Genomic DNA, 52,002 nt, shown 5'->3' with positions numbered 1-52,002 from the left:
AGGCAATGTTGTTGTGGGATAGAGCGATGCTGTCGAGACGTTTCATCATAGAAACCATCAACGACCAGTTAAAAAATATCTCTCAAATAGAACACTCTAGACACCGCAGCGTGCATGGTTTTATGCTAAATATGATTGCCGGACTCATCGCCTATCAATTGAAAGACAATAAGCCACAACTGAACCTCACTAACGCAGAGTTTAATGCTATTACAGTTATGGCTTGTTAAACCGATCTCAGGTTAACTTAGGTAAATTAGTGGGACAGTTTAGGATTTAATTACATCAATCTAAATAAAAAAACGGGAGACTTAAGGTCTCCCGTTTTATTTGGCTTATTTATCTTTTTGAAGAGCACTTAATTCATTTACTTTAGTCAATCCAGCCTAGTCAGTTCATTCTAATCAATTTTCTCGGCAACCCGCTCAACCCTTACCGAGCAGACCTTATATTCTGGGATAAAAGCGACAGGATCGAGCGCATTGATGGTAAGTTTATTCGCCGCAGCTTCCACAAAGTGGAAGGGCAGGAATAGCACGCCAGCTTGGGCTCTTTTCGTCACAAAAGCGTCGATTTCAATTTCACCACGACGGGTAGTAAGTTTTATTTTATCGCCATTGCCTATGCCGAGTTGCTCGGCGTCATAGACTGAAATCATTACCTTAGGCGAGCCGAGTAAGTCGAGTCCAGCCGTTTTACGGGTTAGGGTGCCAGTGTGGAACTGTTCCAGTAAACGTCCGGTCGAGAGGGTGAGCGGGTACTCACTGCAGGGCATTTCTGCGGGTAAGCGATAACTCACTGGCGTGAACTTACCTAAGCCGCGGGTGAATTGGCCTTGGTGCATAATGGGAGTACCTGGATGAGCTTCATCTGGGCAAGGCCATTGAATGCCTTGGGAAATTTTACCGTCAACTCCAATGCTTAATCGTTGCCAAGTAATGCCGCGATATTGTGGTGTCAGCTCATTGATTTCCTGCCAAATCGCTTCTTCATTAGGGTAATCCCAAGCGGCGCCCATCGCATTGGCAATGGCTTGGACAATTTGCCAATCTGGCAGGGCTTCACCTGGCGGTTGCAGGGCTTGTTCGAGTCGCTGCACTCGTCGTTCAGTATTAGTGAAATGACCGCGTTTTTCGACAAAGGCTGCGGCGGGCAGAACCACGTCGGCAAGCTCGGCGGTTTCGGTGAGAAAGATATCCTGCACCACTAAAAAGTCGATTGCATTAAGCGCCCTAAGCACATGGGCTTGATCTGGGTCGCTTAATACGGGGTTTTCGCCCATTACATATAAAGCCTTGATTTTCCCTTTGGAAATATCATGCATCATATGGGTTGCGGTCACGCCAATTTCTCCCGATAACGGCGTTTGCCAATGTGCCTCGAAACGCATTCTGGCATGAATGTCGGTGACTTTTTGGTAACCACTGAAGAAGTTAGGCAGTGCGCCCATGTCACAGGCACCTTGCACATTACTTTGTCCCCGCAGTGGATTAATCCCCGCTCCTTCAACTCCAATATTGCCGCATAGAAGTTGTAGATTAGATATGGCGGTGACATTGTCGTGTCCCGTCGTGTGCTGGGTAATGCCCATGGCATAGTAGACTGCGGTTTTGTCGGCCGTTCCTATGGTTTGGGCGATGCGGGCGATATCTTCGGCTTTAACGCCTGTTATCAAGGCTGCATTTTCTAGGCTGTAATCTACTTTTTTGAGTTCAGCATAGAGAGCATCCACGCCTTCGGTGCGTGCGGCAATGTAGCTTTTATCCTGCCAGTCATTACGGATGATTTCCGCCATAATCGCATTGAGTAGCATGACGTCTGTGCCGGGTCTGTGGGCGACATAAAGCTGTGCACTGTCGGCAATGGCGACACGTTTAGGGTCGGCCACCATTAGTCTCGCGCCATGTAAAGCCACGGCTTGCTTAATTTTCGAGGCGATGATCGGGTGAGCACTGCTGGTGTCTGAGCCTATGATAAAAATCACATCCGATGCTTGAATGCTCGGAATGTCATTGGTCATGGCACCACTGCCGATACTTTGCTGTAGCCCTGTGACTGTGGATGAATGGCACAGACGGGCGCAATGGTCGATGTTATTGGTGCCGAGTATGCTTCTGACAAATTTTTGCAGCAGGAAGTTTTCTTCATTGGTGGCTTTTGCCGAGGCCAAGCTTGCCAGTGCATTGCTGCCATGTTGCTGTTTTATTTGCTGTAAATGTTCGGCCACATAGGCGATGGCTTCAGGCCAACTACTTGGCGTGAGCTGGCCATTTTTACGAATGAGTGGCGTGGTGAGGCGTTTTTCACTGTGAATAAAATCGAAACCAAACCGGCCTTTCACACACAACATGCCTTGGTTTACCACAGACTCTTCATTGCCCTCGATATGACGGATCTGATTCGTGCTGGTATCGATTTTAAGGTCAAGCCGACAGCCTACGCCGCAATAGGTACAAATCGTTGATGTGGTTTTGAGTGGCGTTTCATCGCCTTGGCGTTTATCCCGCGCATCGACGAGTGCACCCGTTGGGCAAACCTGCACACAGTTGCCGCATTGCACACATTTGCTGTCGGCCATGCTAGCGCTAAAGCCGACTCTCGGTGCGCGGCGCGTGGCGGTTTCACTTATATCTTGCGGCAGCGCTTGATAGGAATCATGGGCAAATTGAATCGCACAATGGCCACTCTGCAACTGGCACACATCAACGCACTTACCGCAGCTAATACAACGATTTGCATCAAATTGAATGAACGGACTCGATTTATCGACCGAAAACTTACGCACGCTTTGAGTGCTGAGTGACTTAGGTTCGACATGGTAGTCGGTCGCATAGTCCCTTAATTTACAATCCGTATTGGCTTGGCAGGCGCATTCGAGGCAGCGAGCAGCTTCTTGCATGGCGGCATCGGGAGCAAAGCCTAGCTCGACTTCGCCGTAATTGAGTAAACGTTGCACCGCGTTCAATTCGGGCATGGTTAAACGGGCTTTACGTGCGACAGAGGGGTAGAGTTCGGTAGTTGGCAAGCCTTGTTTTATTGTGTTACCGACTGCTTTTGATGAATTAAATTCAGTGGCATGCAGCTCGCAACTTAGGCCTTGTTTGAGCAATTTATCTATGGCAATTGCGGCTTTATTGCCGTCGCCTATCGCGGCGACTGCGGTAGCAGGGCCTCGGCGTGCATCCCCCACCACAAAGAGTTTTTCAACCCCGGACGACATAGTGTGCTCGCAGCCAATAAAGGTATTCCAGCGGCTGAGAGCGAGTTCACCATTGCTTAAGTGGCTCGCGGGATCTTGCATAAAACTCATATCGGGAGTTTGTGATACTGCGGCTATCACAGTGTCGAAATCTTGAGTAAAGGTTTCACCAGTATCAACGGGAGCGCGTCTGCCAGAGGCATCGGCTTCGCCGAGTGCCATCTTAGCGAAGGTGACTGCATGGACTCTACCTTGCACATCGCTATGGTTTTCAAGCGGATTGGTTAAAAAATGAAACTTCACCCCTTCGACTTCGGCCTCATGTACCTCGTAAGCTTCGGCGGGCATTTCGGCGCGGGTGCGACGGTAAATTAGGGTGACATCGCAACCTTCACGCACCGCTGTGCGGGCGCAATCAATAGCGGTATTGCCACCACCAATGACCGCGACTTTCTTACCTAAAACAAGTGTCTTTTCGAGACAATGATCTTTTAAGTAATCGACACCTAAGTAGCAACCCGCGAGTGTGCTGCCGGGATAATCCATAGGCACAGCTTTTTGGGCGCCAATGGCGAGACAGACGGCATCAAAATCTTCAACTAATTGATTTAAATGTATCTCGTGACCGAGACGTGTTTCTGTGTGTATGGTTACCCCGTTATGGCACAAGAGTTCGATTTCTTTATCGAGTATCGCCTTAGGTAAACGATACTCAGGAATACCATAACGTAGCCAACCACCCGCCTGTGGCATAGATTCGAATACCTCTACGCTATGGCCTTGGTTTGATAAGTAATATCCGGCACTTAACCCAGCTGGACCCGCACCGATAATGGCAACTTTTTTGCCCGTGTCGGTTTGGCGTGGCGGCACATAACTCGTGCCGCCCTTTTCGCCATCGGCGAGATCGAGATCAGCGGCGTGGCGTTTTAATTGACGAATAGCGATGGGCTCATCGACTAGCCCACGGCGACATTGTGCCTCACAAAAAGCGGGGCAAACTCGGCCAATAGATAGCGGCAGTGGCAAGGTTTGTTTAATGACTTTAACGGCTTCAGTATGGTTGCCTTGGGCTATGTGATACAGGTAACTCTGCACATCGACGCCCGCGGGGCATGCTTGTTGGCAGGGGGCTTCGCAATCAGCAAAATGATCGCTCAAGATCTCAGTCAGCGCTTGTTTGCGTTTTTGACTTAAGAATTCAGACTGAGTTATGACTCGCATGCCGACTGTGGCGGACGTTTCACAGGCGCGTACGCAGCGCAAACTGGCGTCGGAATTCTCAATCTGGACGACACACAAATTGCAGGCTTGCTTGTCTGCATATTCGTGAATGCCTAATTGCTGCGAGGCTGCGCTGGGATCACATAAGCTGGGTATTGCTATGCCAGCAGCATGCGCCACTTGCAGTAGGTTATCGGTCGGATTAACCGACAACACTTGGTCATCAATTCGAAGTTCTATCATCCCATGGCCTTTTTATATGTAGGGTGCTTAGCTGCTATAGCGCGGGGCTGCAGGCTTAGGTTGTTTCGAGTATACCTAGACAGCTTTAGAAGACGCTTATGGGCGAGTGAAGTTTGCTGCAAAATTGCAGCTTGAATCACAAACACGCCCAGACTGTGCGCTGGTGAATGTTTGTTCTAATTTAGTCGTGATGGGGTTGGTGTTATCAGGCCTTTTTAGTTGTGTTTCCTTTGATATTATGGGGATTTTTTAGGCAGGAGAGCGCTTGTGTGTCAGCCATTGGCCTCGCGCATAGCATCATCTTGGCTAAATTCTTGGCTAAATTCTTGGCTAAATTTAAGTAAGATCACAGTCTTAACTCATTGCTTTTTGTTAGTCTCGGCTTTAGTGCTGTGGTCTTTTAGCTTGGAAAATAATCCTTGTTATCCCATTTAATGAACAGTGCACCCCTAGGTTTACCAGTCTGGTTAGGTTAAAATGCGCGGTTGCAAATACTGTTAATCATCGCCCCTTTTAGTGGAAGATCAATTAAAGCGGCCAAATAAAGAAAGTTGAAAACTCATGTTTGAAGTTAATCCAGTAAAATTCAAAATTAAGGAGCTTGCCGAGCGCACGGAGCTTCTTAGGGGGTATCTTTGACTACGATGCCAAAAATGAGCGTCTAGAAGAAGTTACCCGTGAGCTTGAAAGTTCAGAAGTGTGGAACGACCCAGAGCGCGCCCAAGCCTTAGGCAAAGAGCGCGCCAGCCTAGAAGCTGTGGTCAAAACCATAGACGATATGGACTCAGGTCTTGAAGATGTTGAAGGCTTACTCGAGCTGGCTATTGAAGAGGAAGACGAAGATACCTTCAATGAAACCAGTAAAGAGCTGGATTATCTCGAAAGCCGCCTTGCCGATCTTGAATTCCGTCGTATGTTCTCCGGCCCGCAAGATGCGTCAAACTGTTATTTAGACATTCAGTCTGGTAGTGGTGGTACCGAAGCCCAAGATTGGGCCAACATGGTGCTGCGTATGTACCTACGTTGGGGCGAAGCCCATGGCTTTAGCCCTGAGTTGATGGAAGTGACCGATGGTGACGTGGCCGGTATTAAAGGTGCGACCATTAAGTTTACTGGCGAATATGCGTTCGGTTGGTTACGCACTGAGACTGGCGTGCACCGTTTAGTTCGTAAGTCGCCATTCGATTCATCGGGTCGTCGTCATACGTCATTCTGCTCTGTGTTCGTTTATCCAGAAATCGATGACGATATCACGATTGATATCAACCCATCGGATCTACGTATTGACACTTATCGCGCATCGGGCGCGGGTGGTCAGCACGTTAACAAAACGGAATCGGCGATTCGTATTACCCACTTACCGACGAATACCGTTGTGCAGTGCCAGAACGACCGTTCACAGCATAAAAATAAAGATGCTGCGATGAAGCAGCTGAAAGCAAAACTGTTTGAGTTAGAAATGCTCAAGCAAAATGCCGACAAGCAGGCCGCAGAAGACGCTAAGTCTGATATCGGCTGGGGCAGTCAAATTCGCTCTTATGTATTAGACGATGCCCGCATTAAAGACTTACGCACAGGCGTTGAAACCCGCAATACTCAAGCGGTACTCGATGGCGATCTGGATAAGTTTATCGAAGCCAGTTTGAAATCTGGGCTGTAATTAATTCAAGGTATAGACGAGAAATAAGATGACTGAACAAGTAATTGATGAGAACAAACTGATCGCCGAGCGCCGTGCCAAGCTAGAAAGCATCCGCCCAAACTGTAGTGCTAATGCCCATCCAAATACCTTCCGTCGCACCCATAAAGCGGCTGAACTGCAAGCACAGTATGGTCAAAGCACTAAAGAAGAACTCGAAGCCTTAGGTTTTAAGACCAGCATTGCTGGCCGCATCATGGCAAAACGTGGTCCTTTCTTAGTGATCCAAGACGTGTCTGGCCGTATTCAAGCTTACGCTGAAAAAAGCGTACAAGCTGATTTGAAAGAGCGTTTTCAAGGTCTGGATATCGGTGACATCATAGGCGTAACCGGCCAACTGCATTTGTCTGGCAAAGGCGACTTATACGTCAACATGGAACAGTACGAGCTACTGACCAAGGCACTGCGTCCATTGCCTGCGGATTATTATGGTCTAGCCGATCAAGAAATGCGTTACCGTCAACGTTACGTGGATCTCATCGTTAACGAAGATTCGCGCAATGCCTTCATCATGCGTTCTAAAGTGGTTTCTGCAATTCGTAACTTCATGATCAAAAAAGAGTTCATGGAAGTTGAAACCCCTATGATGCACGTGATCCCTGGTGGTGCTTCGGCGCGTCCTTTTATCACCCATCACAACGCCTTAGACATGCCAATGTATCTGCGTATCGCGCCAGAATTATATCTGAAGCGTTTAGTGGTCGGTGGTTTTGAGCGTGTGTTCGAAATCAACCGTAACTTCCGTAACGAAGGTCTGTCGCCACGTCATAACCCAGAATTCACTATGATGGAATTCTATATGGCTTATGCTGACTACAAAGATCTGATGGACCTTACCGAAGAAATGCTCAGCTCGATTGCTATCGAACTGCTTGGCAGTGCGCAAATGCCCTACGGTGAGCACACAGTTGATTTCGGCGGCCCATACGCACGTTTAAGCATGTTAGAAGCGATTCAGAAGTACAATCCTGATAACGCGACTATCCAAGCTATGACCTATGAGCAAGTGAAAGATGTTGAATTCATGCGCGATTTGGCGAAAAGCTTAGGCATGAAGATTGAGAAGTTCTGGACTTGTGGTCAGCTGCTTGAAGAAATCTTCGGTGAAACTGCTGAATGGCAATTGATGCAACCGACGTTCATCACTGGCTACCCAGCGGATATTTCACCATTGGCACGTCGTAATGATGACAACCATTTCATCACTGACCGTTTCGAATTCTTCATCGGTGGCCGCGAAGTGGCTAACGGCTTTAGCGAGCTGAACGATGCTGAAGATCAAGACAACCGCTTTAAAGCACAGGTTGATGCGAAAGATGCAGGTGACGATGAAGCTATGTTCTACGATGCAGACTATATCACTGCACTGGAACACGGTTTGCCACCCACGGCAGGTCAAGGTATTGGTATCGACCGTTTAGTGATGTTGTTCACTAACACTCATACTATCCGTGACGTGATCCTGTTCCCTGCAATGCGCCCACAGGCGTAATGCAGTCGAACAAGGTATTTCGTTGGTACATTTCGTTGGTACATTTTGTTGTATTAGTTTAGCCACTCGACTTTTTGTAAGTCGCAATAGGTTAAGTTTACAGTGATTGATTTAGGTATGACCTGAGCATCGCTACGATGAAATACCCCCTAAAAAACCAGCCATTTGGCTGGTTTTTTGTTTTCTAAAATAGCTAAAAATAATGAGTGATAAAGTCGAACCATTAGTAACCTAAAAATGGGCTAGATGAGCATCATCAAGTGGCATGTTAGCTTTAGGTTGTGGCTATCGATCGTAGTGTAGATTGCGGGTTTAGCTTGTGAGTGTAGATAGTGTCTTTAACTTGGGGTTGTATATTGGGATGTCACGAAACACTCGTCTATGCTGCTAGCATCTCGCCGCCAGTCACATGCGATATTGTCTGTGTTCATTTCATTTTCGATAGCGATGGTTTGCAGGAATACCTAGGGCAAAGAGTTCAAGAAGAGGCAATTGGGATACATCAAAATAGTTGGTTGTATTACTGAGTGCATAAATACTTCATAGGGATTATTTTTAAACGCGTTTGTTCATCTATACCCACTCGTACGGCTGTTTCAGATAATCAACCCGACATTAGTCTAATAGTGTGTTGCTTGACCTCAGTCACTAACTCAATGAAACTCTCCATTAAATCACCTCCTACTAAAGTATGGATAATTAAATAATGTTAATTTTCTTTATTTGTATCGCACTCTTAGTGCTTGCATACAAGTTCTATAGTCCCTTTGTTGAGCGGCAAGCGGGTATAGATCCTAAAGCGATAACACCACAGGCGAGATTCGAAGATGGCGTCGATTACGTTCCGGTTCATCCGGCTAAAGCGTTTCTGATCCAGTTCCTCAATGTCGCGGGTGTGGGGCCGATATTTGGCCCGATCCTCGGTGCACTTTACGGCCCAATAGCCTTAGTGTGGATTGTACTGGGGAATATTATTGGCGGCGCAGTACATGATTATTTTTCTGGCGTGCTCAGCATAAAAGAAGACGGTAAGAGTCTGCCTGAGATTGCGGGCCACTACTTTAATATTTACTTTAAAGGCGTGATGTTGCTGTTTACGGCTATGCTGCTGTTTTTTGTGGGCGTGGTCTTCATCATGAGCCCCGCAGGTTTGCTGAGTAATCTCGATTATTTTAAAGACACCATCTTTGGCAATAATACCTTCTGGGTGTTAGTGATTTTAGTCTATTACTTTTTAGCGACTATGTTGCCGATTGATAAAATCATCACTAAATTATATCCCGCATTTGGTTTGTTGATGATAGTCATGACAGTTTCTATCGCCGTTGCTCTAATGATCAATGCGCCGCAGTTACCTGAAATGGGGGATGTGTTTGCCTATTTCGACCACAGTCATTACAACAACGAGTTACTCGAACCAAACCCAGATGGACTACCTGTTTGGCCACTGTTATTTGTGACTATTACCTGTGGTGCGATTAGCGGTTTCCATTCAACTCAAGCGCCCATCATGGCTCGTTGCTTGACGAATGAGAAGTATGTTCGCCCTGTGTATTATGGCGCTATGGTTGCTGAAGGTATCGTTGCTTGTGTATGGGCAACGGCGGGTATTGCAGCTTTCCCTGGCGGTTATGTTGAGCTTAAGAGTTTGCTCGACCAAGGTGGCCCAGGTTTAGTAGTTAATCAAGTGGCAACTACGTATTTAGGTGTTGCGGGCGGTATTATGGCGATTGTGGCCGTGGCTATCTTCCCTATCACCTCTGGTGATACCGCATTTCGTTCGCTGCGTTTGACGATTATCGATGCCTTCCATATTCCGCAAAGTATGCGTAATCGTTTATTGGTTGCTGTGCCTATTCTGACCATTGCGTACTTTATGACGAAGATCGATTTCTCTTTGATTTGGCGTTACTTTGCTTTCTCAAATATGCTGCTATCAACCAGTGTATTGTGGTTAGCGACTAAGTATTTGTTCGATCGTGGGACCTTCCATTGGATTGTTAGCTTACCAGCAATTGGCGGCACCAGCGTTACTGTGTCTTATATTATGACTGCGGGTATTGGCTTAGGTTTACCGCAACCTTTGAGCCAGCCAGTGGGTATCGCTGTCGGGGTTATCTGTTTAGTTGCCCTGATCATTGCGCACAATAGACGTAAACCTGTGGCAGAAGTCAAATAGTCAGTTATCCCATAGTTTTACCCAATAAAAATCAAGGGCTGCATTTTGCAGCCCTTGATTTTTTATGATTGGTATCATTCTACTATCCTTTAATGGCTTATTTTAGAAAGGGTAATTTTTGCTGAATATTTTTTAATGAGCTGATTCATCGCGTTTCATCTAGAGGTAAGGTAAGGTCGTTAGACTGGTTTTTTGTTTCTCTATTGAAACGATTAGTCTGTGGTAGAGAGCGTTAAGCAGTACAAACTTGCGGCAAAAGTCATTTAGATTTTATTTACTTGAATATTTTTTGCGAACAGAAGGAGAGCACGTTATGTCTGAGAACAAATGTCCTATGCACCATTCTGCTGGTGGCACCTCGAATCGAGATTGGTGGCCTAAACAGCTCCGGCTCGATATTCTGCACCAACACTCTTCCTTATCTAATCCTTTGGGTGATGACTTCAATTATGCTGAAGCCTTTAAATCCCTCAATTTAGCTGCTGTAAAGCAAGATCTTCTCGCATTAATGACGGATTCACAGGACTGGTGGCCTGCAGATTTTGGCCACTATGGGCCGCTATTTATTCGTATGGCATGGCACAGTGCCGGCACCTATCGTACCGGTGATGGACGTGGCGGAGCGGGGAGCGGTAATCAACGTTTTGCACCGTTAAACAGCTGGCCTGATAACGTAAACCTCGATAAAGCACGCCGGCTCCTTTGGCCGATTAAACAAAAATATGGCAATAAAATCTCTTGGGCCGATTTGATGATCCTTACGGGGAATGTCGCGCTGGAATCTATGGGATTCAAAACCTTAGGTTTTGCTGGTGGGCGAGTCGATATTTGGGAACCCGAAGCTGATATTTACTGGGGTGCGGAAAATAAATGGTTAGATGATAAGCGTTACTCGGGAGAGCGAGATCTTGAAGATCCCCTCGCCGCAGTCCAAATGGGGTTGATTTATGTTAACCCTGAGGGACCCAATGGCGACCCTGATCCTTTCGCTGCCGCCGTAGATATCCGCGAAACCTTTGCCCGCATGGCGATGAATGATGAAGAAACCGTAGCCTTGATTGCCGGTGGTCATACTTTTGGTAAAACCCATGGTGCAGGTGACGCAGCATTAGTAGGACCTGAGCCAGAAGCCGCAGGTATTGAACAGCAAGGGCTAGGTTGGTTGAGTCGCTATAAAAGCGGTAAAGGTGGCGATACTATTTCCAGTGGCCTCGAAGTGACTTGGACCTCAACACCAACCCAATGGAGTAACAATTTTTTTGAAAATCTATTTGGATATGAATGGGAACTGACTAAGAGCCCTGCGGGTGCCCATCAGTGGATACCTAAAAATGGCGCGGGTAAATGGGTGATCCCCGATGCGCACGACGCCTCAAAACGTCATGTGCCGACTATGTTGACCACTGACCTTGCACTGATCTTCGATCCTGATTACGAGAAAATATCACGTCGATTCTTTGAAAATCCCGATGAGTTTGCCGATGTATTTGCAAAAGCTTGGTACAAGCTGACACACAGAGATATGGGTCCATGCACGCGTTATTTGGGTCCTGAAGTGCCTGCAGAAACGTTTCTTTGGCAAGACCCCATTCCTGCGGTTGATCATCCTCTGGTTAATGAGCAGGATGTTACTGATCTTAAACTTAAGATTATTGGTTCTGGATTAACGATTTCAGAAGTCGTTGCCACTGCTTGGGCCTCGGCATCGACCTTCCGGGGTTCTGATATGCGCGGTGGTGCGAACGGTGCTCGAATTCGACTCGCGCCGCAAAAAGATTGGCCAGTGAATCAGCCTGAGCAGCTCGCTAAGGTGCTCAAAGTGCTTGAGAGTATTCAGTCTGAGTTCAATCAAGGAGGTAAGACAATCTCCCTTGCTGACTTGATTGTCCTAGCAGGCTGCGTCGGTATTGACCAAGCGGCTAGAAATGCGGGGGTTGAAGTAACGATTCCATTTACGCCGGGTCGTATGGATGCCACGCAAGCACAAACTGATGTGGAATCTTTTGCGGTACTTGAACCTGTCGCAGATGGCTTTAGAAATTATCATCCCACTCCGTTTTCTGTTTCGGCGGAGGAGTTATTGGTCGATAGGGCACAATTGCTGACCTTAACTGCGCCGGAAATGACAGTGCTTATTGGCGGTCTGCGGGTGTTAGATACGAACTCTGATCAGTCAAAAACAGGTGTCTTGACTGCGCGTCCTGAGTTTTTGACCAATGACTTTTTTGTTAACTTGCTCGATATGGGGACGACGTGGAAACCCACTTCTAAAGCGGAGGATATGTTTGTGGGTGTTGATCGCGTCAGTGGCCAGCAAAAGTGGACTGCAAGTCGTGTTGATTTGATCTTTGGCTCTAATTCGCAGCTGCGTGCACTCGCAGAAGTGTACGCGAGTAGTGATGCACAGCTGCGATTTGTCGATGATTTTATCGACGCTTGGACTAAGGTGATGAACTTAGATAGATTCGATCTTCGCTGAGCTTATATTTATTAGTCTTTTTAGTAGTAGATTGGCCCAATTTAGGCGCAGCTGGGGTTAATGCAGACTGAGCGTTTAAGTGGATTTTCAGTTAAATGATCGCCTAATCCAAAGTGGTTAAGCGGTCATTTTTATTCATGTGCTTTGACGCTCATCAATTTAGGTGGAATATGAATATTCAGCAAATGTCGGGTTTAGCCATTTTACAGGCGATGGCAAGGGGTGAATTACCCGCACCTTCTATCTCTCTCACTATGCCAATGTCGCTGGTTCAAGCCGACGAAGGAACGGTGACATTCCATGCGACTGCCGATGATAAGCACCTCAACCCATTGGGCGGTGTTCATGGTGGTTTTGCCGCGACTGTATTGGATTCGGTTACAGGTTGCGCCGTGCATACATTGCTTGAAGCGGGTGTCGGTTACGGCACTATCGACTTGAATATTAAAATGATTCGACCTGTGCCTAAACATCAAGTGTTAGTGGCTGAGGGCAAGGTGATCAATTTATCTAAGTCTTTAGGTATTTCGGAAGGTACGCTAAAAACACAGGATGGAAAACTGCTCGCCACTGCTACGGCGACTTGTATGATTTTAAGGCCATAAACCGATTTTGCGGGCTGGCGATATTATCTCTTCGAGTTAACACGCTGAGCAGATAATTAACCTATGCCGAAGGTGCACTTTATCTTCAGATATTAAGTCGACGGCCTTCTTGCTGGCAGTGAAGTTTTTATGGGCGTGAATTCAGTAAATAACGGAATTTTTTAATCATATTTTCATAAATAGGCCTCAAGATTGAAAATAGCTAGCATGCCATATTCCATTCGACAGAAAGTATGCTAGATTCTGGCGAATTGTTGCTGATCGCTGTATTGTTACCTCTGTCATCAACAGTTCTCCACAGGGCCATCGCTGCAATTGAGTCAGATTTGCAGGGAAGTGTCAGGAAGTTACACCAATTCAGAGTCTGCTTATGCAACCCAATTTATTTCCCGAACAAAGAAACGTTTATCAAGAATCGAGGGCGACACAACCCTCGATTGAAGCCCAATCTTCCTCTCGTCGCGGCCGTTTGCAGCGTATGGTCGGTGGCGTATTGTTAACCTGTAGCGTATTGCTGAGTCTTTCAGCATGTGCGGCAGGTAAGCAGGCGTCACCACAAGAAGGTGAAGAGTTTAGTTACGCTTGGCTTAAGGGTTATGCCCGTACTATGGCTGCACAACCCTATGAGAGTCATAAAGGCGAATTACCTAAAAGCCTTCAGGGCATGAGTTGGGATGATTACCAACAATTCCACTTCAAGAAGAAAGCCGCGCTATGGCGTGATCAAGATTCGGAGTTTCGTGCCGAACTGTTCCATCTTGGGCTGTTTTTTGATACCCCTATCCATATTTATGAGCTAAATGAGGGTAAGGCTAAGTTAATCGAATATTCACCTTCAATGTTCGATTACGGCAAGTCAAAGGTCAAAGGTAGTCAGTTGCCTAAGGATCTTGGTTTTGCGGGTTTCCGTATGCAATTTAATACCGATTGGCAGCGTGACATTGTTGCCTTCCTTGGCGCTAGTTATTTCCGCGCCGTGGGTCAAGAAATGCAGTACGGTTTGTCGGCTCGCGGCTTAGCGGTTGATACTGCACTGCCAAAACCCGAAGAGTTTCCAATGTTCACCAATTTCTGGTTAGAAAAACCTAAACCAGGATCGAATATCACCACTGTGTATGCCTTGCTAGACTCTCCGAGTGTCACGGGGGCTTATCGTTTTGATATCGAACCGGGTGAACGTTTAAAAATGAAGGTGGATGTGGCTGTTTATCCACGTAAAGCGATTGAACGTTTAGGCGTTGCGCCACTGACCAGTATGTTTATGGTGGGTGAGAACGATCGCCGCACCGGTTATGACTGGCGTCCAGAAATCCATGATACCGATGGTTTAGCCATGCACACGGGGAATGGTGAATGGATTTGGCGTCCGCTAGGTAACCCTGAAAACCTGCGATTCAACGCCTATAGCGATGAAAATCCAAAAGGTTTTGGCTTACTGCAACGTGATCGTAACTTTGATCATTATCAGGACGACGGCGTGTTTTATGATAAACGCCCAAGCCTATGGATTGAACCAACCAGCAGTTGGGGTAAAGGTTCAGTGCAGTTGGTTGAAATTCCAACACTGGATGAAACCTTTGATAACATAGTGGCTTTCTGGAATCCTGCTGAGCCGATTGTTCCTGGTCAAGAGCTGCTGTACAGCTACAATATGTACTGGGGTGGCATTCCACCGGTTCAATCACCCCGTGCTCGGGTTGTCGATACCTTCACCGGGATTGGCGGCGTAGTTGGCCAGAAACGCAAATACTACAGTAAGCGTTTTGTGGTTGATTTCGCGGGTGGAACTTTACCTATGATAGGTAAAGACACCCAAGTTAAAGCCGTGATCACAGCATCTGAAGGCAAAGTGGAAATTGAATCTGCCCGTCCTCTAGCCTCGATTAATGGTTACCGCGCTATGTTTGACGTAGTGCCCCCGGGAGATGGTACTGAGCCGATTAACCTGAGAGTCTATTTGGAGGTCGATGGTCAGCCATTGTCTGAGACTTGGATGTATCAGTGGAATCCGCCTGCAAAGGATGATCGTGAATTGCACAATGCAGGTCATCTGCAATAAGCGATTCGTGATTCATTAATCTAAAACGCCAGCTAACTTAGCTGGCGTTTTTGTTTTGGCTTGAGCCACTTTTTACTTTATACGGCTTGATAGGTTAGGACTAGATTATCTAAAAAATGCCCCAGTAACTGATTCATCCTAGCCGTTGATTGCCCCAGTATGAATTCAGGGCTTTGAATATATGGCATTTTCTGTATGCTAGAAAAAGCATTTTCTTGAGCAATTAATGGCGCTAATTGGCTACTAATAAATTCAAGATGGCATTGAAATCCAAAAACTAAATTTGTGTAACGTACAATTTGCCGCGGGCAGGCTGCACTTGTGGCGAGCACTTCGCAATCGGGAGTGAGGCCAGGCATGTCGTTATGCCAGTGGCCGACCACTTCAGTGGTCGAAAATGTCTTAAGGTTAATATCACTTTTTCCTGCCGCAGTCAGTTCAATAGGAAAGTAACCAATCTCGGCATGTGGACTCTTTTGATAACGGGCACCTAATGACTCACCGATTAACTGTGCCCCAAGACAAACCCCCACAACGGCTTTATTTTTTTGGATAGCTTGTCTGATAAACCTTTGTTCTGCTTGGCTATCAAAATATGGACAATCGTTTTTGCATGTCGCGGGAGACTGAGGGCCACCGAGGATAATTAATAGATCAAAACCATCACTATTGTCGGGTAAAGCTTCATCTAGATAGATTCTGCTAAAGCTCATACTGTAGTTTTTGCTTGCAGCCCAATCGCTAAAATAGCCTGGACCTTCATAGCTTTCATGGATAATGCAATGAATGCGCATCGAGTTTTCCTGTGTCTTTTATGGGATAACGCTATGCTACAATCCTTTTTATTTGGCTGAATAACGTCATATGGACAAGTAATAATGCTAAGTCGCCAACTCGATTCGATTAACGCCATTATTGAGCAAGCGCCTAATATGCCTTCTTTTGTCAAAACGATTGAGATGCAGAAGGGTTATGTGGATGTTTTACACCAGCACTGTTGGCATCAGCTTATTTTTCCGCTTCAAGGCCTGTTACAGACAGAGGCAAATGAGGCACTTTTTTTGGTTCCCCATACCACAGCGCTTTTTGTGCCTGCAGGTATCATGCATGAGTCTGTTGCGATTACAGATACCTGCTTTATTGGTGTCTATTTGAATCCTATGTATGGTCGAGATTATGGTGCCATGGTTAAGCCTGTCGCTATGAGTGCTTTTATAAGGGAGTTAGTGTTAACGCTCAGAAAACAATGTGCTTTTAATACCCCAACGAATGTTGAGCCAATGGTTCAGGCGCCAATACTGCGTTTGCTTGAGGTGTTATATGATCAAATTAATAGTGCGGAAGGACAGACTTTCAAGTTACTGATACCGCAAGATAGGCGCCTAAAATTGATTTTTGAGCATTTAACCCAAACGCCAGCTTTAGATTTCTCTTTAGTGAAATGGGGTGAGATGGTTGGGGCATCGGAACGAACATTGTCGAGGCTATTTGTGAGGGAGTTTGGTTCTTCATTCGTATTATGGCGTCAACATTTGCGGCTGATCTATTCGCTGTCGTTATTGGCCACTGACCTATCAATACAGAATGTGGCCCACCAAATTGGTTATCAAAATGATTCATCCTATATCAAAGCCTTCAAGGAGCGTTTTGGGATGACGCCACAGCGATTTCGGTTAGGCGATCATGGGATATAACCCTGTTACGGCGTATGGTTATGAACACTATTTTTAGTTGGCTTATTTAATATTGAATCAATATATTGCACCTTTTCGCGGCACAAATATTCATTTGGCCGAATAAAATCAAGCCAGTGTTAATTGCAAGCATGCTACTGAGTTATTGGGGGCTAATTCACTTTTTGACAATCTAAACAATTTTTCACTGTAAAAGACCCCAAACTTGGGCGTAACCTGTGGGCGTTCTCGCCATGGGTAAGTATTTTATGTTTGAAATGTTCACAACGTTAGGCTTTGCGTGGTCGGTGGGTTTAGTCCTTGCCGTACTTTTTGTACTGGCATACGAATTTATTAATGGCTTCCACGACACGGCAAATGCGGTGGCGACGGTGATCTATACCAAGGCAATGCCGGCAAATCTGGCGGTCGTTACCTCCGCATTATTTAATTTTGCGGGTGTGCTGTTAGGGGGGTTAGGGGTGGCCTATGCGATAGTGCATTTATTACCCGTAGACTCCTTGCTCGGTATGGACTCAATCCAAGGCTTGTTGATGGTGTTTTCCCTGCTATTTTCGGCAATTATCTGGAACTTAGGTACTTGGTATTTTGGTATTCCGGCATCGAGTTCCCATACCTTGATTGGTTCGATAATGGGCGTGGGTGGCGCGTTCGCTTGGATAAATCATCAGCCTATCCTACAGGGCATTAATGTCTCTAAAGCAACGCAGATCATGCTGTCCTTGATTATTTCGCCGACCTTAGGGTTTGTGATGGCAGGGATTTTTTTGCTCATCATGAAATACGTTTGGCAGAAACATAAAATTCACCGTACCCCAGATGAGCAGATGCAGATTAATGGTAAAAAACACCCTCCATTTTGGGCAAGGGCGAGTTTAATTATCTCCGCTATGGGGGTGAGTTTCGCCCATGGTTCTAACGATGGACAGAAGGGGATAGGTTTAGTGATGCTAGTGCTGATTTGTATGGCACCGGCTTATTTTGCCTTGGACATGGGCAGTCAACCCTATGATTTAGAAAGAACTCAAGATGCTAATCGTCGCATTATGGCGATTTATGACCGTAACCAAGCCGTTATCGCGGATGTTATCGACTTTAAAGCCTTGGTCAACGTTCCCGAATATATGCTGGCCCATTGCTCATCTGCCAATGTATTACCGGCGATGTCGTTACTTGACCGTCGCTTAGCAAAAGTCTCGACTTACAAAGATATGGATGTAGAAGAGCGACGCGAGGTGCGACGTTTATTGTTGTGCATCGATGATACTGCTCGCCAAGTGGCTAAATTGGATCTTCCTGCTAAGGATTTGAGTTCATTGGCTAAATGGCGAAAAGATCTCACTAGAACTACTGAGTATGCGCCCATTTGGGTGATTATTGCCATTGCTACTGCGCTGGGTTGCGGCACGTTGGTGGGGTGGCGGCGGATTGTATATACCGTGGGGGAAAAAATTGGTTCATCGAGTATGACTTACAGCCAAGGTATTGCTGCGCAGGTCACCGCTGCCGTCTCTATTGGGATTGCCAGTATGACAGGGATGCCGGTATCGACGACTCATATTTTGTCTTCCGCTGTTGCGGGTACTATGGTGGCTAATCGTTCAGGGCTTCAGATCCAAACCATTAAGCAAATCATGCTCGCTTGGCTGCTGACACTACCTATTACTATGTTGCTCTCCGCGAGTGTGTTTATCCTCGCCAATGCACTTTGGGGTTAGCCAAGAATACTCAAGTTGAATGCTCACATAGCCAAGCCTTGAGGGCTTGGCTTTTCGGTTCAGTGCCGTTTCCCGCGATAATTACCTAAGCCATCTTGTTAGAGTTGAGCCTTCAACACCAACAAGGACATAAGATGGCTGAGCAATCTAGAATATTTTTCAAAGCACTACATCAACAATCAGAGCCGCTGATATTAACTAACGCTTGGGATGCCGCCAGTGCGGCCATCATCCAAGCATCGGGCGCCCGTGCGATTGCGACCAGTAGCGCGGCATTGGCTTGGTCGCTCGGTTATCCCGATGGCCAAGCGTTACCTAAAGTGGCTTTATTGGACGTAGTGAACAATATCCTACGGCTGAGCCGAGTGCCCGTGACGATAGATATTGAATCTGGTTATAGCCAAGATCCCTATGAGGTTGCTGCTTTTGTTGCGCAGCTCGCTGAGCTTGGCGTAGCAGGAATTAATATTGAGGATGGCAGTGCAAGTGTTGCTGAGATGGTGGCAAAAATTAAAGCTATTCGCGCCCATCCTCGTTGCCAAGGATTATTTATTAATGCGCGAACTGATGTGTATTTACTGGGTTTAGCCAGTGGTGAGGCCGCTGTTGTTATGACTATCGATAGGTTAACTCAATATCAGGCTGCGGGTGCGGATGGCGGTTTTATCCCTGGCGCGAATCAGGTCGAGACCGCTAAGCGCTTGTTTGCCGCTGTGGATATGCCACTGAATTTTATGCTATTGAATGAGCAGATGGATATCGGCGAGTTATTTGCCGCAGGTGTGCAGCGTTTTTCTACTGGCCCAGCTTCATTTTTACAGGCCTATAGCACTTTGCTTAATCCAATTTTGTTAAATTCAATTAAGGCAAAACCGTTTCAGCGAGAGTCAAATGATGCGGTTATTGCCGTTGATAAGGATTCAATACCTAAAGCCATTTCCCTTGGTTTTGAGCAAATGAATAACTTATTTATCCCGAGTTAAAGCTGTTTTTCATCTATACCCAAGCTACCTGAATATACGAGTTTCAGAGCGCCCAGGGTGCTTCAATTCAAGGCGCATTAATGACAGAATGTCGGCCACCTTTTGAATTGATGCAACACGGAAGTGGAGTGCCCTGGGCGCTCCGTCCCGGCGGGTTTTAACGCACTTTATGCTGCGTTGGTTATTTTTAACTTAGCCCGCTAGGCCTGCAAATAACCGCCTTGCCTAAAGTGCGTTAAATTCCCGCTGAATCCTGCATCTTCAGGTTGTTTGGGTATATACCCACGGCGAGTTTGCCGTGGGTTTCTTCTTACGTCCGTTTTACTTAGCGCCCGTTTTACCAAGAAAGTCCCATCTGCGTGCTTGTCTCCTCAGGTTTCTTATCAAGCAGGCGTAGCTCGGCGAGTTGAATGTGCGCTGCAATTTGGCTGCGCAATTTTTGATAGAGACGGATGGCCAGTTCGGGCGCGGCTTCATTGTCGGGAGTATGAATAAACAGATAGGGTTCACGACCTTCTGCGAGCCACAGCGGGAGTTGGGTGAGCCAATTATCAAAAAAGGCATCGTTATCCTTAGGTAAAGCAGTAACGCCTTGCTGTGCGAGTTGTGTTACGGCATCGTCTGGTTGGCCGACAAAGCGCACCACTGGATTATTGGCGGTGGCAATCGCATGCACTGGCACTCGAGGTTTTTTCTTGTGAGCGTCGATAATCGCGACATTGTAGGGCGGCAGTGCAAACAAGGGCCTGCTGTCCATGATGATGCGATTCACTTTTTTTTCGATGAGTAATCGATTAAGCGCACGCTCGGCATCTCCTTTAGCAAAAAACGCAGGATGCCTGACTTCGACGCCATAGGTTAACCCTTGGGGGATTTGATCTAGAAATTGCGCTAACGCAGGCAAGCTTTCTGGGCCGAAATGGGCGGGCAGTTGAATTTTCCAGATCCCTGTTTTATCGATTAATGGTGCCATTATCTGGAAAAAATCTTTCAATTCTTGGCTGCAGTGTTGCAATAATCTTTGGTGAGTGATGGTTTGCGGTAGTTTGAAGGTAAAACGAAAGCTATCGGGCGTGGCACTGTGCCAATTCATTACCGTTTGCTGTGCAGGCGTTGCGTAGAAGCTGGTGTTCCCTTCGACAGTATTGAATATTGTCGCGTAACGGGCGAGTCGCTCCGCTTGTTTAGTTCCGTGACCATACACACTTTCTTGCCAATTCGAGTGCGACCACATGGCAAGCCCAAGGCGAAAATGGTTGGGTTGATGTAACGGAGAGCACAATCGGTCCAAAAATAAATTCCTTTAATGCGATTTGCGCGTACCAAAGCTGCGCCCTGATGTTGACCAACATTTTAGGGCATTGTGCCGATATCTGTCGTCCAGAGTCAAATAGTGCCACCGATGGCCTTAAGTATTGTGTTTGATTTTGTTTGAATTTAATTCTGTAAAAGTCTGACTTAACTTAGCCAACTCTGGAATGACATTGAAAATTAACCTACTCTAATAGTGCGTTATTATTATTTTTATGCTTATGATCAAACTTAGGACTTAGCCAAAGACGGACGTTTATTGGAGAATTACGTGAATAATGATGGCTACACTTCCTTAAGCAATTTTATCGACCTTCTCTTGGATGCTATTTGTGTCGTCGATAAAGCGGGGAGGTTTGAATTTGTGAGTGCTGGGGCAGAACGTATTTTTGGCTATACCCCAGAAGAAATGATGGGTATGCAGATGCTAGATCTTGTCATTCCAGAGGATAGGGAACGCACTCTCGCAACGGCCAATGAAATTATGGCAGGTCGCTTTAAAGTCGATTTTGAAAACCGTTATGTGCGTAAAGATGGTGTTATTGTCGATATTCTTTGGTCTGCACGTTGGTCCGATGCTTATCAACAGCGTGTCGCAGTCGCTAGAGATATTTCTAAGAGCAAAAATGCCGAACGTAGACAAGCAGCCTTATATGAGATTTCAGAGGCTGTGCATGTCGCTGAGGACTTGCTAGCCCTGTATCGTCGAATTCATGAAATTATTGCTAAATTATTGCCTGCAGCAAACTTTGCTATTGCATTGTACGATCAAGATTTAAATGAATTAAGTTTTCCTTATAAAGCCGCTACTGGCGAAGATTCGCTTATCGATATCGCAAGTTTCAGTGTGTTCACTGACCAAGTGATCCGCAGTGCTGAGTCTTTACTCCTGTGTCCCGTGACCTTAACTGATTATCCCCAAGCGATTCGTGAAGATTTGGGTAATGGCTGTTTAAGTTGGCTGGGGGTGCCGCTGAAGCTACAGAAAGGTGTTATCGGCGCTTTGATTATGCATAGCTTGCCCACTTCGGCTTCATATACACACCAAGACCGTGAGTTATTGGAGTTTGTTTCTACGCAAATAGCTTTTGCGATTGAGCGTCGACAAATGCTCGCGCGATTAGAGCATATTGCACTTTATGATCAGTTAACCTTGTTACCCAATCGTGAGCTTTTTTACGATAGATTTCAAAAGGCGTTATCTCGAGCCCATAGGGAATCAAGTTATTTCTCTTTGCTTTATTTAGACTTAGATAAATTTAAGTGGGTTAACGATACTTTTGGTCATAGCGTGGGCGATTTATTACTGCAAGTGACAGCACAGCGAATAGTCAGTTGTGTGAGGGGCTCAGATACCGTTGCGCGTTTTGGGGGGGATGAGTTTGTCATCTTACTTGAACGAGTCGATTCAGCACATAATACCCTGCTGGCCGCACAAAAAATATTGCAAGTATTCGAGCAACCCTTCGAGCTTGCCGAACAGCAGATCCATATTCTGCCGAGTATCGGTATTGCTCTGTATCCAGAGCACGGTGAAGATGAGAAACAGCTTATTTCCTGTGCGGATACTGCTATGTATAAAGCTAAAAAGAATGGCGGAAATCGAATTGAAATGGGTTACCAAGGATTAAGAAACTTACATGCTGAGCTTCGGCCTGAGGCCAATATTCCTGAAAATAAAGCGATGAAGATCATTTAAGCTCGCTTTAGGCGAGCCATTGTAAGTCTTTGAATAAATAATATGTAAAGTAATGCCCGCAAATGTCACTGACACTTGCGGGCATTATTGTATGGAATTGTTGATGTAATCTTTATATAAAATAAGGCTTTTGATTACAGTTTGAAGCGATTAACTTCCTGCTGCAATGATGCGGCTAAATGGGCGAGCTCTTGAGCTTGGACCATAGACGTTTGTGCCTCAATCGAGAGATTCTCTGACACTTCACGAATCGACTCTGTATTACGGTTGATTTCGCTGGTGACTGAGGTTTGCTCCTCGGCTGCAGTGGCAATTTGGCTCGCCATATCTGAAATATCATTAATGGCTTTGCTGATTTGCAACAGACTTTCACTGGCTGAATTAGCATCGGCCACACTGGTTTCTGCCATTTCATGACTTTGAGTCATAGACTTAACGGCTTTGCCTGCGGTTTGTTGTAGGGTTTCGATCATCGCTTGAATTTCTTGTGTCGATGAATGCGTACGTTGTGACAGTACACGCACCTCATCAGCAACTACAGCGAAGCCACGACCTTGTTCTCCTGCACGTGCCGCCTCAATGGCTGCATTGAGTGCAAGTAAGTTGGTTTGCTCTGCGATGCCACTAATGGTCAACAAAATGCTGTTGATCTTTTGTGAGTGCTCGTTCAGTTCACCGATAATTCGCCCTGCAGTTTCGACTTCACTGGCTAAATTACGGATAGATTGCTGGCTTTGCATTACCTGTTTATGGCCATGGTTTGAAAGTCCGACCGCATTTTGAGCGGTCTGCGCTGTATGCTCCGCATTACTGGCAATTTCCTCGGTGGCGCTGGCCATTTCGGTCACCGCAGTGGCAACCATAGTCACTTCATCTTGCTGTACTTCAATGCGCTGACTGTTATCCGTTGCCGACGCACTACTTCCTTTGGCTTGATATTCCAATTGACCCGCAATCTTGTGCATGCGGGAAATCATACCGTGTAGACGTTCTACAAAGCGGTTAAAACCCGAAGCTAACATACCAATTTCATCGTGACTGTTGGCAGTATGAATGCGCACAGTGAGATCGCCATCGCCCTCGGCAATATCATTGAGTGCTTGGGCAACGCGTTCGAGATCTTTGAATTGAATTTTAAAGATGGCGATTAAAATCAAACCAAACAGCACCAATAGTGCAACACCTACGGCAGACATCCACCAAGCGAGATCGGTTGCCTGTGACATGATTTCTTGCTTATCCATTACGAAAATCAGCGCCCAGTCTGTTGAGGGTATTGCCGCAACATAGACTAACTTAGTGGCACCATCGAGGTTTCGCTCTTCCATCGTATTGGCATTAGTGCGCTGTGATAACCAGTTATTACTAAAATTACTATCGATTTTAGTGAGTTGTTGAGTATTTAGCTGGCTATTGGGATGACTAATAATGAGCCCTGCATTATCGACCATCAGAGTGTAACCTTTGCCTGGTACTTGGAGGCGCTGCACTGCATCTGTTAACTGATCTATGGTTAAGTTCGCAGCCGCTACGCCTATGAGCTGGCCTGAGCTCATCACAGGTTCTGCTATAGTTACGACTTGTTTTTTCAATGTGGCGCTGACGTAGGGCGCCGTCATGATCATTTTACCCGCCGTTTTAGCATCCATATACCAAGGGCGAACGCGGGGATCATAATTTGCGGCATTCAGCGACGGATCTTGGCGATACATGTTGCCTTGCTCGTCACCATAGTAAGTGAGGGCAAAGTCAACCGCAGTATGCGCTTGCAACAAATGAGGGGTAACGTTGGTACTAGGTTCGGCTTCAATGGTTTGCTTTAGGCTCGTAATGGCCATTTTTCTGTCTTGCATCCACTGACCTATGCCGGATGAAAAGGTATTCGCCAGTTGGTCAATTTCATGTTGGGTGTTTTCTAACGCATTATTTCTAATGAAATAACTAGAGATACTTACGAGTACAGCAATAGTGATCAGTACAGCGGAAAGACTGCTAAACAGCAGCCGCGTTTTGAGTGTCGATCGCATAATCTATATCCTTTATATTCCGTTAGCTCTCTAACGTTGTTTTAGTATAGCGGCAGTACGGGGCAAAACATTAAATCATTGAAGAATTATAGTAATAAATTTAGAAGTGACGCCCATAATTTATGAATTTAATAATTACATGATTTTTATATCAATAACGATTGCGTCAGCGGTTGTTTATTTGATGAACGGATGGAACTTAGCAGACTAAACTGAAGAGATGAATAATATTTTACAGGTGATAAATAACATTAGTTATCGACAGTAAGCCGTTAAAATACATAAGCTCAAGCTAACAATTTAATTAAATATGTCTCTGGTTGTGAGTGTGATTAATTCATTATTCAGAATGCTGGCTTGTTTATATCAAAGGTTAGTGAGCTTAATTTCGCGCAGGTAGCATCTTGTGTGCTGGTTCAAGTTTAAGACTCATCTGTAACAGAGCATAAAAAAGGGACTCCTAGGAGCCCCTTGTTCATTTTAAAATGACCTAAATATTAGTGGGTCATCTTATTTTTGATCAGCACACAACGCTGCTCTATTTGACGGGTTTCCAGTAGATTACGGCGGGTAAGGTTAGATAGCCCAGTTTGGCGATCAAGTACTTTGTCCAATGCCGCTATGCTAGTGTAATTACAATCGGTTGGGATGAGGAAATGGCTATAATTACGCATAAATACTGGCCCTTTTTTGTCCATATCCATTAAGCTCGCCAGACGCTCTTCCGCTGTAGCTGCGCTTAATAGTTTTTGCTCAGCAGGATAAAGATTTTGCATAATAATCCGCTGTTTGGAGAAAGGCAGGCTGTCTAGATGGACTTTACTTAACCAACGACGTTTTGCGGCCGCTTCAGGGCGGATCACTTGTGCCGCAAGTGCCGCTTTTTCGCCAGAGTCTGAATTATCCTTGGCAGCTTCTTTGGTTAAGCGCTGCAGCGCGTTAGGAAAATCATAGCGATTAAGCTGGGTGATGATTGCCCATCGTAAATCTTGATCTAAAGTTAACCCCTTAATTTTTGTTTCACCGTCAATGAGTTGTGCTAAATGACGCAGTGAATCTCTGTCGCTTGCTAAACTGACATAGGCATTGAACCAGATCCGTTGGAAGTCATTATCGCCTTTATTTTCCATTGCTTTTCTCAGACTCATTTGGCTTAAGCCTTTAATTGCATTTTCAGCGTAGTTTTGCTGAATAGGGGCGATCTGCGCGAGATATTCCTTCGAGCGCAACATGCTATCGATGATCTGACCAACAATCGTGTAGTCCGTCTCAGCTGGCGCGTTAACAAACACTGTGCTTAGGTATTGATCTAAGCTCAATTTACCTTCGCGGACGCTGTCCCACAGACTTTGCCACAGCATAGATCGCAGTAGTGGATCGGAAATGTTACTCAGTTGTTGTTTTGCGGTATTAAATGACTTGTCATCAAGCTCGACTTTCACAAAGCCCCAATCATCAAAGTTTGGATAGACTAGGTCTGGGCAGCGCTCACCAATCAGTTGTTTAACTTCAGTACGCTCGCCTTTGTAAGTCACTGGCACTGTAATGTCATTTCGCAGATCAAAGCGACCTTGGGTAAATAAAGCCACTTGGACTTTTTGTTCACGTAATGTGGGTAGCTCTGCGCTTGCAGGGAGCTGTCGTAGGCTAAATTCGCTGATTCGGTTGCCCTCACAACGATATTCCGCCTTGATGGTGTTAACGCCCGCGCTGTAGAGCCATTCTTGAGTCCATGCACTTAAATCGCGGCCAGCGGCTTTCCCTAGGCTATTGATAAAATCGTCTAACTCAGCGTTTTGATAACTGTATTGTTTTAAATAGTTACTGACGCCACGACGAAACACCATGTCGCCGAGTAAATGGCGTAATTGTTTCAGCGTTGATGCGCCTTTTTGGTAAGTGATAGCATCGATATTGTCGAAGGCGTTCTGGGTTGTTGCTACTGGTACTTCAATGGGGTGCGTGGTGACTAAGCTGTCTTGCTCATAGGCTTTTTGCTTGCCTTTAGCGTAGAAGGTACGCCAAGCATTAGTGAACTCTGTGGCTTCTTGAGTCGCAAGTGTGCCCATAAATGAAGCAAAACTTTCATTTAACCACAAGCCGTTCCACCATTTCATGGTGACGAGATCGCCAAACCACTGGTGCGCCATTTCGTGCATGATCACGCCCGCAAGATTTTGCTTTTGATCTGCTGTCATCGCCGCTTTATGAAGGAAGATATCTTCGGAAAAGGTCACTGCGCCTGCGTTTTCCATCGCGCCATAAAGGAAGTCTGGCACTAGAATTTGATCGTATTTCTTAAAGGGGTAAGGAATACCAAAGTAATTATCGAAAAAAGTTAACCCTTGTTTTGTATAGGTAAACCAATCCTGCTCCGTGACTTGGTTAGCAACGGATTGACGGGCGAACAGGCGCATAGGATAGCGGCCTGAGTTGTCTTGCCACATGTGATAAGGGCCCGCGTGCATCGAAAAGTTATATGGGCTTAGCTTAGGTGTTTGTGGGAAAGTCCAACGATTGTAAGCACCCGCTGGGGTGATTTGGCTTTCACGCATCGAGCTAATGACTTGCCAGTCTTTGGGCGCTGTTACCGTAATTTGATAGTTAGCCTTGAGATCTGGTTGGTCGAATACTGCGAACATCTGCTGAGCTGCTGCGGGTTCAAAATGAGAGTAGAGGTAGACCTTGCCATCGATTGGATCTTTAAAACGGTGTAAACCTTCACCATTGGTGCTGTGGGCACGGCTAAATTGCACTTCAATGGTATTTTCACCTGAGGTGAGCAAACGCGTATTTAAACTGATATAAGCGCCATTGTAATTGGGGTATACGGCGGTACCGTTGATGATAAAGCGTTTTATCTGCGCCTTGTTTAAATCTAAGCTCAGTTGTTTTGGTACTTCACTTAATTGAAATGTCACTTTGGAGGTGGCGGAAAACTCGGCGTCCCCTGTGAGCTGAAAATCCAAGTCATAGTGAATATCGGAGATGACCTGCGAGCGAAGCGCAGCCTGATATTGGCTAATATAAGCGCTAGTATCACGTGGACCCGTATTGAGTGTACTTTGGGTTGCACACGACATTAATGTGCCGCAGGTAAGGGCAACGAGACTGGCTTTAAACAAGTTCACAACTTAAATCCTTCAACGATTTGTTTTGTTTTCTGCTTGGATGTTTGCATTCAATATCGTGTGTGTAGGTTTGCCTTTGTGGCAAATTATCCTTCGCGCCAGCGTCAATTTTGAGCATCATCATCGCAGTGTATTTTGGCCGAGTACACTACCTTATTTACCTTGGATTACCAATGTTAAAAATGTAAAAAAAAGCCAGCGTTAACGCTGGCTTCTTGAGATTACTGTTTGGCAGAATTAAGTGCCAATAGGACAATTACATGCCTAAGAAAGACTTAGACTTCATCTTACGGATTTCTTTTTCATCAGACCATTCGATAAGGCCTGTTTCTAAATCCATTAAACGCATTGTCATCTTATAGTAGACGTCTTTAGTGCTACCGTCTTGCTTCACTATGCTAGATAAATTGCCATATAACATGTATTGAGCGCCAATTTGACGACCAAACTTGATGGCGGTTGATGGGTCAACCATGCCAGTGTTGTTTTGGTAATCCAGTTGTTTACGGACTGAATCTACTTTAGTCATGTCGATAAAACGGAACTTGCCTGAGCGCAATAATTTGTTACTGATAGAGTCAGTGACAGACTCAGTGTCGATATGTTCTGAGGTTTTGTTTTTGATGCTATCAACAAATAAAATCGGGCGGTCATTGGCTGTTATTGCCACGATAGGAGGGAAAGTCATCATGCTATCCACCATCTTGGCTGCAATAGCTTGTAGATCCGTCGAGCCAAAGTTCTCATTGACGGTTTCAACTTCTGTGGCATCGCCATATTCGACTTTAGATTGACATGCAGCTAGACCCATAACGGCAGCCAGTACAAAAATCAGTTTAAATTGTTTCATAGTCAGTTCCATTTTGTGATTGTATAAACTTAATGACACACGTCTTATTCAAATACCACAACCGCTAGGCTAAATGATTATTGAATAAATTCGGGTGTAATTACCAGTATCAATTGCCCAGACTAAGGTGGTTTTGCCTGCTGCAACATCAATTTTAGCCGGTGGCGCTTTGTCTAACTGCAAAGTGTATTCACCTGCACTCAAATAACGCCGCCCGATCTGTGCTTGTTTAGGGAGCGTCAGCCAACTACGACGATCCGCTTGTTCTGTTACTACGTTAAAAATCTGCATCGCTATACTGCCAATATCGGCAGCATTGTTCCCTGGTTTACCACTCTTCTCAATCTGATAGGCCATCTCAGATTTAGCATAGACCCTAGCGACTTGGCGAACTAGCGTCGCAGGCAGATCTTCCTTGAGTGCAGTGATGGCTAAGGCATCGATATTGGCAATAGGTTCAGTTTTCAGCACTGTACCTAAACCTTGCACTTGCGTCTCTGGCACAAAAGTATTGTTTGGCATGTAGGTAGCGAGTGACACTGTCTGCCAGTTACCATGGATAGTAAAAGGTACCGTGAGAGCTTGTTTTGCTGGCACAAAGCCGCGCTCGACCATCAAAATTACTTGGCCATCTTTGGGGTTGGGCAATTTAGCATCGCCCCAACGGCGCTTAAACTCATCATACTGTGGCATGCCGAGTTGCTTGGCGAGGCGGACCAGATCTTGCTGTAAATAGGTGTTATCTGGAGTGATTTGTGCTGCTTTACGATAATCGATATAGGCATCGTTCGGCTCACCCAGCACTTCGTGCAGTACGCCAGTCGTATAATAACTGTAAGCGTTTAAGAAGGAACTGGTGACTGTGCCCGCAGCTTGTCCTAGTTTGTTAACCTCGGCATCTATGGTGCCGTTCGCCATGGCTTGAACTGACTTTTGTGATTTTTGATAGCGTTCTTGCTCGCTGCTCTGTAGTTCGTTACTGCGACGAACTTCGACTAGAGCCCCCTGATAGTCGCCACTAAACAAATAGTTAAGAGCTTGGTATTGGTGCAGCATAATGCGTTCATACCCTGGGCCTCGGTACGGAATCGCATTGTCGTTTAACACTAAGCTGCTGGCTGTGGCGCCAATGTCACTAACGCTGACTTTGGCTTTATCATCAAAGGTGGTATAAGCATCTACTGCTTGCTGATAATATTTTTTACTGGCAGCAAAATCGCCGGCGACTTGAGCAATTCGTCCCGCTTCTTGGGCATAGAGTAAGCCGTCATTGCCATTGATATTGCTGGCAAGTTTGTCGATATCGGCCATGGGAGTCGCACTATTAAGCTCTTGTTTGAGTGGTTCTATCTGCGCAGGATAATTAATGAAAATACTGTTATAAGCGCAGCCCGATAAGTTTAAAACCAATCCCATTGCCAAGGTTGGTGCAATAAATGCGCGAGAAAAAGGTGTAACGAAGGACAGTTTCATTATTGCGCTTCACCTTTTTTGATGGATTGGGCTGAAATCGCCTGAGTCTGTTCTGGCATAAGTGAACGCTCGAGTAATGTGATCCCTTGAAGGTGATCAAATTCATGTTGAAAAATCCGTGCAATAAAGCCCGTTAATTCGGTTTGTTGCCATTCGCCTTGTAAATTTTGATAGCGTACTTCAATGGCTTGATGTCTTTGTATCGTAAATCTTTGCCCCGGTACAGATAAGCAGCCTTCTTCTCCGCTGACCAACTCGCTTGATGCATTAATGATTTGCGGATTAACCACGACCACAGGCGCCATATTAGGCGCGTCGGGATAACGCTCATTAGGACGAGAAGCCATAATAAATAAGGCTAAAGGGCTGTGAACTTGGGGGGCTGCGATACCAACGCCATTGGCAGCGTCCATGCTGGCAGACATTTGCTCGGCAAGATGCACGAGCTCGGCATCGAAATGGTGCACTGTGATTGCAGTCTGCCTTAGAATGGGTTCACCCACTAACGCTATGGGTAATAGAGTTGGGGTTTCTTTTGGCATTAAATGTTTAAACATCGCATTCCCTGGATATTTTGCAGTAACTGTTTTTTAATCAAAGTTAACATCTAAAGCGTCAGTATTAATAATGAGGTGGTGGCGTTTCTTCAGCTTGGGTCGCCATATTACTCGGTTCCATGTCCTGCAACTTACCAATTAACATGTGAATTTGGTGTTGCTGGTGAGCCACCAGTCGATTTAATTTGATGACCTCTTGGTTTAATTCTTCGACTGTGAGCTCTTGAAAAGCCAATTTGGTTTCTAGATCTTCAATCTGTGCTTGTACGCCTTGCATGGCTAACCTCTATTTCTGCCAAGTTTCAACTAAGCCTTGGCTACTGATACTAACGACTTTATTGGTATCTCGAATTGCCACAGAGTATACAACGGCTCCTCGATTTTGGCTGTTTTTAGTGAGTGCAACCTGCCATTTTTCAATTTGTTTACCCGAGTCACGTTGCCAGAGTATAACTTCCCGCGCTGGCGTACCTGTTAATAGCTGGCTGTCTTGTTTGATAAACCTCACCGCTGAAAAGTTCATTTGGCGACGGGTAATATCCAGCTTATTTAACAGCTTACCGCTTGTGTTATCCCAGATTTTTGCTTCATCTGTGCTGCCATTAGTAAAACTTAAACTACCACTGTCGTTGAGTGCCACTTTGGTTATACGGCTGCCGAGTGTCCACGTATGAAGCGGTTGGCCAGTTTGTGCCTGCCAGAGAATCGCCTGCATATCATTTGACCCCGTTAATGCTAATCGGCCATCAGCAGAGAGGGCAACACTATTGACGCGCTCTTTATGTCCAAGAAACTTGATTAAGGCAGATTTTTCGGCATTAAGCGACATGACTGAACCATCATTTAAACCAATAAGTAGTGCGCCATTATCGGCTACCGCGACACTTTCACCGGATGAAGGTAAGGACCACCAGCCCAAAGGCTTACCGTCGGCTATTTTCCACATAGCAACTGAATCTCGGCTTAACGATGCTGCAAATATCCCGTTGGGAGAAATCGCTGTACCTGTGACGCCAGTATTAATATCGCCATGTATCCATTGGTATTTGAGGGTGTGGGTACTGAGATCCCAGCATTGAACTCCACTACTTTGAGTGGCAACTAAGGCGAATTGCCCATTACTTGATAGGCTCGCGCTATAGCTGGGTTCTGTCGTGAGAACACTGATATCTTCTGCTTTGGGGTGGCAAGCGATTAGAAAAACTGTGCAAATTACCAGCAGTAGATTTTTCTTCATGAACTTGCTCCCTAAGTTGTTGTCTTTAGACTTGATCAAGTGACATTAATCACTGTTAACCCATAAAGAATCTAGTTGGTATAACCGAGATAACTAGTATAAAGTTGTCACGCTTAGGTTATTGTAACCGCTTGAGGATGCTGAGGAAGCTTTAATGAAATCGATTTATAAATTATCGTTAGTTGCATTGGCTATTATTGGCCTATCTGCTTGTAATCAAGAAGAAAAAGCAGCTACGAGTACAAATGTTGAATTAACGACTGAAGCTCAAAAAGAAGCTTACAGTGTAGGCGCTTCAATCGGTCGTTATATGTCTGGCCATATCAAAGAGCAAGAAGAATTAGGCCTGCCAGTTGATCGCACTCTGATCGTCACTGGTTTCACTAATGGTCTGAATGACCAATTAAGTTTAACCGAAGAAGAAATGCAAACCATTCTTCAAGGTCTAGATAAAAAGTTAAACGATAAACGTCAGGAACAAGCCACAGCGATTTCTGCGAAAAATATCGAAGATGGTAAAAAATTCCTTGAAGAAAACAAGGTTAAGCCTGGTGTAGTGACAACTGAGTCTGGCTTACAATATGAAGTATTAACTCCTGGCACGGGTGAAAAGCCTGCCGCAGAAGACACTGTAGAAGTGGATTATGTTGGTACTTTACTTGACGGTACTGAGTTTGATAGTTCTTATAAACGCGGCGAAGCGGCTAAGTTCCCTTTGAATCGCGTTATTCCAGGTTGGACTGAAGGCGTGCAATTAATGCCTGTTGGCGCTAAGTTCAAGTTTGTGATCCCATCGGAATTAGCCTATGGCGTACGTGATACTGGTACTATTCCACCAAACTCTACGTTGATTTTCGAAGTTGAGTTGAAATCAATCGAGAAAGCTTCTGCAGCGCCAGTAGCTGAACCTGCTAAAAAGTAATTGATTAGCTGCGACGTGTAATACGCCGCTATTGAAAATACCGCTCCTAAATGAGCGGTATTTTTTTGTCTGTAAAATTCGCATTATTGTTTTAATATTGAGCTCACTATCTTACAGTCGTTGGTTCTCAGACTGGCTTTATGTTTCATTTTTATACCCATCATCAACATTAATCTGCTGCAATAACCAAGGGTATAAATCATCCACTTTAGCAGTTTGACTGTTATGTTTATTTCAAAATAATGAATGCTAAATTAAGTTTTAATTATATCCATTACCTTTTAAGGACCCGTGTTCCTTATATATTATTGGGTATTGCATACCGAATAATATCATCAAAATATCACATTAAAATATTGATTATTATTTGAGCTGGACACTAGATGCTTTGAGCTTATGTGTATTGCTCTTACTGTTTGTTTTTACATGGCTAATACTTTTGATTTACCATCCTGTTCTGTTAGGTGAACAGTGAGGTGTCTATAATTAGTTACTCATCAATGTGTTACATTGGCAATGTGCGATCTTGCCCTCTTTTTTTACGCATTCAACTCTGAAATAATCCGCTCGCACGTTAATAGAAGTTAGCGGCAATATTATAATAATGGGGTTGATGATATGGATAATGTTAATAAATTAACGGCTATTTCTTTAGCTGTTGCAGCGGCTTTGCCTATGATGGCAAGCGCAGATGTGATGATCACCGAATATGTTGAAGGTAGCTCAAATAATAAAGCGATTGAACTGTATAACAGCGGCGATACGGCAATTGATCTCGCGGGTTATAAACTGGTTCGTTATAAAGATGGTGCTACTGTTGCGTCGGATATGGTGGCTTTAGGTGGTCAAACTATTGCGGCAAAATCGACAAAAGTTATTTTAAATACTAGCGGTACTATTACTGTTGCTCAAGGGGTTGATAGTTACTCTGGTAGTTTAAGTTTTAATGGCGGTGATGCGGTTGCCTTAATGAAAGATGATGCAGTCATCGATATTATTGGTGATGTGCCGACGCCAACGGGTTGGGGATTAGACGTTACCTTAAAACGTAAATTAGATGCGTTAGTGGCGAATACAGTATTTAATGCCGCCCAGTGGGAACAATTACCTAAAGATACCTTCTCAGGTTTAGGTTCTCTAGAAACGCCTGCTGAGCCAGAAGTGCCGCTCTTTAGCTGTACTGGCGCTAAAATTGTGCCTATTTATCAAGTACAAGGTGCGGGCGAGTCGAGCCCATTTGTACCAGCAGGGGCATTCGAATCTGAAGCCGAAGTGACTGTGCGTGGCGTAGTGACTGCCCGTGGTGAAAGCTTGTTTAAAGGTTTTTACTTACAAGAAGTTAAGGGTGATAACTCACCGTATACCTCTGATGGTGTATTTGTATTCTTAGGTGAAGCTGCACCTGAAGCGATTCAACCAGGGGTTGAAGTGTGTGTGCAGGGTAAAGTGAAAGAATACTTTGGCCTAACTCAAATTGATATTAAAGCCGATAAGAAATTTGATGTTGGCGCTAAGGGTGAAGTCCCTGTTGCCGCACCTTTCTATGTGGCCGATGGCGAAACCTTAGCGCAAGCATTAGAGCGCTATGAAGGCATGAATGTGGCCTTAGATGCGGGCAGCGATCTTAAAATCAGCCGCACCTTCAGCTTCGACTATGCGGGTAGTCGCAATAACATGCTAGTGTCATATCAAGCACCTTTGATGAAGCCGACACAGCTGTATCCAGCGCTTTCTGCTGAAGCAACGGCATTAGTTAAATCTAACCGCGAAAACCAACTCTTTATCGAATCCGATTACAAGCCTGCCAATGGTGTTATTCCATACTTCCCTGATTTCAATGTGGAAACGGGTTACATCCGTGTTGGCGATCAACTGACTAACCTGCAAGGTGTGATTGGTTACAGCTACGGCGCTTATCGTTTAGTGGCGACTAATACTATTACAGCGGGTGATTTTATCCGTGGTGACGATAGAACCGAAGCCCCAAGTGTTGCAACTAAGGGAGATCTGCGCGTGGCTAGCTTTAACGTGCTGAACTTCTTTAACGATGTTGATGGTGGCGATACCAATCCATCAGGCAGTAACCGTGGCGCCCTAACGCTGGAAGAAATGGTGCTACAACGTACTAAAATCGTTAGCGCTATTACCGCCATGAACGCCGATATCGTCGGTTTGATGGAAATTGCTAACAACGGTTTTGGTGAGAAGAGTGCGATTAAGGATTTAGTCGATGCACTAAATGACAAGCAGACGCCTGAAAACGCCTATAGCTTTGTTGAAATCACCGATGCTGATAAGTATGACGGCAAGTACTTTGGCACAGATGCGATTACTGTCGGCATGTTATACCGTGGTGGTAAAGTGGCTTTAGCAGGGGCTGCACAAGTTATCGGTACTCCAGAACAGCACGCCAGTGCTGGCAGCGTGACTCGCACAAAAGATGGCAAAACTGAGACTAACCCTGGCAATGATGCTTATCAACGTCACAGCTTAGCGCAAACCTTTAAAATCCATGATGAGTCTCTGACCGTAGTCGTTAACCATTTGAAATCTAAAGGCTCAGGCTGTTTAGAAGATTGGGCTAACTTCGAAGAGTCAGTTGATCCTGCCGATCAACAGGGCAAGTGTAATGCTTTCCGCGTATCTGCAGCCAAAGTCTTGGGTGAAACGCTAAAAGACGTGAAAGGCGACTTACTGATCATCGGTGATATGAATGCCTATGGTATGGAGGATCCTATCCGTGTACTAACCGACTTCGATGCGAGCAAGTCAGAGCGTGACATCCTGACCGCTTCGTGGACGACGCTCGACGGCAAAGTGTTTGAGCGCCAAGGCAGCAAGATTGAAAAAGGTTATGGCTTTATCAACTTGAACACGAAAGCCCACGGTGCAAGCACTTTCTCTTATAGCTATAACGGCGAGTTAGGTAACTTAGATCATGCTTTAGCCAATGCTAGCCTAGCCAAACGTTTAGTGGATATTGAAGATTGGCATATCAACTCAGTGGAATCTAGCCTGTTTGAATACGGTAAGAAGTTCTCTGGTGATCTGGCTAAATCTGAAAATGCTTTTTCTGCATCGGATCATGATCCTGTGATTGTTGCTTTAAGTTATCCTGCGCCAGTAGTGCCGCCAAAACCTGAGCCAAAGCCTAAAGATGATGGCGGTGCTTTAGGTTATTTAGGTTTAGCACTGATGTCCTTGTTTGGTTTGCAGCGTCGTCGCCGTTAACCTGTATATGGGGTTAACTCACAAGTGCAATTTGTGAGCTAGACTGAAACAAAGGGATGGTTAACCATCCCTTTTTTATCTCTTTTTTTCAGTTTTTATTAGGAGTGAGTATGGATACCACCTCAAATCCGCTGAAAACCATGAATATCAAGGCGCCACTGTGGTTTTACTTTGTCGCAACGCTCAGTTTGTTGTGGAATATCATGGGGCTGATGGCTTTTGTGATGCAAATGACTATGACGCCAGATGCACTCGCACAGATGAGCCCAGATCAAATTAAACTCTATGAAACGACGCCAATTTGGGTTGATGCTGTGTTTGGCTTTGCCGTGGTTTCAGGGGTTCTAGGATGCCTATTATTGTTATTCAGAAAATTAATTGCTTATAAAGTGTTGGTCGCCTCGCTTATCGCTATTTTGTTGCAAATGACCTATGTATTTTGCATTCAGCAAGCGGCTGTGGTGCTAGGAGCTGATGCGTTAATTATGCCAAGTGTAGTCGTGGTGTGGGGATTATTTCTTGTCTGGTTTAGTCAGCTAAGTACCGTTAAATCTTGGTTAGTTTGAGCCTTATTTTTGCTGATATTGATGTGACCAGCTGAGAGTAAACTAGTTGAACTTCATCCACTTCACAGTAAACTGCTGATTGGTTTTATTGACTAGGAAGTTGCAATGAGTATTTGGTTTAGAGCTGTAACGTTAGAGGATTGCGCGCGTTTAGACGCAGGTATGGGTGGCAAAGGCACCTTGATGCAGACTTTAGGAATTGAGATCAGTGAGATTGGCGACGATTACATGAAGGCCACTATGCCAGCCAGTCCGGCGGTGCATAACCCTTTGGGCATAGTGCATGGTGGCGCGAATGTCGCGCTTGCTGAAACCGTTGCCAGCTATGCGGCAAATTTCGCGGTGGATTTTGAGCAGTACTATTGTGTCGGTCAAGAAATTAACGCTAACCACTTACGGGCTTCCCGTAATGGGGTATTAACCGCCACGGCTAAGCCTATCCACTTAGGGAAGCGCAGCTCTGTATGGGAGATTTTAATCCACAACAGTGCGGGTGAACTGACTTGTATTTCACGGATGACGGCGGCTGTCGTTAAACGCTAAATGCTAAATGCAATGAGCCAGCTTATTACCTGTGGTGTGAATGGCGTATCAATCGTTTGATTTAAATAATATATAGATAAGGATTGGATATGGATAACGCTACAATTTGGGAATGGGTTGGTTATTTAGCTTCAGTGGTCGTTGCAATATCACTGATGATGTCAAACATTAAGAAACTGCGCTGGTGGAATCTCATTGGTGCGGCTTTATTTGTGGCCTACGGTGTGGCAATTGGGGCTTATCCTGTTGCCTTAGTTAACTTTTTTATCGTGCTGATTGACACTTATTATTTGGTTAAGCTTTATCGTGAAGCCGACTTATCCAGCAGTTAATGGCAGTGTATCAGCTTAACTCCGCTTTCTCGCACCGCACTTCGCTCCATTGTCCTGAGCAGCTATTTGGTTTTTCAACAGCATCTTAAGTGATGTGAGCGGACCATTGGCTGTGAGTCCGTGTAATTCATTAATTGTCTTGCCAAACTCATTCTTAATCTTTTTTTTAGATTATATAAATCTAGTTTAATCGTTTTATTCTCAAGTGGTAATTCTCTATTCTTGCTCTATCGACAACACGTCGCCAGCCAAGGAGATAAACCATGGCCACCATTTACGATTTAATTGAAACCTGGTTAACCAGCAATCAAGACTAAGGAGCAGGGCATGAGTCAACAACATCAAACAAGTCAGTACTTAACGAGCCAAAACGGCGCCCCAGTGGCCGACGATCAAAACTCACTGTCGGCGGGTGAACGTGGTCCTCTGCTATTACAAGATTGGCATTTAATTGAAAAATTAGCCCATTTCAACCGTGAGCGTATTCCTGAGCGTATCGTGCATGCTAAAGGTACTGGGGTTTATGGCACATTTTCGCTGACTAAAGATTTAAGCGATTACACCATTGCTGACCATTTCAATGGTGTTGGTAAGCAAACCGAAACCTTTATTCGTTTCTCAACCGTAGGTGGAGAAATGGGTTCTGCCGATGCAGAGCGCGATCCACGTGGCTTTGGTTTACGTTTTTATACTGCCCGTGGTAATCACGATATTGTGGGTAACAATACGCCGACCTTTTTCTTGCGAGATGGAATTAAGTTTCCAGACTTTATCCATACGCAAAAGCGTAATCCTAAGACAAACTTAAAAGATCCGCAGGCTATGTGGGACTTTTGGTCATTGAATCCTGAAGCTATGCATCAAGTGACCATTTTGATGTCGGATCGTGGTATTCCGGCGAACTACCGTCAAATGCACGGTTATGGTTCACACACTTTCTCGCTGTGGAATGCCAAGGGCGAGCGTTTCTGGGTGAAGTTCCATTTTAAATCGCAGCAAGGTGTGGTCAACTTAACCAATGAACAGGCTGATAAATTAAAAGGGATTGATCCCGATTCATCGCAGCGCGATATGGTGGTTGCTATTACTGATGGTAACTTCCCGCGTTGGACGGTTAATGTGCAGATTATGCCTGAGGCGGATGCCAATACTTACCATATCAATCCATTTGATTTAACTAAGGTTTGGCCGCATAGCGACTATCCATTACTTGAGATTGGTGTATTAGAACTGAATCGTCTGCCACAAAACTACTTTGCTGAAGTTGAGCAAGTGGCATTAGCACCGAGTAATTTGGTCCCAGGCGTCGGGGCTTCACCAGACAAGATGTTACAAGCGCGTTTATTTGCCTACGCCGATGCGCAGCGTTACCGCATTGGTGCTAACTACAACCAATTGCCAGTAAACTGCCCGCATGCCGCTAAGGCAAATCACCATCAACGTGCAGGTGCGATGGCGGGCACACAATGCCCTTACCATGGCAGCCAAACTGGTGCTGATGCTTCGGCAAACTATGGCCCGAACAGCACTGCTGATGCCTTGGTTGAGCCAGTAAACTTTAGCGAACCACCATTGCGTTTAGAAGGTGAAGCGGCGCGTTATAGTCGTTATAACCAAGACGATTATACCCAAGCGGGTAATTTGTATCGCATCTTCTCTGAAGCTGAGAAAGCGCGCCTAGTGGCAACAATTTCGGGTTCATTAAGTCAAGCGAGTTTAGATGTGCAGCAACGTATGGTGGCGCATTTTACTCAAGCCGATGCGGATTACGGACAACGTATTAAACTGGCATTAGGTCTTTAAACTGTTGCTGTTGCGAATGTTTGAATAATAGTAGAAACGATAAAACTGAGTAGGAAGCCTCTACTCAGTTTTTATTATAAGCGACAACAATATTAACATTCTCGTTAATGTGCTCTTAGGCTGCAATGAGTGCTGCGTTAGGGCTATTTAGCTGCTTTAACAATCCAAATGCTTGCTGCATTTTATCCTCGGTTACGATAAATCCTATAAATGTTTCATCCACGTCGAATGCTTTAATACAGCTTCCTTGAGCATCAATATCGACTTGCCAGCGATGGACGCCATTCACTGTTATACCGCTGAGCTGCATAGGTAACAGTGGCGTTTTCACTTTAATGAGCATGGCGGGAAAATTCACTGCTGTCGGTTGGTTCAGTAATGTGTTCGCTAGCGCATTGGCGCTCAGTAACGCAGGTTGCAAATAGGCCCTATTTTGGCCGTTGATTTGGGCGCAATCACCTAGCGCATAAATATGGGCATCGTTGGTTTGTAAGCATTCGTTAACGACGATACCTTTATTGACCTCTAGCCCCGCATGCTGGGCAAGTTGACTGTTAGGGAGAAGTCCCGCTGCACAGATAACCGCATCACAAATAAACCGCTGGTCATTATCTAGGCACACAGAGATACTGCCATCTTGGTGTTGCAGTTGGCTGACTCGGGTTTGCAATTGCACTGTGACGTTATGCTGCTTTAGTACAGCGGTCAGTTTGTGGCTTAACATTTCGGGTAGCATATTCGGCATTAAGCTCGCTTGTGGATCGACCAAAAACACTTGCTTACCTGCAGTTGCTAAGTCCATTGCCAGTTCAACTCCGACCAAACCAGCACCGATAACCAGTACTCTCCTCGCGCCATGGATGTCTGCTTCGCAGGCCTGATACTCCATTAAGCTGTTAACTGTGTGGATGATATCGACGCCATCCCCCTCTATAGGTGGAATAAAGGGCCGTGCACCCGTGGCAAGCACTAATTTTTTGTACGCAATTTCGCGTCCTTGATGGCAACAGACTACCTGACGAACTTTATCTATTTTTATGACTTCACAGTGATTTATTACATCAATTTGTTGCTCATGTGCAAATTCAGTCGCGGTCAATTTTATGAGGTCTGACGCCATTTTTTTAAGGCTAAACACATGGCTTAAATCTGGTTTATGGTATTCGTCACCAGAGTCGGCTGTGATAACTGTAATCGGTTGTTCGCGGTTTAAACGTCGCAGTGTTTTGACTAGCTGATATGCCGCGAATCCACTGCCGATAATGACGATTGGCTTAGGCATTAGTCACCTCATTTTTTATGACAGCGAAAACGCTTTTACCTAGGCCACATTCGGGACAGAGGAAGTCTTCGGCCACTTGAGTCCAAGGTGTGCCAGCAATGACATCTTGATTAGGTTCTCCTTTTTCAGGGTCATAAACCCATTGGCAAACGGTGCAAATCATTGATTGTGTATCATTTAATTCGCACGCTTTTGTTGCAATCGGTGCCGTCATAGGGACGTTATTAGTAGCAGTATTTTCAGCTATTTGACTGGCTGTGGTGGCTTGGCTAGGTTTTGACATGACTTGATTAATGATAGAGCGACTATTAGCGCTATCGAGGGGCCGCAATGCCCATTCTCGCGCGATTCGCTGGCCGTGCTGACGGCATTCTTGCATCGCATCACGATCGGGACGCCATTTGACTTTTAATCCCACCGAGGTTTCAAAACCAGCATCCATCAAACGAGTGTGAATTCTATCGACTGCGCCGCCATTCCAGCCATAACTACCAAAAGCTGCCGCCTTTTTATTGCGAAAACGCAGGCCCGTAATTTCTTCAAGCATGGCGGCAATTTTAGGCATCATCACATTATTCATGGTGGATGAGCCGACTAAAATACCTTTTGACCTAAATGCCTGTGCAAGGATTTCGTTTTTATCATGACGTGCGACGTTATACACTTTTACCGCTACATTGGGGTCAACATCATGGATACCTTGAGCAATACCGTCGGCCATCATGCGAGTATTATTGGACATAGAGTCGTAGAAAATCGTGATACGGTCTTCTTGATAAGCGTCGGCCCAAGCTAAATATTGGTGAATAATTTGGGCTGGATTATCACGCCACACAATGCCGTGTGAAGTTGCGATCATATCTACAGGTAAATTAAAGCTTAATACTTCGTGAATTTTAGCCGTCACTAGGCTGCTAAAGGGTGTTAAAATGTTTGAGTAGTATCGTAGGCATTGCTCCATTAATTCATTTTGATCAACCTCATCATTGAATAAATGTTCGTCGCAATAGTGTTGGCCAAAGGCATCGTTACTGAATAAAACCGCATCTTCGGTGAGGTATGTCATCATGCTATCTGGCCAATGTAACATAGGTGCTTCGATAAATATCAGTTGCTTACCATTGCCTATCGCTAAACTATCCCCTGTCTTTACGGTAATGAAATTCCATTCTGGGTGGTGGTGATGTCCTACAATGGAGTCGACCGCATTTTCACTGCAGTAAATTGGAGTGTTAGGAATTTTGGCCATTAATGCAGTCAGGGCGCCTGAGTGGTCTTCCTCTGCATGGTTCATCACAATATAGTCTATGTCGGTTAAATTAATTTCAGCTTCAAGATTTTGTAAGAATTGCTGGCTAAAACGATGATCAACTGTATCAATTAACACGGTTTTTTCTTCACGGATAAGGTAGCTATTGTAGCTTGTGCCTTTAGTTATTTTGTACTCAGTACCATGAAAATCTTGCACTTCCCAATCGCGTTGACCCACCCAGTGGATATTGTTTTTTACATGAATAGTCATAAATACACCTGTGATAATTAATAATGAATGCGCTACGTAAATCTTGCTTATTTAGTTAAATATCTTATTGCACTCACTATGCCAACATTCTAAGGTGTTGATTTTTATTTATATTAACGTATTTCAACATTTAAAATTACTTGCTGGTGTCATAATGACAATTTGATATTGGTCAAATTGACATTACACTGTTGTCAATATGACTTTATTTGACTGTGGATGTGCTATGAGTACCCATGCTGATTTAACTCAGTTAGCCTTAGATTTAACAGTCGGCGTGTCGACGCAAGACAGATTTGAGCGTTTGTTGGCAGTGGTCAGGCGGCGTGTCAATTGTGATGCTGCGGCATTATTGGCATTTCGGGAGCAGCAATTTGTCCCCTTGGCGATAGATGGGCTCTTTGCCGAAGTGTTAGGACGGCGCTTTCAAATTAGTGAACATCCGAGATTAGAGGCTATCGCCCGTGCTGGCGATGTGGTTCGTTTCCCGGCCGACAGTGAACTTCCCGATCCGTATGATGGTTTAATTCCAAATCATAGTGCGAACTTACATGTACATGCTTGCATTGGTTTACCACTAATCGCGAACGATCGCTTAATTGGGGCGCTCACCATTGATGGTTTCAACCCTCATCAGTTTGATGGTTTTAGTGATAGCGAGTTGCGTGTGATCAGCGCACTGGCCGCAGCCAGTCTTAATACTGCGTTATTGATGCAACAGCTAGAATCCCAAGTTGTTGAAGTTTCCAATGGCACTGAGGTGCTCAATCGTCCTGCTAGTCAGCAGGAGATCATAGGGCAATCCACACAGATCCAATCGCTAAAGCAGCAGATAAGTGCCGTGGCAGGCACTGACTTATCGGTATTAATTACCGGCGAAACTGGCGTGGGTAAGGAGTTAGTGGCCGCGGCGATACATAATCAATCGACCAGAGCCGATAAATCACTTATCTATTTGAACTGCGCTGCATTGCCGGAGTCCGTCGCCGAAAGCGAGTTATTTGGGCATGTAAAAGGGGCATTTACGGGGGCAATCAGTCATAGGCAAGGCAAGTTTGAACTCGCTGACAAGGGGACCTTGTTTTTAGATGAAATCGGGGAGCTTCCCTTGGGGCTGCAAGCTAAGTTATTGAGGGTTTTACAATACGGTGAATTACAGCGAGTGGGCAGTGATAAGAGCCTAAAAGTTAATACTCGGATTATTGCCGCCACTAATCGAATTTTGCACCAAGAGGCAACGGAAGGGCGCTTTCGTTTCGATCTTTACCATAGGTTGAGCGTATTTCCTATCCACGTAGCACCATTAAGAGAGCGTGGGCAAGATATTGTTATGCTGACAGGTTTTTTTCTTGAACGTTGTAAAGCGAAGTTAGGACTCACCCATATCAATATCACACCCGCAGCGCAGCAGTTATTAGAGCAATACACATGGCCGGGTAATGTGCGTGAGCTAGAGCATGCGATACACAGGGCTGCGGTGTTGGCGAAAGCCGAGCTAAAAACGGCTTATATCAGCTTAAGTGATAAACATTTTCAGCTCGATTCTTTGATGAATCAAGCACACAGAACAGTCGACGAAGATAGGCCATCAGATGCCACAACGCCAGCCATTGAATTAGCATTTAGGTCTGAGTCGGCCTGTCGTGAGGGACAATCGCAAGATAATTCTAGTGTTATGCTGGGGCTTAAGGCTGCGACTGAGAGATATCAGCGTCAACTTATTCGTCAAGTTTTAGCCGCGAATCAACAAAATTGGGCTGCGTGTGCAAGAATATTGCAAATCGATACAGGTAATTTGCACCGACTTGCAAAACGGTTAGGTTTAAAAGAATAAAATATTGCGTGAAGAGATTTTATTCTGCAGCAAAACCCCAGCCTCGATTCTTAGAAGAACAGTGTTGCTACGCCTAAGAGTGCGAACAATACGGCGCAGCCACGGTGTATCCACAACATAGGCAATTTTTCGGCGCTGAAGTGGCCTGCGATCACTACGGGTACGTTAGCAAGCAGCATGCCTAAGGTTGTGCCAGCAACCACCATAGTTAATGAATCGTATTTTGCGGCTAATACCACAGTTGCGATTTGCGTTTTATCCCCCATTTCGGCGATAAAAAACAGGATAAAAGTGGCGAGAAAGGGGCCCATTTTATAGAAACGGCTCTCTTCTGCATCGACTTTATCGGGGATTAACACCCAAAGAGCGATTGCAAAGAAGGACGCAGCCACTAAATAACGTGCCAGATCTGGGCTTACCCAGTTAATCGCCCATTGGCCAATCCAAGCTGCGGCAAAATGGTTAAATAATGTCGACAGCAAAATACCTAGAATAATGGCGGTTTTATTTTTAAATCTTGCTGCGAGGATTAGTGCAAGTAATTGAGTTTTATCACCAATTTCGGCGATAGCAACCGTAAAGGTTGAGGCAAGTAGGGCTTCCAAGTGTGATCCTTTAGGGGTGGTTATGACATAAGCACAATAAACCGTCCACCCCTAGGTGCGGTCATTGTGCTCAGGTCTTGCTGGGCAAATCGATGATTTGCTGTGAACACCATGGCATGTTGCCAAGTATGTTGATGTTCACCCTAGATGACGATGGCTCGAAATCCAGTTAGCTACTCCCCCGAAGCGAGGTGGGCATTATACCTAGGTAAGATTTAGTTTCAAGCACGAGTTTATAACAGTAGGTGCTGATAAATGTTTGACGGGTGTCAGAAAAATACCGATCCACATTCTGTAACTTAATGAATATAAATGAATTATTTTTTGACAACGCTGTCTTTTGTTGCTAATTTAGCCAAGTCATTTCTACTTGGTTACATACTGTTAACTCGTAGTGACTCAATGATAACGACTGTATTTGGCAAACTAATTGAAAAGTTAGGACGCAAAGCTTCCGGTCTAAGGTTGTAAATGGATTTTTTAGTGAACTAAGATAGCGGAGTTGCCGCAGAATTCGATTTCTGTGAAAGATAAACGACTGCTGTTTAATGCTGTTGTTTGCCCAAATACCACTTTTATATCTAAGCCTATCATTATGTTTAGGATGATAGGCAATCAATGGAGTGCATTAAAGTGGCAAATCCTACTGTTTTTTCCCCTATTTCTAAATTGAGTTTATTGGCCGCGGCAGTAATGGCGACGAATGCGTTTGTGAGTATCTCTGCGCAGGCGCACGGTTATGTTGTGGCACCTGAATCGCGTTCATATGCCTGTAAAACAGGTAAAAATGCCAATTGTGGCGCGGTGCAATGGGAGCCGCAAAGTGTTGAGGGGCCATCGGGTTTTCCTGAATCAGGTCCTGCTGATGGCAAATTGGCGAGTGCTGGCAATGGTGCTTTTTCACCTTTGGATGAACAAAGTCCGAGCCGTTGGGCAAAGACGGATATTAAAGCGGGCTGGAATAAGTTCAGTTGGCAGTTCACAGCAAACCATGTCACCCGTAATTGGCGTTACTATTTAACTCGCCAAGATTGGAACCCAAACCAAGCTTTGAGCCGAGCGAGCTTTGACTTAGCACCCTTTTGCGTAGTTGATGGTGGTATGGAACAGCCGCCTAAGTTAGTGACCCATGACTGTTACGTGCCAGAAGGTCGCAGTGGTTATCAAGTGATCTTGGCCGTGTGGGAAGTGGGAGATACGACGAATAGTTTCTACAATGCTATCGATGTGAACTTGGGCTCGGGTCCTGTTGTGCCGAGTGAATGGCAAGATGTCGGGGATATCAATCCGTCACTCGATCTAAAAGCAGGCGATAAAGTGATGACCCGGGTGTTTGACGCCAATGGTGAGCAAGCGGCTAAGCAAACAGTCATTACCATTAGTGATGGGACTCAAGGTGATAAACAAAATTGGCCTTTCCTATTAGCGAGCGCGATTAATGCCCAGCAGTCCCAGTTAAAAGCGGGACAAAAAAATGCATCGGGTGTGATTGAGCCTGTGTATGGCAAAAACGACATTTTTACAGCGAAAAACTCAGGTATTGAGCGTGTCGAAGTAGGATTTGATTTAGCTCCTGCTCCGGGCAACAGCTTAGAAGTCACTTCACTTGCCGACGATTATCAAATTATCGATGGTGCGGCGAAGGTCAACTTTGATGTGACCAGTAACGCCGAGATGCTAGTGTCAGCGTATTTGTTTAGCCATGATGGCACAGCGTCAGGTTTTGTGAGCCAAACTGTTAACAATACCAGTGCTAGCTTAGTGTTAGACGTCGTTGAGCCTAAAGCTGGGCATTATCATTTGCAGGTAAAAGCTGAGCCTAAACAAGGTGATGTTATTCAGCAGAACTTTGATCTCTTCTTAAAGGATCAAGCTCCTGCACCAGAAGCTGATTTTGTATTCCCAGCAGGCGTGAAAGGTTACGTTGCAGGTACTACAGTGTTACAGCCTAAAAATGGCAAAGTGTATCAATGTAAGCCATTCCCTTATAGCGGCTATTGCGTGCAGTGGTCGGCTTCTGCCACAGGATTTGAGCCAGGTGTTGGCGCTTCTTGGGCTATGGCGTGGACTGAGCTGTAAATTAACTTTTTGAGCTAACCTAGCTTCAAAAAGGTGTGATTGGGCTTAAACATATTTGCTGTGTTTAAGCCCTTTTTGTCTGCATCGGATGGAAAAAGACCGGCTTTATTTTGATTCGAGCCTAATACAAGATTACAGGTATTCTCAACAAAGGTAGCGATTTTGTTGGCTTGTTTATTTTCGTTTATCACAGCGCTATTAAGTTGTTACCGTACCGTTTGCTACCCTTCTTTGTTCACAACTGGCTTGCCCACTGGGTTTGGCTCTGTTAATGTCCCAAACTATCTATTTAATCGATGCTTATATCGGTACATTAATTTGGGCTATCACAATTGAAAGTCATGCCATTTTTCAATAATCGATTTAGTTAGCCTCAATGGCTACTGGGTTGAAACATTCAAAAGCTATTGGGGCCAATTGATCTGCTAGGTCGAGATCTGATTGGATGCTTTAAGTGATGTGTCGCTTATTTCGATTTAAGACGCAAGGCTTTATCGGTTCAAATCTTACTCAAATAAAATAATAATTAATTATTGAACAGGACTATTGTGTGAATTCAAAAATGTTAGGCTCGATCGCCATCGTTGCCGGGACGGCCATTGGCGCAGGTATGTTAGCGTTACCTTTAGCCACTGCGGCTTTAGGTATTATCCCTGCTTTAGTGTTACTCGTCGTTATTTGGGGCGTGTCCGCCTATACCTCATTACTTATGCTCGAAATTAACTTACGCACTGGCGTGGGAGATAACGTGCATGCTATTACGGGTAAGTTACTGGGTAAAAAAGGTCAAATAATTCAAGGTGCTTCTTTCCTGAGTTTATTATTTGCTTTGACCGCGGCTTATCTCACCGGCGGCTCTTCGTTATTAGTGCTTAAAGCGAAGAACATGTTCGATATCGTGCTCGATAATCAAGTCGCAGTGTTGTTATTTACACTGGTGCTCGGTGGCTTTGCGGCGCTAGGTGTTGCTTGGGTCGATAAAGTTTCACGTTTCCTATTTTCGTTAATGATTCTATTGCTCGTGGTGGTGGTATTATTTTTATTGCCCGAAGTCAGTATTGCTAGCATGGCAACTGGCGCGATTGCCGAGTCTATGACCAGCAATTGGATGGCGGCAATTCCCGTGGTGTTTACTTCGTTTGGTTTCCACGTCTGTATCGCCACTTTAGTGCGTTATCTTGATGGCGATGCGGTATCACTGCGTAAGGTGTTGTTAATCGGCTCGACTATCCCACTTGCTTGTTATGTTCTGTGGTTATTGGTGACTTTAGGCACAGTAGGCGGATATGAGGTGAATAGTTTTGAAGGTTCACTACCTTCACTCGTCACGGCATTGCAGGATATTGCTCATGCGCCTTGGATCAGCAAATGTATTTCATTATTCGCTGACTTAGCCTTAGTGACTTCATTCCTCGGTGTGACCTTAAGTTTATATGACTTTATCGCCGAATTAACTCGTGCCAAAGAAACGTTTGCCGGCCGTATTCAAACTTGGTTACTGACCTTTATTCCGCCTGTTTTGTGTGCCTTGTATTTGCCTGAAGGCTTTGTGGCGGTACTGGGATTTGCGGCCGTACCATTGGTCGTGATGATCATCTTCTTGCCAATTGTTATGGCACTGCGTCAGCGTCAAATACAGCCTCAAGGATATCAAGTTGTAGGCGGCACATTTGCGCTCGGTCTTGCCGGTATCTTGGGGGCCATTATTATTGGTGCTCAGTTATTTGTGGGAGGTTTTTTTGAGCAAGTCAGAGAATTATTCAATTTTATTATAATTATTGTTATCTAATCTCTAGTTCAAAATTAAGAACATGAAAGGCTGAAATTGAGTAGACTTAAACCAATAATGCTTATTAATGTATTTGCTTTGTAAGCGAGTTTTTCAGAGTCTGTTATAGAGAGTGTCGCATGTGATAAAGTCAGGCCCCGGCCTGACTTTTTGCTTTTTAGGTTTTAAAGCGAGTGATGCTGGGTTTTAGCACAGTTATTTAAAATTAAAACAACGCTATTAAAACGAGAAAATGGCCCAGCTTGCGCGTGGCTTCATTCACATAAAACGGACTTAACACAATGAAAAAATGGTTACTCACAGTTGCCGTGGCCGCTAGTTTTGGCGCACAGGCTGACGAAGGTATGTGGCAGCCCCATCAACTGCCTGCTATGGCTGATGAGCTGAAAGCAAAAGGCCTTGAAATTGATGCAAAATCGATTTCTAAACTCACCGAATTCCCGATGAATGCCGTGATAAGCCTTGGCGGTTGCACTGCATCATTTGTATCGCCAAAGGGCCTAGTCGTGACTAACCATCACTGTGCCTATGGGGCAATTCAATACAATTCCACTCCTGAGAAAAATCTGCTGCAGGATGGTTTTTTAGCTAAGACCTTCGCCGATGAATTACCTGCGACCCCTGGCTCACGTGTCTATGTGACTGAAGATGTCACTAATGTCACTGAGCGAGTTAAAAACGGACTTGAAGGTAAAGTGGGCAGCGCCTTCTATCAAGGCATTGAAAGCCAAGAAAAAGCGTTAGTTGCTGAATGTGAAAAAGAAGATGGTTACCGTTGCCAAGTGTATAGCTTTCACGGTGGTCTCGAATATTATCTGGTTAAACAACTGGAAATCCGTGATGTGCGTTTAGTCTATAACCCAGCCGCGAGCGTGGGTAAATACGGCGGCGACGTAGACAACTGGATGTGGCCACGTCACACAGGCGATTTTTCTTTCTACCGTGCTTATGTATCTAAAGCGGGTAAACCCGCAGAATTTAGTGCTGACAACGTGCCTTATGAGCCAAAAAGTTTCTTAAAAGTATCGGCTAAAGGCGTGAGTGAGGGGGATTTTGTGATGGTGGCAGGCTACCCAGGTCGCACCAACAGATATCGCACAGCTACTGAAGTTCAAAATGAGTTTGAGTGGGCTTATCCCGAAGGCAAAATGCTGCGTGAACGCTTTATTGAGATCATTAAAGAAACCGCCCCAGAGGGCAGTGACGAGCGTATTAAGTACGAGAGTCAAATCGCAGGTCTGGCAAATTACGCGAAAAACTTCACTTCTATGATCGAGTTTTACGGCAAATCAACCATGTTGGCCGACCGTAAAGCCCTCGAAGCTAAGCTGGCGGCGTGGATAGCCAAAGACAGCAGTCGTGAAGCGAAATACGGTAAAACCTTAGCGGAATTAGATGCCTTGATTGCCAAAGGCAAAACGCATCAAGAGCGTGACATGATCTTAAGCTACATAGGTAGCACGACTATGTTGCCGACGGCGCGTAGCTTATATCGCCTCGCGAACGAGAAACAACTGCCAGATATGCAGCGTGAACCGGGCTTCCAAGATCGTGATATTACACGTCTAAAAGCCAGCATGGAGCGTATTGACCGCCGTTATGCGCCAAGCGTTGATAAAGCGGTATTGCACGACATGCTAAAACGCTACGCCGCACTGCCAGAAGATCAGCGCCTACCCGCATTGGATAAAGCCTTTGGTATCGATAAAAAGTTTAGTGAAGCTAAGCTTTCGAAAACCTTAGATAAAATGTACGCCAAAACTGAGTTAGGTAAGAAAGATGTTCGTCTGGCGTGGATGGACAAATCCGTTGCCGATTTTAAAGCCTCTAAAGATCCTTTCATTCAATTCGCTGTCGCTATGTATGACACAGATATGGCTGAAGAAAAGAAAGAAAAAGAATTAGCGGGTGAACTAATGAAGGTGCGTCCGCAATATATGGATGCCATTATTGCTTACAACCTAGAGCAAGGTAAGCCAGTGTATGCCGATGCTAACTCAAGCTTACGTGTCACGGTTGGTCATGTGAAAGGTTATTCGCCAAAAGACGGCTTAGTGGCCGTGCCATTCACTCGCCTTGAAGGCATAGTGCAAAAGGACACGGGTGTTGACCCATTCGATGCACCGAAGAAAGAGTTAGAGCTGATTAAGCAGAAGCAATATGGTGATTTCTATATGAAATCAATAGATTCTGTACCAGTAAACTTTTTATCAACTTTAGATACTACTGGCGGAAATTCTGGCTCACCGACCTTAAACGGCCGTGCTGAATTAGTGGGCCTGTTGTTCGACGGTGTGTATGAAAGCATTATCGGCGGTTGGGCATTTGATAACGAGATTAACCGTTCTATTCATGTCGACAGCCGTTATATGCTGTGGGTAATGAAGTATTTAGATCATGCCGACAATTTATTAGCTGAGATGGAAATCGTTAAGTAATCCATTACCGCATCAGCAATGGTGCGGCCTATAATGGCATAGTGAATTTGGATTATCAGCATTCAAGTGCGATTTAGTGCTTTAAAAATACTGAAATAACAAGACAACAAAATAGCGATAAACTCACTGGGTTTATCGCTATTGTTATATTCGATGGTTGGAAAGTACCAAATGTCATCCGATAATAAAATCCATTTTGTGCAATTTTTTCGTTGGAAGAGATTGAGTTATAAGCAGATACTTTATTTAGGTTAGTGAAGTTCTTATTTACTAAACTACGTCATGTGGTTAAACTGATTTTTAAGAGGGAACTGAAGAGACATTAGGATTTGTTAAACCCACAAAATAGCCCAAAAGATTGGGAAAATTATTTTAAGAACATTGTTAGGCTGCACTACCTGCCAGCTAATTATCGGGATGTTCCCGATAAGCATGTCGGTGACTTTGGTATAGAATGCTATACTTTGTCAGGTCATGTATTTCAGTGTTATTTACCTGAACAAGTTTCTGATGTTAAAAAACTCGTTGATTCCCAGCGCAACAAAATAAATAAAGATATAAAAAAGTTTACAGAGACAAACGTTCTTGAGCTTAGAAAACTTTTTGGCGAAATTATCATATCTCGATGGATATTAGCTACATCAGCAAATGATTCAGCTGCTTTAGCACAGTTCTGTGCGCAAAAATCTATAGAAGTAAGAGAGTTAGGGATTTCGTACGTAAGTCATGATTTTGAGATATTAGTACATACAGAAAGTGAGTACCCAAAAGAGGTGGGATTTTTAAGAAAAGAAACCTACCAATTGAATTTTAACTTTAATAGTACAACTACAGAAGGTGCCGTCTGCTGGATTGATGAAAATACTGAGTTTCTATCCAAACTTGACATGAAGCTACCAAAAATTAAGCACGAATCAGATAGAATATTAGAAATTCGCACGTTTATAAGGCTTTGTTTCCTAAATCGAGTCAGCGAACAAAACTCTCATCATTGTTCAAATATCAAGCTACATAGTGGGTTTCAGGCATACCTAGCCCAGTAAGCTTGTTCAAAGCCCTAATCATCGCGTAAGCTTCTCCCACCTGAGCGTTATAATTCCGCATGCTCAACGTGCCTCCTAGCAGTTGTTTTATCCTGTACATGGCGGTTTCTGAGATTGAACGGCGATGATAACCATATCGTTTTTTCCACTGCTT

Annotated in this window: 35 protein-coding genes, 1 pseudogene and 1 riboswitch; of the genes and pseudogenes, 22 read left to right on the top strand and 14 right to left on the bottom strand. The window is 44.9% G+C overall.

Annotated elements, in window-relative coordinates:
* A partial coding sequence (locus L5M28_RS18955) for a transposase (protein WP_263196414.1) occupies positions 1 to 230 on the top strand: 230 nt, incomplete at its 5' end.
* Positions 231 to 400: 170 nt separating this feature from the next.
* Here the strand turns inward: L5M28_RS18955 and fdhF are convergent.
* Entirely contained in the window at positions 401 to 4,666 is a 4,266-nt protein-coding gene (gene fdhF / locus L5M28_RS18950) for a formate dehydrogenase subunit alpha (protein WP_263204173.1), read from the bottom strand.
* Between the two features lie 561 nt (positions 4,667 to 5,227).
* On the opposite strand from fdhF, the gene prfB reads away from it, so the two are divergent.
* The 6 genes from prfB to L5M28_RS18920 all read left to right on the top strand — a co-directional run bounded on the left by prfB (position 5,228) and on the right by L5M28_RS18920 (position 15,179).
* A protein-coding gene (gene prfB / locus L5M28_RS18945) for a peptide chain release factor 2 (RefSeq protein ID WP_168824900.1) occupies positions 5,228 to 6,326 on the top strand; the annotation gives its coding sequence in 2 pieces (ribosomal slippage) (positions 5,228 to 5,302 and positions 5,304 to 6,326; 1,098 coding nt in all).
* Positions 6,327 to 6,354: 28 nt separating this feature from the next.
* Positions 6,355 to 7,857 (top strand): lysine--tRNA ligase, encoded by a 1,503-nt coding sequence (lysS, locus tag L5M28_RS18940; protein ID WP_168824901.1) that lies wholly within the window; start codon positions 6,355 to 6,357, stop codon positions 7,855 to 7,857.
* 706 nt (positions 7,858 to 8,563) lie between these two features.
* Positions 8,564 to 10,036 (top strand): carbon starvation protein A, encoded by a 1,473-nt coding sequence (locus tag L5M28_RS18935; protein WP_105250058.1) that lies wholly within the window; start codon positions 8,564 to 8,566, stop codon positions 10,034 to 10,036.
* A 313-nt stretch (positions 10,037 to 10,349) separates the two neighbouring features.
* Positions 10,350 to 12,515, top strand: a complete 2,166-nt coding sequence (gene katG / locus L5M28_RS18930) for a catalase/peroxidase HPI (protein ID WP_263195880.1) — start codon at positions 10,350 to 10,352, stop codon at positions 12,513 to 12,515.
* A gap of 170 nt (positions 12,516 to 12,685) precedes the next feature.
* Complete coding sequence (locus tag L5M28_RS18925; RefSeq protein WP_028761608.1) at positions 12,686 to 13,120, top strand: PaaI family thioesterase; 435 nt, start codon at positions 12,686 to 12,688, stop codon at positions 13,118 to 13,120.
* Between the two features lie 370 nt (positions 13,121 to 13,490).
* A complete protein-coding gene (locus L5M28_RS18920) occupies positions 13,491 to 15,179 on the top strand; it encodes a glucan biosynthesis protein (RefSeq protein ID WP_212601306.1) in 1,689 nt (562 codons plus the stop codon).
* Positions 15,180 to 15,256: 77 nt separating this feature from the next.
* Here the strand turns inward: L5M28_RS18920 and L5M28_RS18915 are convergent, their stop codons facing one another.
* Complete coding sequence (locus tag L5M28_RS18915; protein ID WP_263176837.1) at positions 15,257 to 15,973, bottom strand: type 1 glutamine amidotransferase; 717 nt, start codon at positions 15,971 to 15,973, stop codon at positions 15,257 to 15,259.
* 84 nt (positions 15,974 to 16,057) lie between these two features.
* Here L5M28_RS18915 and L5M28_RS18910 point away from each other — a divergent pair, with 84 nt between their 5' ends.
* From L5M28_RS18910 to L5M28_RS18900, 3 genes are all read left to right on the top strand, one after another.
* Positions 16,058 to 16,873, top strand: coding sequence for an AraC family transcriptional regulator (locus L5M28_RS18910; protein WP_263195879.1), 816 nt, complete (start codon positions 16,058 to 16,060; stop codon positions 16,871 to 16,873).
* Positions 16,874 to 17,121: 248 nt separating this feature from the next.
* The gene (locus L5M28_RS18905) at positions 17,122 to 18,591 is read left to right on the top strand and encodes an inorganic phosphate transporter (protein ID WP_105252986.1); all 1,470 of its coding nucleotides are present in this window, start codon (positions 17,122 to 17,124) and stop codon (positions 18,589 to 18,591) included.
* Between the two features lie 134 nt (positions 18,592 to 18,725).
* Positions 18,726 to 19,574 (top strand): isocitrate lyase/phosphoenolpyruvate mutase family protein, encoded by an 849-nt coding sequence (locus L5M28_RS18900; protein ID WP_219250329.1) that lies wholly within the window; start codon positions 18,726 to 18,728, stop codon positions 19,572 to 19,574.
* Positions 19,575 to 19,911: 337 nt separating this feature from the next.
* Here L5M28_RS18900 and L5M28_RS18895 read toward each other — a convergent pair whose 3' ends face one another.
* Complete coding sequence (locus L5M28_RS18895) at positions 19,912 to 20,865, bottom strand: DUF72 domain-containing protein (protein ID WP_263195878.1); 954 nt, start codon at positions 20,863 to 20,865, stop codon at positions 19,912 to 19,914.
* 291 nt (positions 20,866 to 21,156) lie between these two features.
* Between L5M28_RS18895 and L5M28_RS18890 the strand changes: the two genes are divergently transcribed.
* On the top strand, positions 21,157 to 22,584 hold the full coding sequence (locus tag L5M28_RS18890) for a GGDEF domain-containing protein (RefSeq protein WP_263195877.1): 1,428 nt from the start codon (positions 21,157 to 21,159) through the stop codon (positions 22,582 to 22,584).
* 134 nt (positions 22,585 to 22,718) lie between these two features.
* Here L5M28_RS18890 and L5M28_RS18885 read toward each other — a convergent pair whose 3' ends face one another.
* The 7 genes from L5M28_RS18885 to L5M28_RS18855 form a co-directional block, all read right to left on the bottom strand.
* Complete coding sequence (locus L5M28_RS18885) at positions 22,719 to 24,611, bottom strand: methyl-accepting chemotaxis protein (RefSeq protein WP_263200388.1); 1,893 nt, start codon at positions 24,609 to 24,611, stop codon at positions 22,719 to 22,721.
* A 497-nt stretch (positions 24,612 to 25,108) separates the two neighbouring features.
* Positions 25,109 to 27,742, bottom strand: a complete 2,634-nt coding sequence (gene pepN, locus L5M28_RS18880) for an aminopeptidase N (RefSeq protein ID WP_263204172.1) — start codon at positions 27,740 to 27,742, stop codon at positions 25,109 to 25,111.
* A 256-nt stretch (positions 27,743 to 27,998) separates the two neighbouring features.
* Positions 27,999 to 28,592, bottom strand: coding sequence for a penicillin-binding protein activator LpoB (gene lpoB / locus L5M28_RS18875; RefSeq protein WP_173246506.1), 594 nt, complete (start codon positions 28,590 to 28,592; stop codon positions 27,999 to 28,001).
* Positions 28,593 to 28,661: 69 nt separating this feature from the next.
* Positions 28,662 to 30,065 carry a COG3014 family protein gene (locus tag L5M28_RS18870; RefSeq protein ID WP_263204171.1) on the bottom strand — a complete coding sequence of 468 codons (1,404 nt, stop codon included), beginning with the start codon at positions 30,063 to 30,065 and terminating at the stop codon, positions 28,662 to 28,664.
* Positions 30,065 to 30,622, bottom strand: coding sequence for a peptide deformylase (def, locus tag L5M28_RS18865; RefSeq protein ID WP_168824914.1), 558 nt, complete (start codon positions 30,620 to 30,622; stop codon positions 30,065 to 30,067). The genes L5M28_RS18870 and def overlap by 1 nt, the downstream gene beginning before the upstream one ends.
* A 64-nt stretch (positions 30,623 to 30,686) precedes the next feature.
* The gene (locus tag L5M28_RS18860; RefSeq protein ID WP_006080410.1) at positions 30,687 to 30,899 is read right to left on the bottom strand and encodes a SlyX family protein; all 213 of its coding nucleotides are present in this window, start codon (positions 30,897 to 30,899) and stop codon (positions 30,687 to 30,689) included.
* Between the two features lie 9 nt (positions 30,900 to 30,908).
* Complete coding sequence (locus L5M28_RS18855; RefSeq protein WP_173246498.1) at positions 30,909 to 31,859, bottom strand: WD40 repeat domain-containing protein; 951 nt, start codon at positions 31,857 to 31,859, stop codon at positions 30,909 to 30,911.
* Between the two features lie 154 nt (positions 31,860 to 32,013).
* Here L5M28_RS18855 and fkpA point away from each other — a divergent pair, with 154 nt between their 5' ends.
* The 6 genes from fkpA to katB all read left to right on the top strand — a co-directional run bounded on the left by fkpA (position 32,014) and on the right by katB (position 39,256).
* Positions 32,014 to 32,781 carry an FKBP-type peptidyl-prolyl cis-trans isomerase gene (fkpA, locus tag L5M28_RS18850; protein WP_131524662.1) on the top strand — a complete coding sequence of 256 codons (768 nt, stop codon included), beginning with the start codon at positions 32,014 to 32,016 and terminating at the stop codon, positions 32,779 to 32,781.
* Between the two features lie 618 nt (positions 32,782 to 33,399).
* Entirely contained in the window at positions 33,400 to 36,012 is a 2,613-nt protein-coding gene (exeM, locus tag L5M28_RS18845; protein WP_168824918.1) for an extracellular exonuclease ExeM, read from the top strand.
* 110 nt (positions 36,013 to 36,122) lie between these two features.
* Positions 36,123 to 36,578 (top strand): hypothetical protein, encoded by a 456-nt coding sequence (locus tag L5M28_RS18840; protein ID WP_263163751.1) that lies wholly within the window; start codon positions 36,123 to 36,125, stop codon positions 36,576 to 36,578.
* 105 nt (positions 36,579 to 36,683) lie between these two features.
* Positions 36,684 to 37,121, top strand: coding sequence for a PaaI family thioesterase (locus L5M28_RS18835; protein ID WP_028761594.1), 438 nt, complete (start codon positions 36,684 to 36,686; stop codon positions 37,119 to 37,121).
* An 89-nt stretch (positions 37,122 to 37,210) separates the two neighbouring features.
* A complete protein-coding gene (locus L5M28_RS18830) occupies positions 37,211 to 37,453 on the top strand; it encodes a YgjV family protein (RefSeq protein ID WP_028761593.1) in 243 nt (80 codons plus the stop codon).
* 327 nt (positions 37,454 to 37,780) lie between these two features.
* Entirely contained in the window at positions 37,781 to 39,256 is a 1,476-nt protein-coding gene (katB, locus tag L5M28_RS18825; protein WP_263204170.1) for a catalase KatB, read from the top strand.
* 115 nt (positions 39,257 to 39,371) lie between these two features.
* Here the strand turns inward: katB and norW are convergent, their stop codons facing one another.
* Positions 39,372 to 40,538: an NADH:flavorubredoxin reductase NorW gene (gene norW, locus L5M28_RS18820; protein WP_263204169.1), complete on the bottom strand. Its 1,167-nt coding sequence runs from the start codon at positions 40,536 to 40,538 to the stop codon at positions 39,372 to 39,374.
* The gene (gene norV, locus L5M28_RS18815) at positions 40,531 to 42,060 is read right to left on the bottom strand and encodes an anaerobic nitric oxide reductase flavorubredoxin (protein WP_263204168.1); all 1,530 of its coding nucleotides are present in this window, start codon (positions 42,058 to 42,060) and stop codon (positions 40,531 to 40,533) included. The genes norW and norV overlap by 8 nt, the downstream gene beginning before the upstream one ends.
* Before the next feature lie 226 nt (positions 42,061 to 42,286).
* Between norV and norR the strand changes: the two genes are divergently transcribed.
* Complete coding sequence (gene norR, locus L5M28_RS18810) at positions 42,287 to 43,894, top strand: nitric oxide reductase transcriptional regulator NorR (RefSeq protein WP_263204167.1); 1,608 nt, start codon at positions 42,287 to 42,289, stop codon at positions 43,892 to 43,894.
* A gap of 50 nt (positions 43,895 to 43,944) precedes the next feature.
* Here norR and L5M28_RS18805 read toward each other — a convergent pair whose 3' ends face one another.
* Positions 43,945 to 44,499, bottom strand: coding sequence for a TMEM165/GDT1 family protein (locus L5M28_RS18805; RefSeq protein WP_131524629.1), 555 nt, complete (start codon positions 44,497 to 44,499; stop codon positions 43,945 to 43,947).
* A 410-nt stretch (positions 44,500 to 44,909) separates the two neighbouring features.
* A riboswitch (cyclic di-GMP riboswitch) is annotated at positions 44,910 to 45,009 on the top strand.
* A gap of 123 nt (positions 45,010 to 45,132) precedes the next feature.
* Here L5M28_RS18805 and gbpA point away from each other — a divergent pair.
* The 4 genes from gbpA to L5M28_RS18785 all read left to right on the top strand — a co-directional run bounded on the left by gbpA (position 45,133) and on the right by L5M28_RS18785 (position 51,848).
* Positions 45,133 to 46,578, top strand: a complete 1,446-nt coding sequence (gene gbpA, locus L5M28_RS18800) for an N-acetylglucosamine-binding protein GbpA (protein WP_263204166.1) — start codon at positions 45,133 to 45,135, stop codon at positions 46,576 to 46,578.
* Between the two features lie 562 nt (positions 46,579 to 47,140).
* Entirely contained in the window at positions 47,141 to 48,367 is a 1,227-nt protein-coding gene (locus tag L5M28_RS18795; RefSeq protein ID WP_263204174.1) for an aromatic amino acid transport family protein, read from the top strand.
* A 281-nt stretch (positions 48,368 to 48,648) separates the two neighbouring features.
* On the top strand, positions 48,649 to 50,805 hold the full coding sequence (locus L5M28_RS18790; RefSeq protein WP_263204165.1) for a S46 family peptidase: 2,157 nt from the start codon (positions 48,649 to 48,651) through the stop codon (positions 50,803 to 50,805).
* Between the two features lie 329 nt (positions 50,806 to 51,134).
* On the top strand, positions 51,135 to 51,848 hold the full coding sequence (locus L5M28_RS18785) for a hypothetical protein (RefSeq protein WP_263204164.1): 714 nt from the start codon (positions 51,135 to 51,137) through the stop codon (positions 51,846 to 51,848).
* On the opposite strand, the pseudogene L5M28_RS18780 reads toward L5M28_RS18785, so the two are convergent.
* Positions 51,808 to 52,002: pseudogene (locus L5M28_RS18780) on the bottom strand (IS5/IS1182 family transposase); the annotation flags it as partial. The gene L5M28_RS18785 and the pseudogene L5M28_RS18780 sit on opposite strands and share 41 nt — an antisense overlap.

This window comes from Shewanella sp. SW32 (genome assembly GCF_025653365.1).
Lineage (GTDB): Bacteria > Pseudomonadota > Gammaproteobacteria > Enterobacterales > Shewanellaceae > Shewanella > Shewanella oncorhynchi.
Note: the sequence above shows the minus strand (reverse complement) of the source record. Positions and strands in the feature narration are given on the sequence as shown.

Coding starts and splice junctions, on each gene's coding strand:
- fdhF (WP_263204173.1), bottom strand. CDS start 4,666: ATGATAGAACTTCGAATTGATGACCAAGTGTTGTCGGTTAATCCGACC.
- lysS (WP_168824901.1), top strand. CDS start 6,355: ATGACTGAACAAGTAATTGATGAGAACAAACTGATCGCCGAGCGCCGT.
- L5M28_RS18935 (WP_105250058.1), top strand. CDS start 8,564: ATGTTAATTTTCTTTATTTGTATCGCACTCTTAGTGCTTGCATACAAG.
- katG (WP_263195880.1), top strand. CDS start 10,350: ATGTCTGAGAACAAATGTCCTATGCACCATTCTGCTGGTGGCACCTCG.
- L5M28_RS18925 (WP_028761608.1), top strand. CDS start 12,686: ATGAATATTCAGCAAATGTCGGGTTTAGCCATTTTACAGGCGATGGCA.
- L5M28_RS18920 (WP_212601306.1), top strand. CDS start 13,491: ATGCAACCCAATTTATTTCCCGAACAAAGAAACGTTTATCAAGAATCG.
- L5M28_RS18915 (WP_263176837.1), bottom strand. CDS start 15,973: ATGCGCATTCATTGCATTATCCATGAAAGCTATGAAGGTCCAGGCTAT.
- L5M28_RS18910 (WP_263195879.1), top strand. CDS start 16,058: ATGCTAAGTCGCCAACTCGATTCGATTAACGCCATTATTGAGCAAGCG.
- L5M28_RS18905 (WP_105252986.1), top strand. CDS start 17,122: ATGTTTGAAATGTTCACAACGTTAGGCTTTGCGTGGTCGGTGGGTTTA.
- L5M28_RS18900 (WP_219250329.1), top strand. CDS start 18,726: ATGGCTGAGCAATCTAGAATATTTTTCAAAGCACTACATCAACAATCA.
- L5M28_RS18885 (WP_263200388.1), bottom strand. CDS start 24,611: ATGCGATCGACACTCAAAACGCGGCTGCTGTTTAGCAGTCTTTCCGCT.
- lpoB (WP_173246506.1), bottom strand. CDS start 28,592: ATGAAACAATTTAAACTGATTTTTGTACTGGCTGCCGTTATGGGTCTA.
- L5M28_RS18870 (WP_263204171.1), bottom strand. CDS start 30,065: ATGAAACTGTCCTTCGTTACACCTTTTTCTCGCGCATTTATTGCACCA.
- def (WP_168824914.1), bottom strand. CDS start 30,622: ATGTTTAAACATTTAATGCCAAAAGAAACCCCAACTCTATTACCCATA.
- L5M28_RS18860 (WP_006080410.1), bottom strand. CDS start 30,899: ATGCAAGGCGTACAAGCACAGATTGAAGATCTAGAAACCAAATTGGCT.
- L5M28_RS18855 (WP_173246498.1), bottom strand. CDS start 31,859: ATGAAGAAAAATCTACTGCTGGTAATTTGCACAGTTTTTCTAATCGCT.
- fkpA (WP_131524662.1), top strand. CDS start 32,014: ATGAAATCGATTTATAAATTATCGTTAGTTGCATTGGCTATTATTGGC.
- exeM (WP_168824918.1), top strand. CDS start 33,400: ATGGATAATGTTAATAAATTAACGGCTATTTCTTTAGCTGTTGCAGCG.
- L5M28_RS18840 (WP_263163751.1), top strand. CDS start 36,123: ATGGATACCACCTCAAATCCGCTGAAAACCATGAATATCAAGGCGCCA.
- L5M28_RS18835 (WP_028761594.1), top strand. CDS start 36,684: ATGAGTATTTGGTTTAGAGCTGTAACGTTAGAGGATTGCGCGCGTTTA.
- L5M28_RS18830 (WP_028761593.1), top strand. CDS start 37,211: ATGGATAACGCTACAATTTGGGAATGGGTTGGTTATTTAGCTTCAGTG.
- katB (WP_263204170.1), top strand. CDS start 37,781: ATGAGTCAACAACATCAAACAAGTCAGTACTTAACGAGCCAAAACGGC.
- norW (WP_263204169.1), bottom strand. CDS start 40,538: ATGCCTAAGCCAATCGTCATTATCGGCAGTGGATTCGCGGCATATCAG.
- norV (WP_263204168.1), bottom strand. CDS start 42,060: ATGACTATTCATGTAAAAAACAATATCCACTGGGTGGGTCAACGCGAT.
- norR (WP_263204167.1), top strand. CDS start 42,287: ATGAGTACCCATGCTGATTTAACTCAGTTAGCCTTAGATTTAACAGTC.
- L5M28_RS18795 (WP_263204174.1), top strand. CDS start 47,141: ATGTTAGGCTCGATCGCCATCGTTGCCGGGACGGCCATTGGCGCAGGT.
- L5M28_RS18790 (WP_263204165.1), top strand. CDS start 48,649: ATGAAAAAATGGTTACTCACAGTTGCCGTGGCCGCTAGTTTTGGCGCA.